This is a genomic window from Gemmobacter lutimaris, from assembly GCF_003570715.1.
Taxonomy (GTDB): Bacteria; Pseudomonadota; Alphaproteobacteria; order Rhodobacterales; family Rhodobacteraceae; genus Gemmobacter; species Gemmobacter lutimaris.
In genome coordinates this window covers 165,444-222,123 of the sequence record NZ_QXXQ01000006.1, presented here as the reverse complement: position 1 = coordinate 222,123, position 56,680 = coordinate 165,444, and the positions used below count along the sequence as shown (strand labels likewise).

Here is a 56,680-nt window from a genome sequence, read left to right as displayed (position 1 = left end):
CGGCTACGAAACGGGGAAGGCTTACAGCTTGCCCGCGTTCTGTTGCATCATCATGAAGGTGTCGTAGTTGTATTCGGCAATCTGTGCCCAAGTGTAGTTTTCCGAGCGGAACGCCTTGATCGACTGCCAGATCTTCGCGAAGGCCGGGTTGGTTGCCTCCATCTCGGCATAGACCTCGTTCGCGGCCTCGAAGCAGGCGCTCAGGATCTCGGGGCTGAACGGACGCAGTTGCGTGCCATTGGCCACGAGGCTCTTGATCGCGGTCGGGTTCTTGTAGTCGTATTTCTGCAGCATGTCGGCATCAACACCCTGACAGATCGAACGCAGCAGCGACTGATAGTTCTTCGGCAGACCCTCATAGGCGGCCTTGCCGAACATGAAGTGGACGGTCGGGCCACCTTCCCACCAGCCGGGATAGTAGTAGTAGGGCGCCACCTTGTAGAAGCCCAGCTTCTCGTCGTCATAGGGGCCGACCCATTCGGCGCCGTCGATGGTGCCTTTTTCCAGCGACGGATAGATGTCGCCGCCGGCGATCTGCTGCGGCACGACGCCCAGCTTTTCCAGCACCTTGCCCGCAAAGCCGCCGACGCGGAACTTCAGGCCCTTCAGATCTTCGACCGAGTTGATTTCCTTGCGGAACCAGCCACCCATCTGCACGCCGGTGTTACCACCCGGCAGCGCGAAGATGTTCTTGTCGGCGAGGAATTCATTGTAAAGGTCGATACCGCCGCCATGGTAGTGCCAGGCATTGATACCGCGCGCCGACAGCGAGAACGGCACAGCCGCCGCCACTGCCCAGGTCGGATCCTTGCCCCAGTAATAGTAGCCGACGGTGTGGCAGGCCTCGATGTTGCCGGCGCTCACCTCATCCGCGGCTTGCAGGCCCGGAACCAGTTCGCCCGCCGGGAAGCACTGGATGGTGAAATTGCCATCCGTCGCTTCGGAAACCCGCTGCGACAGCACTTCGGCCGCGCCGTAGATCGTGTCCAGCGACTTCGGGAAGGACGAGGTCAGGCGCCACGTCACCTTCGGAGCCTCCTGCGCCAGCGCCGGTGCCGCAAGCCCACCGGCTGCCAAACCGCCAAGACCCGCATTCCTCAAAAACTTCCGACGATCCATCCGTTCCTCCTCATTGCACAACGCGGCCGGATCTGCCGCGCCATCGGTGTCGGGGGCAGCCTAGCGACCACAAACGGGTTTGAGAACCGTTTTCTGTGCGGCAAGATGGCATTCGGTAAGGTTTTCTTACCACAGGTAAAAAAACACGAAGTGACCTTACGGCACCCCAGGCGGCCCTGCCCGTTCGCGCGGCAACTGCCCGCGAATGCACCAGCCCGACAGGTTCAGTCCCCGGCGACCGGGGTCCAGATCACATCGTCGATCCTTGGCGCATGGGTCGCAAGCATCACCAGCCGGTCGAACCCCAGCGCGATCCCGCTGGCCGGGGGCATGAAGGCAAGCGCCGCCAGAAAATCCTCGTCCAGCGGATAGCGCTCACCATAGATGTCCTGCTTCTCGTCCATCTCGGCCTCGAAACGGCGGCGCTGTTCGGCGGGATCGGTCAACTCGCCAAAGCCGTTCGCCAGTTCCACCCCGCAGGCATAGATCTCGAACCGTTCCGCAACGCGGGCGTCATCGGCGCAGCGCCGCGCCAATGCGGCCTCGGCGGTCGGGTAGCGGTCAAGGATCGTCGCGCGGCCATGGCCAAGATGCGGCTCCACCTTTTCCACAAGGATCTTGGACAGCAGGAAAGACCAGGTGTCGTCGTCGCGCGTCTTGATCCCCGCCGCGCGGGCCTGCGTGCGCAACGCCTCGGCATCCGTCTCGGCACCGTCGCAGGTCGCCAGCAGGTCGATCCCGGCATAACGCTGGAACGCCTCGGCCACCGAAAGCCGTTCGGGCGCCGCGAAAGGATCGCAGGTAATGCCGCGATACTGCAACGTGGTGACCCCCGCCGCCTCGGCGGCCAGCCGCAGCATCGCCGCACAGTCCTCCATCAGCACCGTATAATCCTCACCCGCGCGATACCACTCCAGCATGGTGAATTCAGGGCTGTGCAGCGCCCCGCGTTCGCGGTTGCGCCAGACATGGGCAAAGGCGAAGATGCGCTCTTCCCCCGCTGTCAGCAGCTTCTTCATCGCAAACTCGGGCGAGGTATGCAGATACATGGTCATCGGCTGCCCGTCATTGCCGATGGCCTGCGTGGCGAAGGCATGCAAATGCGCCTCGTTGCCGGGGCTGACCTGAAGCGCCACCGGATCGACCTCAAGGAAATCCTGACCCGTGAACCAGCCGCGCAGCGCGGCCTGAAGGCGGGCGCGGGCCAGAAGGGCCGGGCGTCGGTCGGCGTGGCGCGCGGGGGTCCACCAGGGTGTCGGGCTCATTTCGCGGGCTTTTCTCTGGAAATCGGGTCGCGGATGGTTTAGGCGCTTCGCCATCCGGGCGCCAGAGCCTGTCTCAATTCCAACCAAGGACCGTAACAATGGCTAAAGTGATCGCCTCTTCGATCCGCAAGGGCAATGTGATCGACCTCAACGGCGTGCTGCATGTCGTGATCGTCGCCGAGAACGTGCACCCGGGCAAGGGCAACTCGGTGACCCAGGTCGAGATGCGCCGCATTTCGGATGGCGTGAAAGTGCAGGAACGCTGGCGCACCGTGGACAGCGTTGAAAAGGCGCATGTGGACGAGAACGAATTCGACTTCCTCTATGAGGATGGCGAAGGCTTCCACTTCATGAACCCCGAGACCTACGAGCAGATCGCCGTGTCCGAGGATGTCGTCGGCGATGCCAAGGTCCACCTGCGTGACGGGATCCGCGTCTGGATCCTGACGCATGAGGGCGTGGCACTGTCGATCGAACTGCCGCAGAAGGTCACCGTCGAGGTTGAAGAAACCGAGCCGGTCGTCAAGGGCCAGACGGCCTCGTCCAGCTACAAGCCCGCAATCTGCACCGGCGGCATCCGCGTGATGGTTCCGCCGCATATTGGCGTCGGCACCCGCATCGTGATCAACACCACCGACAACAGCTATGTGGAACGCGCGAAGGACTGATCCTTCGCCATCCCGCTGCTTTACAAGGCCCGGAGGTTTCTCCGGGCCTTTTGCATGGACCTGCCGTCGCGCCATGGCTTGACCCGCACCCCGATTCCCGGTCACCCATCCCCTGCCCGCCCGCCAAGGAGATGCCCATGCTTATGGTGAACCGGACCTTTGACGAAATCGCCGTGGGCGACAACGCCGAAATCCGGCGGCTGGTCACGCCCGATGACCTTTACGTCTTTGCCGCTGCCTCGGGGAATTACAACCCGATGCACCTGCCCAATGCCGATACCGACGGCGATGGCCACCCCGAACAGATCACCCCGGGCATGTTCCTTGCCGCGCTGATTTCCGGGGTTCTGGGCACGCAACTGCCCGGCCCCGGCACGCTTTACCTGCGGCAGACGCTGGAATTCCATGCCCGCGCCCATGCGGGTGAGGAACTGGTCTGCCGCGTGACCGTGCTGGAGAAACGTGCGGGCCATGTGCTGCGTCTGGGGACCGAGATCCGCCGCACGGGCGACGATGCGCTGCTGCTGTCGGGCGAGGCCGAAGTGGAGGCGCCGACGGTGAAGTTTCACCGCGACGACATCGAGGTTCCGGGCCTGATCGTGCAGCGCCACCGGCATTTCGAGGCGTTGCTGGATCGCGCACGCCCCCTGCCCGCGCTGCCGACCGCCGTAGTCTGCCCCGATGACGCCAATTCGCTGGGGGGTGCCCTGCTGGCGGCGCGCGAAAGCCTGATCATCCCCATCCTGATCGGCAAGGCAGCGGCGATCCGCGCGGCGGCGGCGGAAACCGGCGCAGACATTGGCGCATTCGAACTGATCGACGTCACCAACGGCGATACGGCGGCCGCGGCCATGGCCTGCAAGCTGGTGCATGAGGGGCGCGCGGCGGCGGTGATGAAGGGCCATCTGCACACCGATGACCTGTTGCGCCCGATGCTGGACCGCGACACCGGCCTGCGCATCGGCCGCCGCTTCACCCATATCTTTGTCATGGATGTGCCCGGTCAGCCGCAGCCGGTGATGGTGACCGATGCCGCCATCAACATCGCGCCCGACCTCGCCACCAAGATGGATATCTGCCAGAATGCCATCGACCTCGCGCTGTCGCTGGGGATGGAGCCGCGCGTCGGCGTGCTCAGCGCGGTGGAAACCGTGAATCCCGCCATCCAGTCCTCCATTGACGCGGCGCTGCTGTCGAAAATGGCCGAGCGCGGCCAGATCAGGGGCGGGCTGGTGGACGGGCCGCTGGCGATGGACAATGCAGTGGATATCGGCGCAGCCCGCACCAAGGGCTTGCAGGGCGGCGTGGCGGGGCGGGCCAATATCCTTGTCGTGCCCGACATCGACGCGGGCAACATGCTGGCCAAGCAGCTTGCCTTCATCAGCCATGCCGAAGGCGCGGGCCTCGTGATGGGCGCACGGGTGCCGGTGATCCTGAACTCGCGGTCAGACAGCCCGATGTCGCGCCTCGCCTCCTGCGCGGTGGCGGCGCTGCACCATTTCGGCACCACACGGGCCTGAGCGCCGTCGCAGACAACAGGCGCCCTGTCGGCTCCGGCATTGACGCATCGGCCAATCGGGCCGATGCAAGGGGCAGCCAGTGGAGGCCCCGATGATCCTGCGTGAAAAACCCGGCCCGGCGGAATTGCTGTTCGCCCTGCGCGGCTCGGTCCTGCCGCATATCGCGCCGCAACTGGCGCTGGTCGGGGTGCTGGCGGTCGCGGCGCTGGCATGGGACCGGCTCGTGGCACCGCTGCCGCATCTCAGCGCCACCCCCTTCGCTGTGTTCGGTGTCGCCCTGTCGCTGTTTCTGGGCTTTCGCAACAATGCCGCCTATGACCGCTGGTGGGAGGCGCGCAAGCTGTGGGGTGGCCTTCTGGCCGACAGCCGCAGCCTTGCGCGCGAGGCCGATCTGTTTCTGGACGATGCCGGGACGCGGCTGACCCTGCTGCGGTCGATGCGCGACTTCCTGCATCTGCATCGCCGCGCCCTGCGCGGCCTGCCGCTGGCAGCGGGCGAAGGCCCGGATGCGACACTGGACGCGATGAACAGCCTGCTGGCCGAGGCCCGCCGCAACGGGCGGCTGGATGGGTTCGGCGCCCGCGCGCTGTCGGCCCGCCTGTCCGGCATCGCCCTTGCACAGGCCGGGTGCGAGCGTATTCGCGCCACGCCGCTGCCCTACGTCTATTCCCTGCTCGTCTTCCGCACGAGCTGGATCTACTGCCTGCTGCTGCCGCTGACACTGATCGAACCGGCGGGCTGGCTGACACCGGTCTTTGCACTGATCGTGGCCTATACTTTCTTCGGCCTGGCCGAAGTGACCGAGGAACTGGCGCATCCTTTCGGCAATACCGCCAATGCCCTGCCGCTGGATGCGATCTGCCGTCTGGCCGAAATCGGCCTTGCGCCGCATCTGGGAGAGACCGCGCCGCCGCCCCTGCAACCCGTGAACTTCCGGCTGGACTGACCCGTCCGAAAGCGCGCTTGCATCCCCCCCCGCTTCTGCTATGGAACGCGCGGTTTTAATGGCAGAACGGGGGTTGGCCATGCCGCTTCTGGTGATGAAATTCGGTGGCACCTCGGTGGGCGACCTTGCGCGGATCGAAAACGCCGCGAAGAAGGTGCAGCGCGAGGTCGAGCGTGGCTATGACGTGATCGTCATCGTCTCTGCCATGTCGGGCAAGACCAATGAACTGGTCGGCTGGGTCGAGGGCACGTCGAAACTTTACGACGCCCGCGAATATGACGCGGTGGTGGCCTCGGGCGAGAATGTGACCGCCGGCCTGATGGCACTGCGCCTGCAAGAGATGGGCGTGCCCGCCCGGTCCTGGCAGGGCTGGCAGGTGCCGATCAACACCACCTCGGCGCATGGGTCGGCCCGGTTCGTGTCGATCCCGCGCGAGAATATCGACGCGAAATTCGCCGAAGGCTTCAAGGTTGCCGTCGTCGCGGGCTTTCAGGGCCTGTCTGCCGAGGGCCGCATCACCACGCTGGGCCGGGGCGGTTCGGATACGACCGCCGTGGCCTTCGCCGCCGCCTTCGGGGCCGAACGCTGCGACATCTATACCGATGTCGATGGCGTCTACACAACCGACCCCCGCGTGTCTGACAAGGCGCGCAAGCTGAACAAGATCGCCTTCGAGGAAATGCTGGAACTTGCCAGCCTCGGCGCGAAAGTGCTGCAAACCCGGTCCGTCGAACTGGCGATGCGCTACAAGGTGCGGCTGCGCGTGCTGTCGTCCTTCGAGGATACCGACGAAAACTCTGGCACCCTGGTCTGCGACGAGGAGGAAATCATGGAATCGAAAGTCGTCTCGGGCATCGCCTTCTCGCGCGAGGAAGCGAAGATCACCCTCTTCACCATCGAGGATCGGCCGGGCGTGGCCCAGGCCATCTTCGGCCCGCTGGCCGAGGCGGGCGTCAACGTGGACATGATCGTCCAGAACATCTCCGAGAAGGACTATGACGACAGCCACCCCGGCGCCGTCACCGACATGACCTTCTCCTGCCCGATCAACCAGGTCGAGCGCGCCAAGAAGGCGATGGAAGATGCCCGCGCCGCCGGTGTCATCAAATATGACGAGCTGATCATCGACACCGATGTCGCCAAGGTCTCGGTCGTCGGCATCGGCATGCGCAGCCATACGGGTGTTGCCGCCAAGATGTTCAAGGCGCTGGCCAACGAGGGTGTGAACATCAAGGTCATCTCGACCTCGGAAATCAAGATCTCGGTCCTGATCGACCGCAAGTATATGGAACTGGCCGTGCAGGCGCTGCACGATGCGTTCGAGCTGGAAAAAGCCTGATCGCCCCCAAAGCCGCCCCTGACGCCCCGCCCCCACAGGCGGGGCGTTTGCGTTGCGGCAGGGCTTTTCCCCGGCGCGGCAGAATGTCACACTTGGCACCGCCCGCAACCTTGTGGGTCAGACCCAGTGACAGGACCATTGCATGCCGACAGGACTTCGCCCCCTCCTTTCCCGCAACCCGGCCGAAGGCCACCGCGCCGCCACCCAGCTTGAACTTTTCTTCGATCTGGTCAGCGTCATCGCCATCGCGGCGGTGACCGAGACCCTGCATCACGGCATTTCCGAAGCGCATGGCCTGCCCATGCTGGTCAATTTCATCGCGCTTTTCGTGGTCATCTGGTGGGCCTGGATGAACTACACTTGGTTCGCCTCGGCCTTTGACAATGGCGACATGGGCTTCGTTCTGCTGACCTTCGTCATCATCACCGGCGCGCTGGTCTTTGCAGGTGCGGTATCAGGCATCACCACCTCGCTTGATTTCGGCACGGCGATCTTCGGCTGGATCATCATGCGGGTCGGCATGATCGGCCTCTGGCTGCGCGCGGCGGCGGACAATCCCGCTTACCGGCGCACGGCGCTGCGCTATGCGGGTGGCATTGCGCTGGCGCAAATCCTTTGGATCGTCTTTTACCTGATGGTCCCCGCAGGCAGCACCGCCTTCCTGCCGCTTTACGCCCTGATCTTCGGCGTGGAGCTTCTGGTCCCCGTTCAAGCCGAACGCGCCCATGCGACGCCATGGCACCGCCATCATATCATTGAACGCTACGGCCTTCTGAACATCATCGTTCTGGGCGAGGTGATGGTGTCGCTCGCGCTGATCTTCGGCAAGATCTACGACGGCCATCTGGAACTGCCGCTGGTGGTGGTCGGCCTGTCAGGGCTGGTCGTGGTGTTTTCGCTGTGGTGGTTCTACTTCGTCGAACCGGAACACCTGAAAACCACGGATCTGCCGCGCGCCCTGCTGTGGGGCTACGGGCATGTGCTGGTTTTTGGTTGCGGGGCACTGGTGGCGGCAGGGCTTGGCGCGGTGATGGATGTGGCAGGCCATCATTCTGAAATCAGCGCGACCGAGGCGAACCGCTGGCTGGCTGCCCCGGTCGCAGGCTACCTGTTCGCGCTCTGGCTGATCCGCGACCGCTGTCTGGAGGGGCTTTTTGCCCGCTACAGCCTGCTGGCAGGCGCGGCGCTCATCGGGGTTTTGGCCCTGATCGGCACGCCGGTCTGGGTGGTGGCAATGGCGCTGGTGCTGCTTGTGGGCCTGCGCGCCCAAGGGGTGCAGGCACCTTCCCCCCATTCGGCCTGATCCCTTTACCCTGCAAACGCCCCGCCCGCAGCGGGGCGTTCTGCATCCGGCACATCAGGTAAAGATCGCATCGGTGATCTGATCCGCCGTCACCCCCAACAGCCGCAGATAAATGCCGCCGTCATATTCCGGGTCCAGCCCCCTGGGATGCAGGTGCAACACCAATGCGCCGCCCTTTTGCGTCGCGCTGGTGAAATCGGACAGCGAGTCGATGCCATCAATCGCAATCCGGTCCCGCGTCACATTGAAATCGCTGACCGTGATGTCATTGTCGCCGTAGGCCGAGCGCCAGACGATCCGGTCTGCCCCGGCGCCAAGGCTGACCTGCCCGGTAATCCCCCAGTCAAGTTCCAGCATATCGGCACCGGCACCCAGGCTCAGTTGCCCGAAGGCGCCTTCAGCCACCACCGTATCATTGCCCGCCCCCATGTCGATCTCCGCCTTGGCCGTGGCAGAGTCAGACCGGACGAACAGGTCATCATTGCCGCCGCCCGCCATGACCCTGGCCGATCCCTGAAGAGTGATGTGGTCGCCCCCGTCACCGGCATCGATCACGCGTGTCGCATGGCGCGGGCCATTGATCGTGATGCTGTCGGCGCCCCGTCCGGTCTCGACTGTGCCGGACCCGACGAAGGTCACACTGTCGGCGCCGCGGCCCGTCAGATGGATAGCGATGTCTCGACCGTGAAGGGTGATGCTATGGGCGCCGGTGCTGCTTTCGATCAACAGGCCATTGACCTGCCCCGAGACGCGATTCGCCTGCCCTGTCAGAAACAGCTCTTCGAACCCCCGCCCCCCCTTCGGCGGTTCCGTATCCGAAAACCTGAAGGGACGTGTGGTGAACTCCACCCCCGCGCGGTCACGCAGGAACAACTGATCGTGCCCGGCACCGCCCGTCAACCCGCCTGCCTGCACCGCAGTTCCCGAAAGCGTCACCCTGTCATCGCCCGCCCCCATGTCAATGGCGCCGATGCCCGTCGCCGTGGCGGAAAGCTGATCGTTGCCCTGACCTGCCCTCACATCGAAGAACCAACTTGTCAGGTTCAGGATATCGACGCCAGCGCCGGTATAGATCTGCACGCCAACCCCGGTGACGACATCCGCACCGTCGCCGGTGCGGATGCTGTTCATTCCAAGCGGGTCATAGACCTCGTCATCCCCGGCACCGCCGAAGATGCGGTCATTACCCTCGCCGCCCGCGAGGCTGGCACCCTGATCACCCGCACGCAGGACATCGTCACCTGCATCGCCCATCAATGTGGCGTCGTCATTCCCGGCGATCAGCGTATCCGCCCCCTCGCCCCCCACAAGGAAGTCCAGACCGCCACCGCCGAACAGCAGGTCATTTCCGGCGCGTCCGTCGGCTGTATCGTTGCCCGATCCGCCGTAAAACACGTTGTCACCCAAGTCACCCGACCAGTATTCACCTGCGTCAATGGTCGCGCGGACCCGTCCGAAATCGACAGCGGGGGCACCTTGACCCTCTGGTTTCAGCCAGCGCTCCGCAAGATTATCCAAATAAAATCAAATACATCCAGACCGACAGACCTGTCTTGCATCGGGGTTTTGGTTATCCGGTCTTCCACCGGCGTCGGAACTCGGGTCAAAACGTGCATTGGTATCTCTTGAAGCAACCGTTCGCGAATGAGTTGCACGCCATGGTTGATCTGTCGACGCTTTTCCCGACGCCTCGCAGGGCAGCGCGCCTGCCCAAATCGGCGGCAGTCTGCGGCTGTGACGGGGCGCGACCCTCTCGCCCGTTCCGTTTTCCCCCGCGCTGTGCTTAAAGGGGGCAAAGGCATCCAGAAGGACACCCCCCCGAGTCATGCCCGAACGCAGCGAGAGCGACAGCCGCAAACTTCTTCGCCGCCTGCGCGACAGCCTTGCCCTGCCCGGCAAGGGCCAGGACCGGCTGGACCGCATCACCCATCTGATCGCCGATTCCATGGGAACCGAGGTCTGCTCGATCTACCTGTTCCGCGATGAGGACACGCTGGAGCTTTGCGCGACCGAGGGGCTGAAGAAAGAGGCCGTCCACCAGACCCGCATGAAAGTGGGCGAAGGGCTGGTCGGTCGCGTCGCGCGCACCGCGACGCCGGTCAATGCCGCCGATGCACCCTCCGAACGCGGCTTCCGCTACATGCCGGAAACCGGCGAGGAACTCTTTTCCAGCTTCCTCGGCGTGCCGATCCAGCGGGTCGGCGAAAAACTGGGCGTGCTGGTCGTGCAGTCGAAAACCGCGCGGCAGTTCTCGGATGACGAGGTTTACGCGCTGGAAGTCGTGGCCATGGTGCTGGCCGAGATGACCGAGCTTGGCGCCTTCGTCGGCGAAGGTGAAGGCCCCGGCGCCCTGCACCGGCAGCCGCGCATCTTTCGCGGCGGCACCGGGCAGGAGGGCGTGGCCGAGGGCAATGTCTGGCTGCACGAACCGCGCGTGGTGGTCACCAACCCGGTGGCCGACGACCCCCTGACCGAGATCGACCGCATCCGCGAGGCGGTGGGGCAGTTGCGCATTTCCATCGACGATCTGCTGAGCGCCGAGGCGCTGGACAAGGATCAGCGGCAGGTGCTGGAAGCCTATCGCATGTTTGCCCGCTCGCGTGGCTGGCTGCGCCGGATGGAAGAGGATATCCAGCGCGGCCTTTCCGCCGAAGCGGCGGTGGAAAAGGAACAATCCGCCGCCCGCGCCCGGCTGGAACAGGTGCCAGATGCCTATCTGCGCGAACGGCTGAACGATCTGGACGACCTGTCGAACCGCCTGCTGCGCATCCTGACCGGACAGGGGCAGGATACCGGCGCCACCATGCCCGACAATCCGGTGCTGATCGCGCGCAACATCGGCCCGGCCGAACTTCTGGAATACGGTCGCAAGCTGCGCGGCGTGGTGCTGGAGGAAGGCTCGGTCGGCAGCCATGCCGCCATCGTTGCGCGGGCACTGGCGATTCCGCTGGTCATCCATGCCGAACGCATCACCGCCGAGGCGCTGAACGGCGATCCGATCCTTGTGGACGGCGACAGCGGCACCGTGCATCTGCGCCCCGACGAGGTGGTGGTGCGCAGTTTCCGCGACAAGATGGCGATGCAGGCCAAGGCGCAGGAACGCTACGCCAGCCTGCGCGGCCTGCCTGCGGAATCGCGGTGTGGCACCGTGACCCGGCTTTACATGAATGCGGGCCTGATGGCCGATCTGCCCTCGATCGACAGTTCCGGCGCCGAGGGCGTGGGGCTGTTCAGGACCGAGCTGCAATTCCTGATCCGCAACCAGATGCCAAAGCGGGACGAGCTTGCCAAGCTTTACGCCCGCGTCATGGATGCGGCCAAGGGGCGGCCTGTGGCGTTCCGCACGCTGGACATCGGCTCGGACAAGGTGCTGCCCTACATGAAGCCGCAGGACGAGCCGAACCCCGCGATGGGCTGGCGCGCGATCCGCGTCGGCCTCGACAAACGCGGTGTGCTGCGGATGCAGTTGCAGGCGCTGCTGCGTGCCGCACAGGGGCGGCCGCTGACTGTCATGTTCCCTTTCATCTCGGAACACGAGGAATTCGTCACCGCCCGGAACGAGCTGCTGCACCAGCGGGACCGCGAGGCGGCGATGGGCCATCCGGTGCCTGAGACGCTGCGCATCGGTGCCATGCTGGAAACCCCCAGCCTTGCCTTCGCGCCGAAGGCGTTCTTCGAATCCGCCGATTTCATTTCCATCGGCGGCAATGACCTGAAACAGTTCTTCTTTGCCGCCGACCGTGAAAATGAACGGGTGCGCCGCCGCTATGACACGCTGAACACCTCGTTCCTGCGCTTCCTGCGGCTGATCGCGGATCGCTGCGCCGAAAGCAATGCGCAGCTTTCCTTCTGTGGCGAGGATGCGGGCAGGCCCATCGAGGCCATGGTCTTTGCCTCGCTGGGGATCGGCACGCTGTCGATGCGGCCTGCTTCCATCGGGCCAGTGAAATCACTGCTGCGTCAGGTCGATCTGCGCGAAGTGCGCGCGGTGGTCACCGCCGCGATGGCGGAAGGCGTGGAAAGTGTGCGGCCCGCCGTCATGGGCTGGTTGGCAACCTTGCCGGAATGATCAGTCCGACCGCAGCAGCGGCTTCACGCTGGCTGCCGCGTTGAAGCGGGCGACCACCCGTTCGGCGCCATGGTCCTGCGCCAGCCGCAGCAGGCGAAAGCGGATGCGCGCAAGCTCGCGGTAATGGCTCAGGAAAGCCGCGTTCACCGCCGCGCCGGACAGCGCGCCCAGAACCGGCACCGCCTGCGCCGCAAGCTTCTGGCTTAGCCCCGCCGCGATCTTCGGCGCGAGAGTGGCAATCAGCTTTTGCAGGGCCGGGCCGGTCAGCGTCAGCCGCGCGCCGATCAGCGCGGTATTCACCCCGTCATCGCCGCCCGAGGGCGTTCCCGCCGCGAAACAGCGCAGGATCTCGGCCTGAATGACGGGATCGGTGGTGTCGAACCCCTCATCCTCAGCCGCCTTGCGAATGGCCGAGAGGATCAGCGTGATGGTGACGGGAAGTTCCGCGATGGAGGTGGCAAGTCCCCCCGCGCCCCCCGCCGCACCGCTGATCGCGGCCGCCAGCGGCGCCCCGGCAGGGCCGATGTCGGGCGCATGCCGCCCCAGCGCCGCCACCCCCAGCGCGCGGGTCAGCGTCGCCATGGTCAGCGCCTCGATCCGGTTGCGCGCCGCATCGGGCAGCCGGTTCATCTGCGTCTCCACCGAACCGCCCAGCTTTTGCAGCAGCGACATGAGCGGCCCGTTGGCCTTGCGCGCCCGCCGCGCAAGCTCGGCAATCTCGTAATCGGGAAAGGCCGCACGGCGCGGCGCGGGCAGCGCAGCATCGGCGCTTTCAGGGGCGGGGTCCGGAGAGTGATCGTCGCTCATATCCCGAAGGTAGGAAGCGCGCGCGCCTTGCGCAATGGGCCTTGGATCAGGACCGCGCCTTGGTCACAGTTCCCCTGACGCCATCCCATGCCCCGCGCACCAGCGCGATGCCCAGCACCCGGTCGGGGTTGGTCGGCGGCGGCATCACCACGCCTTCCAGCTTGGTAAAGCCGAAACGCCGGTAATAGGGCGCATCGCCCACCAGCATGACCCGTTCCCAGCCAAGGCGCCGTGCCTCGGCCAGGCTTTCGTTGATCAGCAGGCCGCCCAGCCCTTCCCCCTGCCGCGTCGGGTGCACCGCGACCGGGCCCAGCAACAGCACATCATGGTCGCCCACTTCGGCGGGCCAATAGCGGATTGCGGCGGCCAGCGTGCCGGTTTCGTCGCGCAGAACCAGACACAGCGGCGCCACCGTCGCCACCCCGTCGCGCAGCCGGTAGGAGGACAGCGCCGTTCGCCCGGGCGCGAAGCAAAGGTCATAAAGCGCCTCCACTTCCCACCAATCGGCTTCGGTCTCTTCCTCCAGCTGATACATCGGCTGCGCCCCCAAGGGAATCCTGCGGAAACGCGCGTAACACGCGAGGGCAACAGGGAAAAGACGCAATTGCCCTGCAACGGCGCATCGCTTGGCATCGCAAGTCCGCATGGGTAGTCTGGGCCGCGATCAAGGCATGGGTGATGCGCGTGAAGGTTCTGGTTCTGGGCGCCGACGGGTTCATCGGACGGCATATCGCCTTCGCCCTGCGCGAGGCGGGGCATGAGGTCATCGCCTCCGCCCGGCGGGTGGAGCGTTTGCAGGCCATGGGCTTTCGCACGCTCCGCGCCGATCTGACCGATCCGGCCAGCCATGCGCCCGGCTTCTGGGCCGAGGCGCAGGATTGTGCGCTGGTCAATGCCGCGGGCCTGCTGACCGGACCCGAGACCGCCTTTGCCGCCGTGCATGACCATGCACTGCGCGCCGTGCTGGCGGCGGTGGCGGGGCCGTGCCTGCATGTCTCGGCCATCGGAATCGAGGCAGACACGCCTTTCGCCCGCTGGCGCCGGGTGTCAGAGCAGGTGGCGCTGGCCGCTTGCGCCATGGTATTGCGCCCCGGTCTGGTCATGGCCGAGACCAGCTATGGCGGCACCTCGGCGTTGCGCGGCTTCGCTGCCCTGCCCTTCGTCACGCCGGTTGTGGGAACAGGCGCACAGCCGTTCAACCCGATCCATGCCGCCGATCTAGCCACCGTGATTGCCGAGATGCTGGCAGAGCCACAGCCGGGGGTGTGGGAGATCGGCGGACCGGAGGTTCTGACCCAGGCCGAACTTGCGACCGGCCTGCGCCGCTGGCTGGGCCTGCGCCCCGCGCCGGTCTGGCGCGTGCCGGGCGCGCTGGCGCGGCTGGCCGGACGCGTCGGCGATGCGCTGCGGCTGGGGCCGGTTTCGACCACCGCGCTGCGGCAGCTTGAACAGGGCGTGCAGACCGATCCCGCGCCGCTGCTGGCGCGGCGGGCCACGCGCCCACGCAGCTTCACCGCCTTTCAATTCGCCCGGCCCGCAGGCACGCAAGACCTGTGGCAGGCGCGGCTTTACCTGCTGAAACCGCTGATCCGGCTGACACTGGCGGTGATGTGGCTGGTTTCGGCCGCTTTGGGGCTGTTCCTGCCGGGCAGTACTTTCCTGCCCCACCTGCCCGCTTTGCCCGAGGGGCTGGCGCTGGCCATGGCCCGTGCGGGCGGGCTGGCCGATCTGGCGCTGGGGCTGGCCCTGTTGCGCGACTGGCGGCCGGGATTGGTGGCGCGGGCACAGGTCGCGCTGGTCCTGGCCTATACGGCTGGCCTGTCCCTGCTGGCCCCTGCACTGTGGCTCGACCCGTTCGGCGGGCTGTTGAAGAACCTGCCGGTGCTGGCGCTGCTGCTGGTGCATCTGGCGCTGGCGGAGGAACGGTGATGGACCCTTATTTGCTGGCGAAATGGCTGCATGTGCTGTCCTCGACCGTGCTGTTCGGCACCGGCATCGGCACGGCCTTTGCAATGGTCTGGGCAATGCGGTCGAACCGGGCCGAGGTGGTGGCGCATGTGGCGGCCGGGGTTGTGGTGGCCGACTGGCTGTTCACCCTGCCCTCGGGCGTGGTGCAGCCACTGACCGGGCTTTGGCTGGTGCGCGAAACCGGGCGCGGCTGGAACGAAGGCTGGCTTTTGCTGACCTATGCCGCCTATCTGCTGGCGCTGACCTGCTGGCTGCCGGTGGTCGCGCTGCAATACCGCATCCGTGATCTGGCCCGTGCCGCCGCCCCCGGCCCGCTGCCCGCCGCCGCAGTCCGGGCCTTCCGGCTTTGGTTCGTCCTCGGCTGGCCTGCCTTCGCCGCGCTTGTCGGCGTGTTCTGGCTGATGATAGTGAAACCCGACCTGTTCTGAGAGGCCCCATGTCCAAGACCGTCAAGGATTACATCCGCACCATCGTCGATTTCCCGCATGAGGGCATTCTGTTCCGCGATGTGACGACGCTGTTCGCCGATCCGCGCGGCTTCCGCATGGCGATCGACCAGTTGCTGCACCCCTATGCGGGCACCCGCATCGACAAGGTTGTGGGGCTGGAGGCGCGGGGCTTCATCCTGGGCGGCGCGGTGGCGCATCAGCTGACCACCGGCTTCGTGCCGATCCGCAAGAAGGGCAAGCTGCCGGGGCAGACCATCGCACAGGCTTACAGTCTGGAATATGGCGAGGCGGTGGTGGAGGTGCATGACGACGCGATCCAGCCCGGAGAAAAAGTGCTGCTGGTCGATGACCTGCTGGCCACCGGCGGCACTGCCGAGGCCGGGATCAAGCTGGTAGAACGATTGGGCGGCGTGATTGTCGGCTGCGCCTTTGTGGTGGACCTGCCCGATCTGGGCGGCCGTCGCAAGCTGGAGACGATGGGCATGGAGGTCCATGCCCTGTGTGCCTTCGAAGGGTTGTGAGGCAACGCGGTTAACCCGCCCTTAACCCGAATCGTTGCAAGTCTTGGTCATGGGGCCGGAACCGGCCTCGGGCGCTGCTTGCACAGGTGACCCAATCCTGACCCCAGCCCCGTCGGATCGAATGTCCGGCGGGGTTTTCTCATCCCGCCCGGCCCTCGGGGGCATCGAGCCCCCTCATGCCGACTGCCGTGGACAGCGGTCACCGGGCACTTTCACCCTGCCATTTGCAGGTGGCGCTGTCGGCATGGATATTTACGCCAAGGTCAAAATACCGTCAGGCGCGCAGCACGGCGCCGGGGTTCAGGATGCCCAGCGGATCCAGCGCGGTCTTGATCGCGCGCATGGCGGTCAGCTTCACCGGATCGCCATAGGTTTCCAGATCCTTCACCTTCAGCCGTCCGATGCCGTGTTCGGCGCTCACCGAACCGTCGAAACCATCCACGAGGTCATGGATGCAGGTCTTCACCGCATCGCGCAGGCTGTCATATTCCGCGCGCTTGCGGCCTTTTGCAGGGAAGACATTGTAGTGCAAATTCCCGTCCCCCAGATGCCCGAAACAGTTGATGCGGAAATCCCCCAGCCGCGCCAGTGCGGGTGCGGCTTCCGCCAGAAAAACCGGGATCGCCGAGAGCGGCAGGGCAATGTCATGGCTGGAGATCGAACCGATCCGCCGGTTCGCCTCGGGAATGGTTTCGCGCAGGGTCCAGAATTCCAACCGCTGGGTTTCGGATTGCGCGATCACGCCATCCAGAACCAGATCCCCTGCCGCCTCGTAAAGCGCCATCAGCGCCTCGGTTGCATCCAGCGCGGCGGGCAGGCCGATGTCGATCAGCACACACCACTCCGGGGCCTCGGCGAAAGGCTGGCGCAGGTCGGGCATGGTTTCGGCAAGGAAATCAAGGCCCTGCCGGTGGATCAGCTCGAATCCCGAAACCATACCGGGCAACTGGCTTTCAGTCAGCGACAGCAGCGCCAGTGCCGCCTGAGGGTCGGGAACCACGAACAGAGCGGCGCCGGTGACGGCAGTGCGCGGAAAAAGCTTCAGGCTGGCGGCCGTAATCAGGCCCAGCGTGCCTTCCGCGCCGATCAGCAGGTGGCGCAGGTCATAGCCGGTATTGTCCTTCCTCAGCCGTTTCAGCCCGTGGAATACCGTGCCATCGGCCAGCACCGCCTCGACCCCGAGGCAGAGGTCACGCGCATTGCCATAACGCAGCACATTCACCCCGCCCGCATTGGTGGCCAGATTGCCGCCGATCCGGGCCGACCCTTGCGAGGCCAGCGTCAGCGGGAACATGCGGTCCACCGCTCCGGCCGCCGCATGGAGGTCAGTGAGAATGGCGCCCGCCTCGGCCACGATGACGTTCTCCTGAGGGTGAATGGCGCGGATCGCGGTCATCCGTTCAAACGACAGGATCAGTGGCAAGGGGCCATCCGGCATGACCTGCCCACCGACAAGGCCGGTGCCGCCACCCAGCGGGACGATGCCGACCCGCGCCGCCGCACAGGCGCGCATAAGTTGAGAAACCTCGGCCGTGCTGCGCGGCACGGCGACAGCGGCCCCCTGCCCGCGCCAGCGGCCGCGCGGCTCTTCCAGGTCGGCGGGACGCACCGGGCGCAACAGTTCTTCGGGCAGGCTGGCCAGAAAGCCCTCATCGGCGGGGTTGAGCATCACACTCTCCATCTGCGCGCAAATTCGTTGCGAACGAATTTGCAAATTTCTTTGCAAGAAATTTGCCCCGGCTCAACCGGCATCGGTGCGGCCACGGCGGTCGCTGCGCAAGTTGGCGTAAAGCACATGGTTGCGCCAACGACCCGCGATTTGCAGATAGCTTTGCGCCACGCCTTCATATTTGAAGCCGCATTTTTCCAGCACCCCGCGCGAGGCAGCATTTTCCGGCAGGCAGGCGGCCTCGATCCGGCTGAGGTCCAGCGTGGTGAAAGCATGATGCACGATGGCGCGGATCGCCTCGCGCATGTAGCCGCGCCGGGCATAGCGCTCGCCGACCCAATAGCCCAGCGTTCCGGCCTGCACCGGACCCCGGCGAATGTTGTCCAGCGTGATCGCCCCCAGCAGCACCTGATCGTCCCGCCGGATCATCAGGACGGGCAGCGCCGTGCCTTGAGTCTCGGCCCGTCTGGCCCAATAGACGCGGTTGGTGAAGGCCTTGCGGCTGAGGTGGTCATGCGCCCAGACGGGTTCCCAGGGCGCAAGGAAAGCGGCGCTTTCGGCGCGCAGGTCAGACCAGGCGCGGTAGTCCGAATGCTGCGGCAGGCGGAGCGTCATCCGCTCCGTCTCGATCCTCAGTTTTGCCCTGAGGCCGATCATCAGGCGGCGAGCCTGTCGCGGATCGCCTCCAGCCCCGGCGCGCGTTCGACCGGGCCGTAAAGCGCCAGTGCGGCCGGGGCCCCGGTCAGTGTCCCGGCATAGCGGCGCACATCGGCGGTCGAGACCGCGTCGATCTTCGCAACCGCCTCTTCCACCGGCGGCACACGGCCCCAGATCGACAGCAGCCGCGCATTGCGTTCGGCGCGCGTCGAGGGGCTTTCCAGCCCCATCAACAACCCGGCCTTCAGCTGTGCCCGCGCGCGCGCGACCTCGGCCTCGGTCATGTCATCGGCGGCGCGTTTCAGCTCGTCCAGCGTCAGCGCGGTCAGATCGCCGATCTCTTCCTCCGAGGTGCCGGCATAGATCGTGATCGAGCCGGTGTCCTCATAGGCGCCGGATTGCGCAAAGATGGAATAGCACAGGCCGCGTTCCTCGCGGATCTTCTGGAACAGGCGCGACGACATGCCACCGCCCATCGCCATGGAATAGACCTGCGCGGTGAACACGTCGGGGTCCCGGTAGCCGGGGGATTCCAGGGCAAGCGCGAAATGCACCTGCTCCAGCCCCTTGACCTCGCGCCGCTCGCCGCCGCCGAAGCGGGCGGTTTCCAGCTTCGGCAAGCCGACGGGGCGCAGCGCGCCGAAGATCCCGGTCGCCTGGGCCACGATGGCATCATGGTCCACCCCGCCCGAGGCGGAGAGGATCATCTGGTCGGGGCCGTAATGTTCGGCCACGAAGCGACGCAGATCGGCACGGCCAAAGGCAGAGACGCGCTCGGCCGGGCCGAGGATGGTGCGGCCGAAGGGCTGATCGGGGTAGCTGACTTCCTGCAACCAGTCGAAGATGATGTCATCGGGCGTATCCAGCGCCTGACCGATCTCTTGCAGGATCACATGCCGCTCGGTCTCGATTTCCTTCGCGTCGAACACCGGGTTCAGCACGATGTCGGAAATCACATCCAGCGCCAGCGCCACATCGGCCGAGAGGACACGCGCGTAATAGGCGGTCATCTCCTTCGAGGTATAGGCGTTGATGTAACCGCCCACATCCTCGATTTCCTCGGCAATCCGCAGGGCACTGCGCTTTTCGGTGCCCTTGAAGGCCATATGTTCAAGGAAATGCGCGATGCCGTTCTGTTCGGCCCGTTCATGCCGCCCGCCGGCGGTGACCCAGATGCCGACCGAGGCGGATTGCAGCCCCGGCATATCCTCGGTCACGATGCGCAGGCCGTTGGGCAGGGTAGTGATGCGAAGCGTCAACGCGCGATCCTTTCGCGGACGAGGGTTTGCAGCGCGGCGAGGTCATTGGGCACCCGTGTCACCCGTTCGGGCCGGTCGAACAGATCCGCCATGCGCGGCGGCAGCGCCGGGCGCAGGCCCGTCGCCTGTTCCACCGCATCGGGGAATTTCGCGGGATGGGCGGTGGCCAGCGTGATCATCGACACCGCGCCCAGATGATCTTGCGCCACCTTCACGCCAACGGCGCTGTGCGGACACAGAAGCTCGCCGGTCGCGGCGCGTTCGGCGCGGATGGTCGCCAGCGTCTCCTCCTCCGAGCAGCGGCCCGAGGTGAAGGTGGCGCGCAGGCTTTCCAGCGCGCCCTGGCTGATGCGGAAGCCGCCCGATTTCATCTCGTCCATCAACTGCGCCACGGCGGCGCCGTCGCGGCCATAGGCATCGAACAGCGCGCGTTCGAAGTTCGACGAGACCTGAATGTCCATCGAGGGGCTGATCGAGGGTTTCACCCCGTTCGTCTCGTAGGCGCCGGATTTCAGCGCGCGGTCCAGAATGTCGTTCTGGTTGGTGGCGATCACCAGTTCCGCAATCGGCAGGCCCATGCGCTGCGCGATATAGCCCGCGAAGATGTCGCCGAAATTGCCGGTCGGCACGGTGAAGCTGACCTTGCGATGCGGCGCGCCGAGGCTGGTCGCGGCCGAGAAGTAGTAAACCACCTGCGCCAGCACCCGCGCCCAGTTGATGCTGTTCACACCCGCCAGTCGCACGCCGTCGCGGAAGGCGTGGTCGTTGAACATGTCCTTGAGCCGCGCCTGACAATCATCGAAATCGCCATCCAGCGCCAGCGCATGCACATTCGCCTCGGTCGGCGTGGTCATCTGGCGACGCTGCACCTCGGATACGCGGCCATGCGGGAACAGGATGAACACATCCACATTCGCCAGCCCCTTGAAGGCCTCGATCGCGGCAGAGCCGGTATCGCCGCTGGTCGCGCCGACGATGGTGATGCGCTCACCCGACTTGGCCAGCGCCGCCTGCATCATCTGACCGATGATCTGCATGGCGAAATCCTTGAAGGCCAGCGTCGGCCCGTGGAACAGCTCCAGCAGAAAATGATTGGGCGCAAGCTGCTTGAGCGGCGCGCGCGCCGGATGGCCGAAGCCCTGATAGGCCTTGGCGATCAGGCTGCGAAACTCGGCTTCCGAAAACAGGTCGCCCATGAAAGGGCGCATCACACGGAAGGCGATTTCCTCATAGGGCAGACCCGCCAGCGCGGCGATATCATCGGCCGTGAATTGCGGCACGGTCTCGGGCACATAAAGCCCCCCGTCACGCGCCAGCCCCGTCATCATCGCTTCGCCGAAAGTCAGAACGGGCGCCTGCCCGCGGGTCGAGATATAGTGCATCGCCTCGCCTCATGCGTTCCGGCGTCTGATACGCCAGAGAAACAGAACTGTCATCCCCGCCCATGCGACCGCAAGCAGAAACCAGGTCAGCGCATAGCCCAGATGATCGTTGGGAATACCCGAAGTATCGACCGGCAGCGGCGCGATTTCCGGCACGACTGGTTCACGCGCGACAATCAATGTCGGCTCTGTGCCAAGCTTGGCCGCCATGGCCGGCACATCGCGGGCAAACCACAGGCCCGTCACCGGATTCGGTTCGGGCGTGAAGCTGTCTTTTTCCTCGGGCCAGTGCAGGTTGCCCACCACGCGCGCGGGGCCTTGCGGCAGGTCCAGCGGTTCACCATCCGGCACGAAGCCCAGATCGACCAGCACGCGGCGCCCGCCGGTCTCCAGCACGCCGATCAGCCGGTGCCCCGGCCCCACCAGTTTGCGCGAGGCCAGCACCTTCAGCCCCTCGCCGGTCATCCGCCCTTCGGCCACCACCGGCAGATAGCGGTCACGCGGGGATTCGGGATGATCAGGCAGCGGCACCGGCGCGGCGGCAATGCGGGCCTCTATCTCGGCCAGCACGCCTTCCTTCCAGTGCAGGCGCTGCATCTGCCAGGAACCCAGCCCGATCAGGATGGCGCAGCCGACAAGGCCGAACAGCAACGGCAGGATCATGCGGCGGGTCATCGGAGCCTCGGAAAAAAGAAAAGCGCGCGCCTTTTACAAGGCCCGCGCCCGGGATGGAAGGGCGCCGGGTCGTGTGACCCGGCACCGGGGATCAGCCCTGACCCCAGACGTAGATCGCGGCGAAGAGGAACAGCCACACCACGTCCACGAAGTGCCAGTACCAGGCAGCCGCCTCGAAGCCGACATGCTGTTCCGGGGTGAAGTGGCCCTTCAGCGCACGGATCAGGCAGACGGTCAGGAAGATCGTGCCGATCACGACGTGGAAGCCGTGGAAGCCGGTCGCCATGAAGAAGTTCGCGCCATAGATATTGCCGGCAAAGCCGAAGGCGGCGTGGCTGTATTCATAGGCTTGCAGGATGGTGAAGAACACACCGAGGATGATGGCCAGCGCCAGACCGTTCACCAGATCCTTGCGGTTGTTCTCATGCGCAAGCGCGTGGTGCGCCCAGGTCGCGGCCGCACCCGAGCACAGCAGGATCAGCGTGTTGATCAGCGGCAGGTGCCAGGGGTCGAAAGTCTGGATGCCTTCCGGCGGGAACACGCCGTCAACGATGGGCGACATCGGCCCCATCGGATACATGGCATGTTTGAAGAAGCTCCAGAACCAGGCGGCGAAGAACATCACTTCGGACATGATGAACATGACCACGCCATAGCGCAGGCCGATGCGCACGACCGGCGTATGATCGCCTTCCTGCGCTTCTTTCACCACATCGGCCCACCAGCCGAACATGACGTAAAGCACCATGACGAAGCCGATCAGCCCCATCCACGGACCCGAGCCGTGCATCCACAGCACCGCACCGAACAGCATGACGAAGGCACCGACCGAGCCGAGGAACGGCCAGATCGACGGTGGCAGAACGTGGTAATCGTGGTTCTTGGCGTGAGCCATTGGAGGTCCCTCGTTGTCTTGTCAGTTTACCGCGCCCGTCGAGGGGGCGGCCAGCGCAGCCTGACTTTCGGGCAGCGCGGTTTCGTGGAACGTGTAGGACAGCGTGATTTCCTGCACGAATTTGCCTTCCGGGTCTTTGACGATCTCGGGATCGACATAGAACGTCACCGGCATGATCGCGGTTTCGCCCGGTGCCAGCACCTGCTCGGTAAAGCAGAAACAGGCGATCTTGGTGAAATAGCCCCCGGCGGAATCCGGGGTGACGTTGTAGCTGGCGGTGCCTGCCACGGTGCGGTCGGTCGGGTTATGCGCCTCATAGAAGGCGAGGCCGGTTTCCCCGATCTTCAGCCGCATGGAATGCTGCTGCGGCTTGAAATCCCAGGGCATACCCGCCTCTTTCGACGCGTCGAAACGCACAAGGATCTCGCGGTCCAGCACCACATCCGACGCAGTGGTGGCGACCGAAGTGGTGCCCGCAAAGCCGGTCACGCGGCAGAACCAGTTGTAGAACGGCACAGCCGCGAAGCTGAGCGCGCCCATGGTCAGCACGACGCCGACAAGCAGACCTGCGGTGCGTCCGGGCGAACGGTTGCTCATCAGTTGCTTCCCCCCTGCTGTTGGCCACCCTGCGGCAGCGGCACCAGTTCCGGCCGCACCACATGGTCAAAAGCCTGCATCGGATCACCGCGCGTGACTTTCACGACGGTCAGACCGAAGACCAGCACCACGAAGGCCACCAGAACGAGACCAAGGCCAACATTGCGGCCAAAGCGGCGGCGATGCAGGTCGTGGGTGGGTTTGAGTGTCGCCATGTCACCAGTCTCCGAAACCGTAGGAATGAAGCGCCGCCTCGGCCAGAAGCGCCACGAAATGCAGGAAGAGGTAAAGCAGCGAGAATTTGAACACCGCCTTTTCGGTGGCATAGCCATCGGCCTCGGCCGCAGCCTCGTCCCGGCGCCAGATCTTCCACGCACCCCAGAGGAAGCCCGCGTTCAGCACGGCAGACACCGCCAGATAGACCGGGCCGCCGATCGAGGTGAAGCCAGTCGCCAGCGCGAAGGGCACAAGCGCGACCGTGTAGACGAGGATATGATTGCGGGTGACCCGCTTGCCATGCGTCACGGTCAGCATGGGCACACCGGCCTTTTCGTAGTCGCTGTTCATGAACAGCGCCAGCGACCAGAAATGCGGCGGCGTCCACATGAAGATCAGCATGAACATCAGCACCGCCTCGACGCTGATGCTGCCGGTCGCGCAGACCCAGCCGATCATGGGCGGGAAAGCCCCCGCCGCACCACCGATCACGATGTTCTGCGGGGTCGAGCGTTTCAGCCACATCGAATAGACGACGGCGTAGAAGAAGATGGTGAAGGCCAGCAGCAGCGCCGCCAGCGTATTGGCGGCAAGCCACAGCATCATCACTGCAAGGCCCGACAGCGCCAGACCGAATCCCAGCGCCTCGCCCGGCTGCACGAGGCCCGCCGGAATCGGACGCCCCTTGGTGCGGCGCATCACCTGGTCGATATCGGCATCCCACCACATGTTCAGCGCGCCCGAGGCCCCGGCCCCCAGCGCAATGAACAGCACGCAGGTAAAAGCCACCAGCGGGTGCAGCGAGACAGGCGCGACCAGCAGGCCGACCAGCGCGGTAAAAACCACCAGCGACATGACACGCGGCTTCAGAAGCGCCACGAAATCGCCGAAGCCAGCCTCGGCCGGTCCGGTATCGCTCAGGCTGTTGGCATGGATATCGCTCATATCCGGCTGTCCCTTGGTGGGATCGGGCGGCGGCACCCCGAAGGTCCGCCGCCCGATCGCAAAGTCACATCAGTCGATCAGTTGTTCGCGGCGACCTGCACGGCGGCAGGGGCTGCGATGGACGACAGCTGCACGTCGCCCGCCTTGGCCTTGGCCAGCCATTCGGCATATTTCGCCTCGGACACGACCTTGACGGTAATCGGCATGTAGGCGTGGTCCTTGCCGCAGAGTTCCGAACACTGACCGAAGAACACGCCCTCGATGTCGGCCTTGAACCACAGCTGCGCCAGACGGCCCGGCACCGCGTCCTGCTTCACGCCGAAAGCCGGGATGGTCCAGGAATGGATGACGTCGGCGCCCGTCACCTGCATCACGACGGTCTTGCCGACCGGCACGACGACGGCGGTATCGGTCGCAAGCAGATAGTCGGTTTCATCGTAGCCATATTGCGCGAGCTGGTCTTTCTCCAGCTTGAAGCTTTCAAATGCGACCGGATCGGTCCCGTCGTTTTCCGGGGTGATGCCGTCCTGCACATATTCATAGCCCCAATACCACTGGTAGCCCGTCACCTTGATGGTGATGTCCGCCACCGGAATTTCTTGCTGCTTGAACAGGATCGGCAGCGAGTAACCACCGATCACCAGCAGGATCACAATCGGCACGGCGGTCCAGAGGATCTCGATCGGGGTGTTGTGGGTAAAGGTCGCGGGCTTCGGATTGGCGCGGCGATTGAACCGGACGAAGCAATAGACCATCAGCGCGGTCACGAAGAGCACGATGGCGGTGATGATGACCAGAATGAAGTGATCCAGCCAGTGAATATCCGCCGCCAGTTCCGTCGCCGCCGGCTGGAAGCCCAGCTTGCCATCCACCGGACGGCCGATCACCGGCAGGTCCTGTGCCAGCGCCACACCGGCGACGGCCATCGCGGCCACACCGGCAGCGAGACCCGAAAGGTTCTTCATGAGTCGCATCTTTCTATCCCGTTCGAAGTGCGGCTTATCGTCCGCTTTTCGGCCATGCCCGTTGTGCGGGCAGAATCCCGTTGTTTCTTCTTGTGTTGAAACCATATTAGGCAGGAAACGACAAGCAAAACCGTGCGACACTCGGTCGCCGTTTGACATGGATCAAGGACTTCCCATGACAGCCAACGCCTTCCGCCCGTTCGACATGTCGCTGGATGAGGCAGCGGCGCTGGCCATACTGCGACAGGCTGTCGCAGGGGCAGAAGATGGCGAGCTTTTCCTCGAACGCCGCCGGTCAGAAGCGCTGGTTCTGGATGACGGCAGGGTGAAAACCGCCTCCTACGATGCCTCCGAAGGGTTCGGGCTGCGCGCCGTCCGGGGCGAGGTCGCAGGTTATGCCCATTCGACCGAAATCTCCGAAGCCGCCATGCGCCGTGCTTCTGAGACCGTGCGGCTGGCGGTGGGGGATGGCGGCGGCGTGATGGCCCCGCCCCCCAAGGGCACCAATGCCCGCCTCTATACCGATGCCGACCCGATGCTGGACGCAAGCTTCGCCGCCAAGATCGACGTGCTGAAGGAAATCGACGCCTATGCCCGCGGCCTCGACCCGCGCGTGATCCAGGTTTCCGCCACCATCAGCGCCGGTTTGCAGGAGGTGGAGATCCTGCGCCCCGAGGGGCTGCGCTTCGCCGATGTCCGCCCGATGGCGCGGCTGAACATCTCGGTCATCGTCGAACAGGCCGGGCGGCGCGAGTCGGGCGGCATGGGCGGTGGCGGCCGTTTCGGCCTTGCCACCCTGCTGGACCCCGGCCACTGGCAACCCGTCGCGCGCGAGGCGCTGCGCATCGCGCTGGTGAACCTTGAGGCCGAACCCGCCCCGGCGGGCGTCATGGACATCGTGCTTGGCCCCGGCTGGCCCGGCATCCTGCTGCACGAGGCCATTGGCCACGGGCTTGAGGGCGATTTCAACCGCAAGGGCACTTCGGCCTTCGCCGGTCTGATGGGCCAGCGCATCGCCGCCCCCGGCGTCACCGTGCTGGACGATGGCACCCTGCCCGACCGGCGCGGCTCGATCTCGGTCGATGACGAGGGCACGCCTTCGAACCGCACCGTCCTGATCGAAGATGGCATCCTGACCGGCTACATGCAGGACCGCCAGAATGGCCGCCTGACCGGCACCGCCAGCACCGGCAACGGGCGGCGCGAAAGCTTCGCCCATATCCCGATGCCGCGCATGACCAATACCTACATGCTCGGCGGCGACACCGATCCGGCGGCGATCCTTGCCGATCTGAAAGACGGCATCTGGGCCGTGGGCTTCGGTGGCGGGCAGGTCGACATCACCAACGGCAAGTTCGTGTTCTCCTGCACCGAGGCCTACCGGGTGAAGAACGGCAAGGTCGGCGCCCCGGTGAAAGGCGCCACCCTGATCGGCGACGGCGCCACCGCCCTGCGCAACATTCGCGCCATCGGCAATGACATGAAGCTCGACCCCGGCATCGGTAATTGCGGCAAGGCCGGGCAATGGGTGCCGGTGGGCGTGGGGCAGCCGACCCTGATGATCGGCGGGCTGACCATCGGCGGCTCGGCGGCCTGAGACGAAGAAAGGGGGCTGTCTGCCCCCCTCTGAGCCTTCGGCTCATTCACCCCCCGAGGATATTTGCGGACAGAAAATGGACGAGCGGAACATCTGAAATTTTTCTGTCGAAAAATATCCTCGGGGGTGAGCCCCGCAGGGGCGAGGGGGCAGACAGCCCCCTCTCCTCGTCAGCCACGTCGTGCGGCGTCGATGGCGGCGACGTCGATCCGGGTCATGTCCATCATCGCGGCAAAGGCGCGCGCAGCCTCTGCGCCGCCCGCAGCCAGCGCCTCGGTCAGGGTGCGGGGGGTGATCTGCCAGTTCATCCCCCAGCGATCCTTGCACCAGCCACAGGCACTTTCCCGGCCACCGTTCCCGACAATGGCATCCCACAGACGGTCAGTTTCCGCCTGATCCTCGGTGGCGATCTGCAAGGAAAACGCCTCGGTTTGCGGGAAGGCAGGGCCGCCGTTCAGCCCGAGGCAGGGCAGACCGCAGATGGTGAATTCCACCGTCAGCACATCCCCCGCCTTGCCTGACGGATAATCGCCGGGCGCGCGATGCACCCTGCCCATGTGGCTGTCGGGAAAGGTGGCGGCGTAAAACCGCGCCGCCGCCTCGGCCTCGTTGTCGAACCAGAGACAGAGCGTTGCCTTGGGTTGTGTCATGGCCTGTCCTTTCGCAAGACTGCAAAGGCGCAGTCTGGCATCCTTTGAACAGGTTGCGAAGCGCCGCGATCAGGGATGCGCGGTCAGCGGCCGAACTTGCCCTTCAGCGCATCGGCAAAGGCATTGCCGCCCGAGCCGCCGGCGCCCCCTTTCGGACCCGAGGACATCGGCCCGCGCGGTGCGGGCTTGCCCCCCTTCGGCCCCTGCGGCCCGCGTTCGGCGGCGCGTTCCCGCGCGCTGTCGCGGGCATCGGCACTGTCCTTGCGCATGGTCAGGCCGATGCGCTTGCGCGGCACATCCACCTCGACCACCCGCACCTTCACCACATCGCCCGCCTTCACCACCTCATGCGGGTCTTTCACGAAACGGTCGGCAAGCTGGCTGACATGCACCAGCCCGTCCTGATGCACGCCGATATCCACAAAGGCGCCAAAAGCCGCGACATTGGTCACCGTGCCTTCCAGCATCATGCCGGGTTTCAGGTCCTTGATGTCTTCCACCCCGTCAGTGAAGCTGGCGGTCTTGAAGCTCGGACGCGGATCGCGACCGGGCTTTTCCAGTTCCGACAGGATGTCCTGCACGGTGGGCAGGCCGAATTTCGCGTCGATGAAGTCGCGCGGGTTCAGACGTTTCAGGGCGGCGCTGTCGCCCATCAGGGCGCGGATGTCACAGCCGCAGGCAGTGACGATACGGCGCGCCACGTCATAGGCTTCGGGGTGCACCGACGAGGCATCCAGCGGTTCCTTGCCGCCGGTGATGCGCAGAAAGCCCGCCGCCTGTTCAAAGGCCTTCGGCCCCAGCCGCGCGACCTTGAGCAATTCGCGCCGGGTGGCGAAAGGCCCATTGGCGTCACGATGCGCCACGATGCTTTCCGCAAGCCCCGGCCCCACGCCCGACACCCGCGCTAGAAGCGGCGCGGAGGCAGTGTTGAGGTCAACACCGACCGCATTCACCGCATCTTCGACCACCGCATCCAGTTGCCGGGCCAGCCGGTGCTGATCGACGTCATGCTGATACTGGCCGACACCGATGGATTTCGGCTCGATCTTCACCAGTTCGGCCAGCGGGTCTTGCAACCGCCGCGCGATGGAGACCGCGCCGCGCAGGCTCACGTCCAGCCCCGGAAATTCCTTCGCCGCCAGTTCCGACGCGGAATAGACCGAGGCGCCCGCCTCGCTGACCACCACCTTGACAGGCTTTTCGCCGGGCAGATGCGACAGCAACTCTGCCACCATCTTTTCCGTCTCGCGGCTGGCGGTGCCGTTGCCGATGGCGATCAGCTTCACCCCGTGTTTCGCAATCAACTGCGCAATTGCCACCTGCGCGCCACGCAGGTCATTCTTCGGCTGGAACGGATAGACCGTATCGGTCGCCAGAAGCTTGCCGGTCGCATCCACCACCGCCACCTTCACCCCGGTGCGGATGCCGGGATCGAGGCCCATCGTGGCCTTGCCCCCCGCCGGGGCCGCCAGCAGCAAATCCTTGAGGTTGCGGGCAAAGACGCGGATCGCCTCTTCCTCGGCCCGGTCACGCAATTCGCTCATCAGGTCGAGCGTCAGCGAGGTTTTCAGCTTCACCCGCCAGGCCCAGCTTGCCGCCTCGCGCAGCCACTGGTCGCCCGCGCCGGTGCTACCTGCCTGAAGCGCGGCGCCGCACATCCGTTCGGCGGGTGACTGGCCACGCGGGGCCTCGGCATCAATTTCCAGATCGAGGGTCAGCACCCCTTCGTTGCGACCGCGCAGCATGGCCAGCACCCGGTGCGAAGGCGCAGTTTCCCATTTTTCGCGGTGATCGAAGTAATCCGAGAATTTGGCGCCCTCAGCCTCTTTCCCGGCGACCACGCCCGCCTTGATCTCGGACACCTGTTTCATGTGCCCGCGCAAACGGCCCAGCAAATCGGCGTTTTCGGCCAGACCTTCGGCCACGATGTCGCGCGCGCCTTCCAGCGCGGCCTTCACATCCGGCACCGCCTCGGTGATGTAGCCTGCCGCCAGCGTGGCGGGATCGGCGGCACGGTCGGCCAGAATGGCCTCGGCCAGCGGGCCAAGTCCGTTCTCACGTGCGATCATGGCACGGGTGCGCCGCTTGGGCTTGTAGGGCAGATAGATGTCTTCCAGTTCGGCCTTGGTTTCGGCCTTGGCGATGCTGGCGGCCAGATCATCGGTCAGCTTGCCCTGTTCGGTGATCGAGCCGAGGATGGCCGCACGCCGCGCCTCCATCTCGCGCAGATAGGTCAGACGGTCGGCCAGCGTGCGCAACTGCGTGTCATCCAGCCCGCCCGTCACCTCTTTGCGGTAGCGCGCAACGAAGGGCACCGTGGCGCCGCCGTCCAGCAGTTCAATGGCAGCCCCGACCTGCGCGGGCTGCGCCCCGATCTCGCGGGCGATGACAAGGGGAATGCGGCGCACGGCGTCCTGAATCACTGATGGCTCCGTCAGAATGTGGGAGCGCGACCATAGCCCCACCGCCCCCGAAGACAAGACCACCTCGACGTGCGGGCTGGCGAAATACCGCCGCGGCACTGGCGGCGGATTGCGACGAATATGCCTGTCACATGGCCGTGAACGGTTGTCAGGCAAGGCCGCTTTGTGAAACCCTTCGCCCGTTGCCCCCGTGAGGAGACGGGGCTGAACCAAGGGCCGCAGGCGATGTGGCCCGCAAAGGGAGGATACCACATGACGAAATCCATGGGCGGATTGCGCCGTTTCCGCATGGCCATGCTGGCCGGTGCCGTGGCGCTAAGCCCGGCCGCCGTGCAGGCCGACCAGTTCATCAACATCCTGACCGGCGGCACCTCGGGCGTCTACTATCCGATCGGGGTCGCGCTGTCGAAAATATATGGTGAGGGCATCGAAGGCGCCCGCACCCAGGTGCAAAGCACCAAAGCCAGCGTGGAGAACCTGAACCTGCTGCAACAGGGCAAGGGTGAATTCGCCATCGCGCTTGGCGACTCGGTCAAGATGGCCTGGGAAGGCAACGAGGAAGCGGGTTTCAAGGCGCCGCTGTCCAAGCTGCGCGGCATTGCCGCCGCCTATCCGAACTATATCCAGATTGCGGCCTCGGCGGATTCGGGTGTCAAGACGCTGGCCGATCTGAAGGGGAAAAGCCTGTCGGTCGGTGCCGCGAAATCGGGGACCGAACTGAACGCCCGCGCCATCCTTGCCGCCGCAGGCATGAGCTATGACGATCTGGCCAAGACCGAATACCTGCCCTTCGCGGAATCGGTCGAACTGCTGAAGAACCGCCAGCTTGACGCGACGCTGCAATCGGCCGGTCTGGGCGTTGCTTCGCTGAAGGATCTGGCGACCTCGCTGCCGACCTCCATCGTGGCGGTTCCGGCCGATGTGGTGGAAAAGCTGGGCGCGCCCTATGTCGCTGCCACCATCCCGGCGGGCACCTATGAGGGTCAGGCCGAGGACGTGCCGACTGCCGCCGTCATCAACTTCTTCCTGACGCATGAGGATGTGTCGGAGGAAACCGTCTACCAGATGACCAAGCTGCTGTTTGAAAATCTGCCGGAGCTGGTGGCGGCGCACAAGGCTGCCGGGGCGATCTCGCTGGAAAACGCGATGCAGGGCATGCCGTTGCCGCTGCATCCGGGCGCCGAGCGTTACTATCGTGAAGCTGGTCTGATCAAGTAACCAAGGCCCGCCTCGCTGCGATCACGGCGCGCGCTTTGCGGTGCGCGCCGGTTTCGCACCCTGACCCCATTTCCCCGAGGGCATGACGCCATGACCACCCCCTCTCCCGCCGCGGCCGAGGCTGCGAACGCGACATTCCACGATCCGCTGGCCGAAGGATTCCCCCCCTCTGCTCAAGGGCGGCTGCTGTTCTGGATCGCCGTCGTCTTTTCCGCCTTCCAGATCGCCACCGCCGCGCATCTGATCGACATGCCAAGCCAGGTCGTGCGCGCCGTGCATGTGGGCTTCCTGATGCTGCTGGGCTTTCCGCTGCTGGCGCTGGCCAAGGGGGCCGCACCCTCGATCCGCCTGCTGGCCTGGGGCCTTGCGGCCGCCGGGGTCGCGGTCGCGCTGTATCAATGGTGGGAATATGTGCCGCTTCTGATGCGGGCGGGCGATCCCTTGCCGCGCGACATCGCCTTCGGCACGCTGGCCATCGCACTGACCTTTGCCGCCGCCTGGGCGATGATGGGGCCGGCGCTGCCGGTCATCGCGGGGATGTTCCTCGCCTATTGCCTGTTCGGGCAACACCTGCCCGCGCCGCTGGATCATCGCGGCTATGATTTCGCGCAGGTGATCGACCATATGGGCTTTGGCACCGAAGGCATCTACGGCGTGCCGACCTATGTAAGCTCCAGCTACATCTTCCTGTTCATCCTGTTTGGCGCCTTTCTGGAAAAGGCCGGGATGATCAAGCTGTTCACCGATGTCTCGCTGGGTCTTGTCGGGCACAGGATGGGCGGCGCCGCCAAGGTCGCGGTGCTGTCCTCGGGGCTGATGGGCACGATTTCGGGCTCCGGCGTCGCCAATGTGGTGACCACCGGGCAATTCACCATCCCGCTGATGAAGCGCTTCGGCTATCGACCCGCCTTCGCAGGCGGGGTGGAGGCCACGGCCTCGATGGGCGGGCAGATCATGCCCCCGGTCATGGGCGCCGTCGCCTTCATCATGGCGGAAACGCTGGGCGTCGAATATGTCGAGGTGGTGAAGGCCGCGCTGATCCCGGCAATCCTTTATTTCGCCGCAGCCTTCTGGATGGTGCATCTTGAAGCCGGGCGGATGAACCTGCGCGGCCTGACGGCGGCGGAACTGCCCTCGCCCCGCAAGGCGCTGCGCGAGGGCTGGCATCTGATCCTGCCGCTGGCGGTGCTGGTCTGGCTGCTGTTTTCCGGCTACACGCCGCTGTTCGCGGGCACCGTGGGGCTGGGGCTGACCGTCATGCTGATCCTTGGCGCCTCGGTGGCACTGGGTCTGCCTGCGGGCGCGATCCGCTATATCTTCTGGATCGGGCTGGGCCTCATCGCCGCCGCCTTCCTGAAATTCGGCATCCATATCGTCGCGCTGGCGGTGGCCGGGCTGGTGGTGGCGAATATCTTTGTCGCGGGGGGCCGCAAGACGCTGGCCGATGTGCGCGACGCGCTGGCCGATGGCGCCCGCACCGCGCTGCCGGTGGGCATCGCCTGCGCGCTGGTGGGCATCATCATCGGCACCATGACGCTGACGGGTGCCGCCAATACCTTTGGCCAGTTCATCGTGGGTGTGGGGGAAAAGAGCCTGTTCCTCAGCCTGATCCTGACCATGATCACCTGTATCGTGCTGGGCATGGGCATCCCGACCATTCCGAATTACATCATCACCTCTTCCATCGCCGGGCCGGCGCTGCTGGAGCTTGGCGTGCCGCTGATCGTCAGCCACATGTTCGTGTTCTACTTCGGCATTCTGGCGGATCTGACGCCGCCGGTGGCGCTGGCCTGCTTTGCCGCCGCCCCCATCGCCAAGGAGCGCGGGCTGACCATCAGCCTCAACGCGGTGAAGATCGCGGCGGCGGGCTTCGTCATCCCCTTCATGGCAGTCTACACGCCCGCGCTGATGTTGCAGAATGGCGGGCCGCTGGCCTCGGAAATCGGCTATATCCCGGCCGTCGCCTATATCGTGCTGAAAGCGGTGCTGGCGATCGGGCTTTGGGGGGCTGCGGTCATCGGCTGGCTGGGCCACAGGCTCGCGGTCTGGGAACGGGTGCTGGCCATGGTGGCGGCAGCGGCGCTGATCGCGGCGCTTCCGGCCTCCGACCTCGCGGGCTTCGGGCTTTGCGCCGCTTTCGCCGCGCTGATGTGGCGCGCCCGTGGCACCCGCACGGCCTGAGCCATGGCAAGCTGCCTGATCGCGGGGGCGATGACACTCGCCCTCGCCTCGCCCGGCTTCACGCTGAGCTGGACGCATTCGGTTGAAAAGATCATCTGGCGGGAAAGCTGGGCCATCACCGGAACCGGGCTGCGGCTGACCGAGGCCGCCGTCAAAGGCTCCGGCGCGGGGATGGAGCCGGGCGACGGCGCCATCCTGCGGAATGGCTGGTGGGTCTGGGTGCCCGACCTGCCGGAACAGGCGGAGCTGCACCTTGCCGCCTCGGGCGCCACCGGCGCGGGCTGGCGATTGTGTGACAGCGCCGGAACATGCCATGACATCGGGGCAGAGCCGGGCCACGCCCTGCGCCTTGCCCCCTGCGGAGCGACCGAATGACCGAGACAGCCGATATTGCCATTCTGGGCGGCGGCATCGTGGGGCTGGCCACCGCGCTGACCCTGCAATCCCGCCTGCCCGGCGCGCGGATCGTGGTTCTGGAAAAGGAAGCCGCCCCCGCGCTGCATCAAACGGGGCGCAATTCCGGCGTGATCCATGCCGGGGTCTATTACGCGCCCGGCAGCCTGAAGGCCCGCTTTTGCCGCGAAGGGGCCGAGGCCACCCGTGCCTTCTGTGACGAACACGGCCTGCCGCATGAAACCACCGGCAAGCTGATCGTGGCGACGGGCGAGGACGAACTGCCCCGGATGCGCGCCCTGCTGGCGCGCGCGCAGGCCAATGGCATCGCCATTTCCGAAATCGCCGCGACCGAGGCGCAGGCATGGGAGCCGAATATCCGTGTCGCCGGGGCGCTGTGGTCCCCCGATACCGGCATCGTGGATTTCGGCGCGGTGGCGCGGCGGATGGCCGATCTGTTCACCGAACGCGGCGGCGCGATCCGGCTGAACACCCGCGTCACGGCGGCCTCGGAAGATGCCGCCGGCATCCGGCTGACCACGCCCTCGGGCGAGGTGCATGCCGGGCGCGCGGTGATCTGCGCGGGCCTGCATGCCGACCGGATGGCCGCGGCGATGGGGCTGGACCCCGTCTTCCGCATCATCCCGTTCCGGGGCGAATATTTCCGCATCCGGAACCAGCCCGCCGATCTGGTGCGCCGGCTGATCTATCCGGTCCCCGACCCCGAACGCCCCTTCCTTGGCGTGCATCTGACGCGCAAGATGGATGGCGGGTTCACCGTGGGGCCGAATGCCGTGCTGGCCATGAAACGTGAGGGCTATGCCAAGACCGACATCTCGCCCGCCGATCTGGCGGCGACCTTCGGCTGGCCGGGGTTCTGGCGCATGCTGGGCCGCAACCTCGGCCCGGCACTGTCCGAGCTTTCGGCCTCGGCGCTGCGGGGGCTTTATCTGAAGAAGGTGCAACGCTACTGCCCGCGCATCACCGGCGCCCACCTCACGCCCTATCGGGCGGGGGTACGGGCGCAGGCGGTGGCGCGCGACGGGAAGCTGATCGACGATTTCCTGTTCTTGCGCGGGCGACATTCGCTGCATGTCTGCAATGCCCCCTCGCCCGCCGCCACCTCGGCCCTGCCCATTGGCGCCCATATCGCCGATCAATTGCTGGCGGAGGGCTGAGCCACCCATGTCCGCACCCCGCCCGATCCTGCTGCCCGTCCTTGCCGCGATCCTCGCCGCCGCACTGGCTTTCGCGGCGGCGGAACGGCTGGGCTACCGGGCGGCGGCCGAGGGGCTGGACCAGTCGCTCTTGCTGACCGCACGCGCGGTGGAGGCCGAGATCGGCCGCTTCCGCGCCCTGCCGGATGTGGCGGGCGAAGATGCGCGCATCCGCGCCGCATTGGCCGATCCGGCCGGGATCAACAACGCGAACCTTTATCTGGAACGTATCGCCGCCCATACCGGCGCCGACATCTACCTGATCGCCGCCAACGGCCGCACCATCGCCGCGTCAAACTGGAACCGGCCCGAAAGTTTCGTCGGGCAGGACTATAACTTCCGGCCCTATTTTCGCGATGCCATGGCCACTGGCCGGGGCCAGTTCTATGCCATCGGGGTAACCACCGGCATCCCCGGCTATTTCCTGTCGCGCCGGATCGACACGCCGCACAAGGGCGTGCTGGTGGTGAAGATCGACCTACGACCCTTGCAGGCGACATGGCAGGCCGCCGGGCTGGAAACCGCGCTGGCGGATGCTGATGGCATGGTGTTTCTCTCGGGCCGTTCAGACTGGCTTTACCGCCCGCTTTCGCCGCTGCCGCAGCCGGTTCTGGACAAGATCGCGCGCGAACGCACCTGGGTCGGCACCGATCCCGCCGGGGCGACGCCCCTGCTGCGCGCCGATGCGCCGGACGGCTTTCTGGGCGGCGCGGGCTGGATTGGCCGCGATGCGCCGCTGCCCGCCGAAGGTTGGCGCCTGATCGCCGCCACCCCTTCCGCCACCATCACCGCCATGGCCGCCGTCTGGGCGGCGGTGGCGGCCCTGGCAACACTGGCGCTGGCAGGGGCCGCCATGGTCTGGCAGCAGCGGCGGCAAATCCTCGCGCTGCGGCTGTCGCAATCGGAACGGCTGGAGGCGATGGTGACGGAACGCACCGCCGATCTGGCGCGCGAGGTCGAGGCGCGGCGGCAGGCCGAGAACGACCTGCGCGCGGCGCAGGAGGGCCTGATCCATGCCGAGAAGATGGCCGCGCTTGGCCGCATGTCTACCGCCATCGTGCATGAGATCAGCCAGCCGCTTGCCGCGATGGAGGCGACGCTGACGGCGGCGGAAATCACGCTGCCCGCCGGTGAAAGCCGCACCGCCCCGCGCCTCGCCACCGCCAAAGGTCTGATCCGCCGCATGCAGCGCACCATCAAGCATCTGAAAAGCTTTGGCCGGAAAGAGCCGGGCGAGCGGCGGCTGACCGATCTTGGCCCGGTCATCGCCTCGGCCATCGAACTGGTCACGCCGCGCGCCCGTGCGGTCGGGGTCAGCCCGGTTTTCGTGGCACCGGATGTGCCGCAACTGGTGATGGCGGGCGTGGTGCGGATGGAACAGGTGGTGGTGAACCTGCTTCTGAATGCACTGGACGCGGTGGAAGGCTGCACAGGTGCTGCAATCACCGTGACGCTGGACAGTACGGGCGAAACCGTCTGCATCCGCGTCACCGACACCGGCCCCGGCATTGCACCCGAGGATCTGCCCCGCGTGGCCGAGCCGTTCTTTTCCACCAAGCCCGGCGGCGCGGGGCTGGGTCTTGGCCTGTCGATCTGTCGTGCCATCGTGGGTGAGTTCGGCGGCGCGCTGACGCTGGCCTCGGAACCCGGTCGCGGCACCGAGGTCACCGTCACCCTGCCCGCCGCAACTGCCGAGGCCGCCGCATGACTTCCGCCACCCTGTCCCCCGCCCGCCTGTTCATCGTCGAGGATGACGCCGATCACCTTGCCGCGCTTTGCGACCTGCTGGATGCCGCCGGCCATGTGCCGCAGGGCTTTTCAAGCGCAACCGAGGCGCTGGCGGCGCTGGACACCGCGACGCCCGCGCTGATCCTCACCGATCTGCGGATGCCGGGCATGGATGGCATGGCGTTCCTGCGCGCGGTGAAGGCCCTGCCGGAACGCGACCTGCCGGTCATCATGCTGACCGGCCACGGCGATGTGGTGCATGCGGTGGAGGCGATCCGGGCCGGGGCCGAGGATTTTCTGGAAAAGCCCTATGATGCGGCGCATCTCGTCATGGTCATCGCGCGGGCGCTGGCGGCGCGGGCCACACGGGCCGAGGTGGCGCGGCTGCAAGGTGCGCTGGCCGGGGACGGGCCGGAAATCCTTGGTGAAAGCCGCCCCATCCGCGCCCTGCGGGATCGTATCGCGGCACTGGCGCCGCTGGATATTGACGTGGTGATCACTGGTGAGACCGGCACCGGCAAGGAACTGGTGGCCCGCGCCCTGCATGACGGCAGCCCGCGCGCGCGCGGCCCCTATGTCGCGGTGAACTGCGCCGCCCTGCCTGACAGCATGGTGGAAACCCTGATGTTCGGTCATGCCGAAGGCGCCTTTCCCGGCGCCGGCCCTGCCCGCCCCGGCAAGCTGGAGGCAGCGCAGGGCGGCACGCTGATCCTTGACGAGGTGGAGGCGCTGGCGCCCCCCGCACAGGCAAAGCTTCTGCGCGCGCTTCAGGAACGCAGCGTCGAACGGCTGGGCGAGGTGACGGCGCGGGCGCTGGATCTGCGTGTCATCGCCATATCGAAAACCGATCTGCGGGCGGCGGCACAGGCGGGCAGTTTCCGCCCCGATCTGTTTTACCGCCTTGCAGGCGCCGAGATCGCCACGCCACCCTTGCGCGAAACCGGCGAGGACATCGCGCTGATCTTCAGCCATTACGCCCAGCTTGCCGCCCGCCGCTATGGCCGCCCCGACCCGGAGCCGGGCTGGGCCTTCCGGCGCGAGTTGCTCCGGCGCGGCTGGCCCGGCAACATGCGCGAGCTGAAGGCGGCGGCGGAGGCCTTTGCGCTGGGCCTGCTGGATCTGCGCGCCGACGACACGCCCGCGCTGCCCGATACCACGCTGGCCGACCGGGTGGCGGCCTTCGAGGCGCGCGAGATCGCCGCAGCGCTGGACCGCTTTCGCGGCAATACCCTGCGGGTGGCCGATCACCTTGGCCTGCCGCGCCGCACCCTGAACGACAAGATGCGGCGCTACGGTCTGGGCGGCTGAACCTCAGCCCATCCGTTCCGAGGCGTAAGACCCCGGCGAGGCCGGGAACACGACCGTCTTGTTGCCGTTCAGGAAAGAGCGGTGGTGGATATGCGCATGGATCGCCCGCGCCAGCACCTGCGCCTCGACATCGCGGCCAAGGCTGACGTAATCCTCGGCGCTTTGCGCATGGGTAATGCGCACGATGTCCTGTTCGATGATCGGGCCTTCATCCAGATCGGCGGTCACATAATGCGCCGTCGCCCCGATCAGCTTCACCCCGCGTTCATAGGCCTGCTTGTAGGGATTGGCCCCCTTGAAGGAGGGCAGGAAGGAATGGTGGATATTGATGATCTTGCCCGACATCTTCTTGCACAGCGCATCCGACAACACCTGCATGTAGCGCGCCAGCACCACAAGCTCGGCCCCCGTATCCTCGACCACGGCCATCAGCTGCGCCTCGGCCTGCGGCTTGTTGTCCTTTGTGACCTTGATGCAATGGAACGGCAGGTCATGGTTCACCACGACCTTCTGATAGGTCATATGGTTCGACACCACGCCCACGATGTCGATGGGCAGCGCGCCGATGCGCCAGCGATACAGCAGGTCGTTCAGGCAGTGTCCGAAGTTCGACACCATGAGCAGCACCTTCATGCGCTCGGCCTGATCATGGATCGCCCAGTCCATCGCAAAGGGCTCTGCCACGGCGGCGAAGCCCTCGCGCAAAGCCGCCAGCGCGGCGCCGGTTTCGGGGCGAAAGCTGATGCGGGCAAAGAATTTGCCGGTCAGCGCATCGTCGAATTGCGCGGAATCGGTGATGTTGCAGCCGCTGTTCGCAAGGAAAGTGGAAACCGCCGCAACGATCCCGCGACGGGATTCGCACTGCACGGTCAGCACATAGGTGGTCATGCCGGATGTCCTTTCAGGAGGAGGAGGGCCGGAACCGGGGACATCCGGCGCCGACAGATGCCGGAACGGCGCATCCCTGCCCGCCCGAGACCTGACGAAAGGGATACCACGATCACGTCATCCGGCAAGATTGCCAAGCGACACCCGCGCGTTCGCAATCGCCATGGTATCGGCCAAAACCGCCTTCTCAGTCTTGCAGGATCAGGGCCATTTCCCCCAGAAGATCGTCGATCAGGTCCAGAAGGTCTGACGTGGGCCGAGGTCTGGCCGTGGCCCTGTGATCGCGGATGGCCAGTTCCGCCCGATGCGACAACTGGCCGAGCTCATGGAACCCCAGAGTCGCCGCAAGCCCTGAATTGCGATGCGCCCCCTGCATCAGTTCGTCCAACAACGGGCCGGGGTCCGCGACCGTGTCGATCTGGTCGCGCAGCACATCGAACCTGTCCAGCCGCACCGAAAGCTCGGCCAGAAACCGGGGGCGGATTTCTGCGATCTTGCGGGCGATGATGTCGGAATGCTGCATGACGTTCATGGTATGCGCCCGTCAGAAGGACATTGAAAAGGCCCGCGAGAACAGGCTGCGCGCCGTTGCGGCACGCCCCTGCCTGCGGCCCGGCTTGGGCTGGTTCCAGTTCAGATCCTCGACCGCGCGCTGCATCTTGGCCACCGCGTCGCGCCCCGATTTGGTGATGCCCACCGGGATCGGCTTGCCCACGGCCACGCGCACCTCGATCGGCTGCTGCTTGTCGTCGGTCAGGTCCAGCCGCTCGATCATCAGGTTGATCATCAGCTCGATCTCGTCGAAATCATGCTGTTCGGGAAAGGCGATGACCCCGGCAAAGGCGCCATTGCCCGCATAGGCCATGATGCATTCGGTCTGCGCCAGCGCCGACAACGCACATTCGGCCACATCGGCAAGAATGTCGCGGAACAGGCTCGCGGAACAGCGGGTATAGATATTGCCGACATCGACGATGCGCATGGCCAGTACGCTGGTGGCGAAGAAATCGCCGCGCGACAGTTGCAGAAGGTAATTCTGCAAGGCCATGTATTCGATCAGCCCATCCACATCTTCCAGCACCACGGGCTCGGACAGCGCGGCACGGTAATGGTCTTCCAGTTGCGCGGTCAGCGCCTTGATCTGAAGGCTGCTGTCACGGACCTGCCGCGAGCTTTGATACTGACGTTCCGCCAGACGGACACGGGTGACCACCTCCACCGGATCGAAGGGCTTGGTGATGTAATCCGACGCCCCCGCCTTGAACGCGGAATCGATGAAGGTTTTCTCGCTCATCGAGGTGATCATAAGGATCGGCGCGGCCTGATACTGCGGGATCTTGCGGATCCAGCGCGCCAGTTCGATCCCGGTCACCTCGGGCATCATGATGTCCAGCAGAAACGCATCGAAAGGCTCTGTCGCGCCCGAAATGATGGCGGCCGCTTGCTTTGCGTCACCCGCCGTGACGACCTTGTCATACCCATTCGCCAGAAGCGTGGTTTTCAGAAGGTCAAGGATCAGCGCGTCATCATCGACAGCCAGTAGTCTCATCGGATTGTGCCCAGTCAGAGGATGCTTCCGCAACGCCCCCAAACACGCAGAGGGACGAGTGCCATGAATCACTCCCTTAAAAATTGTATGGCTTTGCGGCCAGAATGTGGCGGCAGGATCGAAATTTCAGAGTTTTCCGCCATGTTACGGATACCGCAGAAAAGCCCTATTTCTGTCACCTATCGGACATGAAACACTAAATTCTGGAACCGGTGCTTTGCGTTCTCAATCAGAGCGTGTAGTCTTCGCCCGATCCATACAAGAAGTTCGGCATGCCCCGGAACGATACAAACACCCCTTCACGCCCGGATGACCAGACGACCGGCCTCGCCCGGATCACGCGCCTTGTGCCGCTTGCCGCGCTGGTGACGGCCTTCAGCCTGACCGGCGTTCTGCTGGCACCGAACGGCGATGTGGATGTGGTCGTGCTGCGTGGCACCGGCGTCGCCGTCGCAAGCTTGCTGGTGATGGGATTGCGGTTCTGGCCTGCGGTTCTTGTGGGGTCCATGGCGGGGCAGATGATCATGCTCGCGCTTGGATATGCCAATGTCGGCGGCGATGGCCGGCTGCCCTCGATGCTGCTTCAGGCCGCGGCCGCAACGGCACAGGCCGTCGCGGGTGCGGCGGGGTTGCGCTGGCTGTTCGGCTATCCGCTGCGGATCAACCGGACGCGGCATCTTCTGGCTGCGCTTCTGATCGTTGTTCCGGCAAGCAGCGCGATTCTGCCTTCCGCCGCCATGCTGATTGTCCTGACCTCTGCGCCCGAGCTTTCGACGGACCCCGGCTGGCACTGGCTGATCTGGTGGATGGGCAATGTTCTGGGCGCCTTCATGGCCATTCCCGTCGCACTGCTGGGACCATGGCACCCGATGCCGGCCCTTTACTGGAAGGGCGCGGCGCTGCCGCGGTTCAGCGGACAGGCGATCTTTTATCTTGCCCTTGCAGTGGTCGGCACTTTCATCGCCTGGCATCAGGTTTCGCGCCTCGGCAACCGGACGGACGAGGCGCAGTTCGAAATTCTGGCCCGCGATTCCGCCCATGCCCTGCGCCACCGGCTTGAGGCTTTCACGCTTGCGCTCAGCGGCGGGGTCGGGCTGTTTCAGGCCTCTGACACCGTGACGGCAGCGGACTGGCGCAACTTTGCCGCCGCCTATGCCGAACGCGACGGACTGACCGGCATCGGCTTCATCGCGCCGGTTGCGCCGGGGGGCGGTGACGCCTTCATCGCACAGGCGCAGGAGGACGGGATCGCGGATCTGAACATTACGGCCCGGCAGGATGCCGAAGATATGTTCGTCATCAAATATGTCGAACCGATGGAATGGAATGCCACGGCGCGCGGCCTGAACATCGCTTTCGAGGAAAGACGCCGCAGCGCGGCCATCGCCGCCCGCGACAGTGGCAAGATAACGATCAGCCGCCCCGTGACCCTTGTGCAGGACCGCGCGCATGGATCGGGCTTCCTGTTGCTGGCCCCGCTTTACGATCACAGCGGCAACCCGCCCACGGTGCTGGGCCGGCGGGCGCATTTCCTGGGCTGGGTCTATGCGCCGATCATCACCGAGCGGATGATGGCCACCTTGCAGGATCACGGCAACTCCTTGACCCATATCGCGCTTTACGACGGCACCGACATTGTGCCCGAGCGCAAGTTCTATGAAAGCGGCGCGACCGAGGGGCACAAGCCCCGGTTCCGCTATGTCGAACAGATGGCTGTCTACGGCCAAAACTGGACGGTCGTGTGGGAAAGCACACCCGCCCTTGAAGCGCGCTTCTGGAACGGGGAACCGCTGGTCGTGCTTCTGGGCGGGTTGTCCTTCTCGGGCCTTCTGGCGGTGTTTCTGATGTCGCTCATGCGGCGCGAGGAACTGGTGCGCGAAACTGTCGCGCGCCGCACCCGTGAACTGGCCACGCAAGTCGAGGAAAACAGGTCCATCATCGAGACCGCGCTGACCAAGATCGCCCTGCTGGATGACACGGGCCATGTGCTGCGGATGAACGACGCCCTTCCCCGCCTTCTGCGGCTGGAGGAACACGAAATACTTGGCAAGCCCTTCTCGGCGCTGCTTCAGGGCCAGCTTGACGAATATTTCGGCCAGACCGGAAAGACCACCCTGCCCCCGACCTATCGCGGCGAACTGGTTGCACGGACAAAGGACGGGCAGACGCTGGTTCTGGATGTGCAGGTAAATCCGTGGCGCAACAGTGACGGCAAGCGGCGCTATACGGTGGTGATGCGCAACATCACCGAGATGCGCCGCATCTCGGACCAGTTGCGCACCACCCAGCACCGGCTGGATCTCGCCCTGACCGGCGCGCGGATCGGTGTTTTTGACATTGATCTGCACACCGGGAAATCCGTGGTGTCGCGCACATGGCTGGACCTTCTGGGGCTGGAGGATGCGGCGGCAGCCGATGCGCAGCAACACTGGCTTCAGCGCATCCACCCTGACGACCTGCCCACCGTGCAGGAGGCGGATCGCGCCTGCATCGAGGGCCGCAGCGAAAGGTCGATCAGCGATTACCGTATCCGCATGGATGACGGAAGCTGGCGCTGGATGCAGTCGAACGCCGTGGGTGAAGAGAGGGACGAAACCGGGCGGGCGTGGCGGCTGATCGGGGTGCAGACCGACGTGACCGACCAGCGCCAGCTTGACGAGATGAAGAAACAGTTCGTCTCGACCGTCAGCCATGAATTGCGCACGCCGCTCACCTCGATCAACGGGTCGCTGTCACTGCTGCTGAACACGATGGCGTCCGGGGTGCCCGATCCCGCCAAACGGATGCTGACGATCGCGCAAAAGAACTGTGACCGGCTGATCCATCTGGTGAACGACATTCTGGACATGGAAAAGCTGGATGGCGTGATGCAGCGCCCCGAGATGGTGGCGACCGACATTTCGGCGCTGCTGAAAAACACCGTTCTGGTCAACCAGCCCTTCGCGGCCCGGTTCGATGTGACCTATCGCATTCTTGCGGATGTGCCGGGAACCATTGTGCGGCTGGACGAAAACCGCTTTCATCAGGTTATGGCCAACCTGCTGTCGAATGCCGCCAAATTCTCGCCCCGCGGCAGCGAGGTCGGCATCCGGCTGGAACGAGGTCCGGATTCGGTCAAGATCAGCGTCAGCAATGCGGGCAAGGGCATCCCGCCGGACTTCCGTGACCGGCTGTTCCGGCCCTTCTCGCAGGTTGACAGTTCTGCCCACCGTGTGACCGAAGGGTCGGGACTGGGTCTGCATATCGCCAAGCGGATTGTCGAACAGTTTGGCGGCGAGATCGACTTTACATCCGAACCCGAAGTGCAGACGACCTTCTGGTTCACCCTGCCCGCTGACGCCCCTTCCGAACGGCCCGCACGGCCCCCCGCCGACACTGGCGGGCGGCAGGCACGCGTGCTGCATGTCGAATGCGATGCGGCGGCATCGGAGCTGCTGGCCTCCGCCTTCGGCGCAGCAGCAACCCTTGTCAATGCAGCGAACGAAGAGCGCGCGCGCAAGGTGCTGTCACAACAGAATTTCGATCTGGTCGTGCTGGGCTGGAGCGTGGAGACCGGCAGCGGCGACGCGTTGCTGAAAGATGTGGCGATCTGGCAGCCGGGGGTGCCGGTGGTCACACTGACTGCGGACGCGCAGCGCCGGGCCGACCCGCGGGTTCTGGAAAGCTTCACGAAATCGCGGATCACCCTGCACAATGTGGCGGCGCGCTGTCTTGAGATCATCCGGTCGAACAAGCATCCCGGCAAGAAGGTCCGCGCTGGCTGAAATGCCATTTTTCGCACCCGAAATTCCGGGGTGCCTTGGTGTTATCGGATTGGCAGCCAAAAATCGCCACAGTTTCTGACAAATTTGCATCCGATAACCATGAATTCTCACACGGTGACTACTCGGCCGCAGGGCCAGCGCGATCATCACAGAGGAATTGCAAATGTACGAGTTGCTTCAGCAGATCCTGTATACGCCGCAGGACTCTCCGGGTGGACTTCTTTTTGAACGTGCTTTCTTTGCCCTGATCCTGTTTGCGCTGCTACTTGCTTTTGCCCTGACGAGCCGGTCCAGCAAGGCCGAGGCGGACGGGCTTCGGCGGCGGATCAACGATCTGGAGGCAGATCTTCGCGCGGTGGATGCCCATGTGATGATCAATATCACCAGCGCCGACGGCAGGATCACCTATGCCAACGGCACCATGGCCGAGGCGACCGGCTATACGCCAGAGGAACTGGTCGGTCAGCAATTCCGCGACACCCTTCTGGTCAGCCGCGCGGAATCGCCGCCCGAGTTGGACAGCTTCCTGCGCGAGGGCCGCACCTGGTATGGCGAGACCCGTATCCGGCGCAAGGATGGCCGCCTGATCTGGACCCGCGCCACCATCGTTCCGGTTCTGGGCCCTGACGGCGATCTGCGGCGCAGTGTCTCGTTGCGCACCGACATCACGCAATCCAAGCTGATTCAGGCCGAATTGCAGGAACGCGCCATGATCGACCGCCTGCGCGACGAGGTTTACATCTTCGCGGCCGACACGCTGGAGCTTCTGTATCTCAACAAGCATTCGCTGGTTTCGATGGACGTGACCCCCGAGGAAGTGCGTGGCAAGCGCCTGACGGACCTGATCCAGCCGTTCGACGAGGCCAAGTTCCGCGCCCGCGTGGCCCGGCTTCTGACCGGCGAGGTGGATTCGATCCTGCACGAAGCCAACTGGCGCGGCTGCCCGGTCGAGATCAACCTGCAACAGGAACTCAGCCTAGACGGCAAGGCACGTTTCATTGCCGTGGTGCGCGACATTTCCAAACGCAAGCGGGCCGAACGCAACCGCGCCGAATTCGTGGCGACCGTCAGCCATGAGTTGCGTTCGCCGCTGACCTCGGTGAAAGGTTCGCTCAACCTGATCAATTCCGGGGTTCTGGGCGCCCTGCCCGACAAGGCGGGCAGCATGGTCGAGGTCGCCCTGCGCAATGTTGACCGGCTGCTGCGCCTGATCAACAATCTGCTTGATCTTGAAAAGCTCGACGCCGACATGATGGAACTGACGATGGCCCCGATGGATGTGGTTGCCCTTGCCGAAGAGGCGGTGGCGGCCAACGCGGGTTACGGGCTCGAATACGGGGTGAAGCTGCGCTATGTCGGCCCGCGCAGCCCGATCATCGCCGACATCAGCCGCGACGGCATGTTGCAGGTTCTGACCAATCTTCTGTCAAATGCGGTCAAGTTTTCGCCCCGCGCGCAATGGGTGGATCTGACCGTCAGCGAAACCCCTTCCGGCGTGCGGCTGAGTGTGACGGATCGCGGCCCCGGCATCCCGCCCGAAGCCCATCAGACGCTGTTCGCCCGGTTCGTTCAGGCCCATGCGGACCCTGACCGCTCGCGCATCGGCACCGGCCTCGGGCTGAGCATCGCCAAATCCATCGTCACCAAACACGGCGGCCGTATTTCCTTTACCAGCGAAGTCGGCGTCGGAACCACATTCTACATTGATCTGCCGCGCAGCTCCGAACTGCGCTCTGTCGCCTGAAGATCCGAAGGAAAAACAATGCCGCAACTGCCCAAGGTGATGCATGTCGAGGATGACCCGGACATCCGCGAAATTGCCCTGATCGCGCTTGAAATGGTCGGGGGGCTGGAGGTGGTGCAATTCGCCTCGGGGCAGGAGGCGCTGGAAGGTGCCGCAGCGGCGGCCCCCGATCTGTTCCTGCTGGATGTGATGATGCCGGGCATGACCGGCGAAGAGACGCTGCTGGCGCTGCGCGCCCTGCCGCAATTCGCCAAGACCCCAGCGATTTTCATGACCGCGAAGGCCCAGCACTCTGACGTGCGCCAGTTCATCGAGGCGGGCGCGCTGGATGTGATCGTGAAACCCTTCGATCCGATGCAGCTTGCCGCACAGATCGTGGCGCTGTGGACCCAGTCTCTCGCGGCCTGAAAGGGCATCTGCTGTCAGGGAGGGGAATGGTGGGCGGTGAGGGACTCGAACCCCCGACATTCTCGGTGTAAACGAGACGCTCTACCAACTGAGCTAACCGCCCGCCCTGCGCCCGACCTAGCGGATCGCGGCAGCGGGTGCAAGGGGCACATTCCTCAAGTCAAATCGCCGAGTCGGGCCCGATCCGGAAAATGAAAAAGCACGACCGAAGCCGTGCTTTTCATAATCATGGTGGGCGATAACGGATTTGAACCGCTGACATCTTCGATGTGAAGAAAGCGGCGTCACCGTAACCTGCGGTTCTGGCAACATACGACCGCTTTGTGTTGAACCGAAATCGCCACTTGCGCCACCTGTTCGCGTTTCGTGCGGTTCACTGAACCAAGGAGCACTTTGTACAAGATGCCTAAAGGCGCACCCGGCGGCTGAAGGTTGCCTCAACTAGCGATGCTGTCCCGGAACCTACACCACGTTCAGGGACAGCATCGACCTGTTCAGGACCAGCTATCCGGAGTTTGCCCACCACTGGCTTGCAGAGGCCCTCGAGATGCGATGCGCCGCGCCATGCGCACAGCTTCGTCGAAAGCTTCGGTTTCGAGCTCGAAACTGCGGACCAGCCTGCCGTCCACCAGCAGGTCCCAGGAGTTCTCGCGCTGCCGGATCATGAAAAGCGTCGGGGTGAAGAAGCCGAGGACCCGCGCATCTCCTGCCGATTTCTCTTCAGTTGGGAGCACCTCGGTGAGGATAACCTTGGCAAAGTCTGGAACACTTTGACCGAGAATCTCAATCGCGCGAATGAACTCTGCCGCATAGTCTTCTGTTTCGACATAATTTTGCTCATAACGCTTCATGAGCAGAGGCGTCACAAAGGTCTTTTTCAACCTTTCCATATACTGAGGGTCGAGTTCAGTCAGATGCGCAATCAGGGATTGCAGTATGCGTTCATGTGCCAGGACGCGCCGCTCAAGAGTTGTCACTTCCGAAGCTTTATCTTGCGAGCTTGCGGGCATGGCGTCCTGAAGAACCGGCATTCCTTCATTCTCCGCCCGTTCGATTTGATCCTTGATCACCTGCCTGTTCTCAGGCTTGTAACCGAAGAATATCGGTTGCGCGGTGTCATTATAGAGCATGGCAACCTCCAAAGGGAAAATTGAGAACGAATTACGAGGCGGCCGGCAGAAACTCCCGCCGCCCCGCAGCTCGGCTAATTCATGCGAATGGTTCCAGAGAGCTGAAGAAGCTATACCTCTTTGCCCAAACTTTCGCCAAGCTCCGTTCAGGCTGGCGGCAGAAACTTTGCAATGTAAGCGCCCGCAGATGCCAACCCGTCGCGCAACAGCATGATCAAGCCTGTTGGGGCTTTTCTGCGCGTGTCTGTTCCGTTGCCGGAGGGTCGCCAGCTTCGCGGCGCTTCGGGTCGGTTTCCGAAGGTTCGCCCTGCTGCTTCTGCTTGGGATCTTGTGCCTGGCCGTAGCCAGTGTGCTTTTTGTCGGTACCCATGATGGGGTCCTCCATATCGTCGCTCGGGATTTTCCCGCGACAAGAAATACATAGGCCCAAAACCGCCATTCTCCTAACGCTTTCTCGGTGGCTCAGCGTAAGCATATACGAATGCTCATTTCTTTTTTCTATCACGCGTGGTGGACAGAAAAAAAATAGCAACAGGAAATTCAGATAAGGGTCGATCTTCACTGTTCCTCATAATTTTCTCCAGAGGCACCGAAAGCAGCTTATCATTAAATTCAATGCATTATACGGGATATGGGATTAATATACCTCCTATCATCCTAACCTGTGATAACTACGGCCGCTTCAGGCTGGGTTAACATGACAAGCCGCATCACAACCAATGAAAATCTGCTTCCGCGCGGTCAAAGGGGGTTGCATGACGATCCGATCATCCATCTTGCATCTCACGTTTGTACATCCATTCAACCTTGCTGGTTACCACGAAACGTTTCCAGCAGGCTCCTATGATGTACTGACAGAGTATGAATTGCTGTATGGGTTGAGCTTTCAAGCCCACCGTCGAGTTTCAACCTTCTTACGCGTCGAAGCTCGAGCAGGCGTGACGGAGCTACTCCCTACGACAGAAAACGACTTGGAGGCCGCCTTGGCAAGGGACACGGCCAGTCACGAAATCTCCGACGCCACGGTATCCATTTCATCGAAGGAAACAAAATGAACACGCCTAAATGGCTGAAGCCCGGCCTGTACGGAGCGCTCGTCGGTGCAGCCGCGCTGGCTTTGATTGGGTTCAACTGGGGCGGCTGGAAGACCTCGGGAGGCGCCGAGCAACTGGCAGCGAGCCGGTCATCCGTCGACGTAACGGCAGCACTGGTCCCCATTTGCGTCGAGAGATCCCGCACCGACCCGGCGGGAACCTCCAAACTCGAAGCACTGCGCGCAGAGTCGTCGATTGGACAGCCCGCCGCCCTGATGAAAACAGGCTGGGCCACGCCGCCGGGAAAAGACAATCCTGATATCATTCTTGCGAGAGCTTGTCTTAAGGCACTGGCGATCACAGCACCATGACAGACAATCTTGATGAGCCTCCTGCCACCGGGACAATTACGCTGGCCCCTTCAGGTATCGAGATTGATGCGCCTTCCCATAGCGCCGGGACCGTAATTGATCTCGACGACAGCAGAACTTCTGCCGACTTGTTCCTCGTTTTCCTTCGGAGATCAATGCGCGGAACCGCCTCATTTGATTCTCGTCTACACTTGAAGACCGCAGATGCCCTCCTGCTACAAGGGCCTGCGCGGAGGTGGCCAGATGCGGCAGGTCGCTTGCGTTATGTGGTGGAACGATATCTTCTAACCCTCGACGGGCAAAACAGCAGCAATCAAAGTCTGGCTCGACGAGCTTTAAGAGACATTGCGTTTCTCTTGCACGAGCCTGACGGGGCGAATTGATCGGGGGCGATCAAAGCACTGTGTAACCCCAATTGAATAATATAAAGCCATCTCTCACTTTCCACCTCTCGATGTGGACTGCCTCAAGGTCACATCAGAAGTCTACCTTAACACAGATTAGGATATGAACTGAGCGATGACGAAACCTCCGGGCTGCAAAGATGGAACTTCACATTGACCCGGTACTCGTTCCTGCCATTTCAAATTTCACCTTCCTATTTCCAAAATCCTTTAACTCAGCAATGGCCCATCATGATCAAGATACGCCCGGTCAAAGCTAGCAAAATCCACCAAAGCATCATAATTTCTGAACTCCACGCGCCCCCGACGGAATGTAACCAATCCATCCTCGCGCAATTCCCGCAAGACGCGGTTCACATGAACCGCGCTCAATCCAAGAGCGTCGGCCAAGAGATACTGTGAAAGCGGACAGGCAAACCCTGTGCTGTTTCCCATTCCAACCAACCTCAGCCGCGCGCCCAGTTCCAGCAGGAAGTGCGCCATCCGTTCGGATGCAGACCGTCGCCCCAGATTAACAAGGTGCTCCACGACCATTGCTTCATCCCGAGACGCCGCCCATAGAACAGCAGTGGCCAGACGTGGTGTTTCGGTAAATGCAGCCAATAGATCACGTTGTGTAACCTCTGATGCCTGAATAGTCGTTACTGCCTCCACATTATGATCTGATGTACGAAACAGCACAGATCGTAAGCCAAGAAAATCTCCCGGCACCTGAAAATCAACAATTTGTCGCGTGCCTCCGCTCAGCAGTTTGTAGGAGCAGGCCCAGCCTGAAGCCAATACAAAGGCCGACTGCCCCACCTGTCCTTGGTGGATGAGCTCGACACCCATGGCAAAGTTGCGCCGCCGGCGGAACATGCCCGCCACGACCTCAACATCATTCGGTGAGAGCCGAACAAAGGCAGATAGCTTTCTTACCAACGGGTTGTCTTGGGAACTTGGGGTGGCAGGTCGCTCCGTCATGGACATTCCTTCGAGCTACGCGGCAGTTGTCTGCTCACAACCGATTTTGTTCAGAAAAAGAAGGGCAACATGCTGATCTGCGTCAGCGCGCTCATGCTATTTCCTGCCACATTTCCATAGGTTGGCTGCATGTTTTTCCAGCATGGCAGAAACTGCACAGAAAGTCGAAAAATGATAGATCACAATCCAGACGTTGCCGGGCATGCTGCTCTCGCGATCTGCGAGTCACTCTTGTTGGCCCTGAACGACCGCAGGATTCTGCCTGAACAGGAGATCTTGGGCATCCTCCAAGACGCTGCTGCTGCGCATGAAAACGCCTCGGAAACAAGTGGTAATCCGGTTCTGCATCAAGAAGTTGCAAACTTGATTCACCACATCATCGACAGCGGGAACTCTGTCCGACGCATTTGATATTATTCTGCCATAACAACCGGATATGAAACTGACATATTCCGCTCAGACATCTCTCCGTTCACGACACCCAGCTTTATACCGTCGAATTATTGAGCATGTCGGCAAAGCGTATACCCACTCGTAACGGTGCCTCTTCTCCGGGCTCGGCCGCGAAGGCAACAGGCTATGCTTTTCGATTGGAACTTCATTCTGTGTCATTCGCCCCGCCGACGCTGCATGTTTTCCAACCCCAAAACTGCCCGCGCTGCTCATAGAGCGCGCAACGCCCCGCCATCCCCCCAAGATCGGCGGGGCGTTTCATTTCAAGAACCCGTCACCGTGCCTTGTCGCGCTGGCGGCTGGCCCAAAGCGCTGCAAGCACGGCGCCCACGGCAAGCGCGGCCTCGATGATCGGCTGTTGCAGGTCCGCCGGAATCCACCCCTTTGCGACGGCATAGGCCAGCGCAGGCGGCAGGGCATGGCGGGCGAGACGGGCGATTTCGGTCTGCATGATTAGGCTCCTTTGAACCAGGTGGGGACGTGGAAACCGGGGCATGCCTTGGCGGCATACTGGTTGTGCCCGGAAACTGTGGTGATCTGAGTGCGCATGGAGATGGCCTCGATCTGGTTGCGCAACTGCACCAGCTGGCGGTCGGTGAAATGCACCTCGGGCCGATCCGTCTCGGCCGAGCCGAAACCACCGATCAGGCAAATGCCGATTGTGCCGTTATTCCGACCCATCACATGCGCACCAATTTCGGTTTCGCGGCGGCCCGCGCGCAGCTCACCCGACCGACCCAGCACCCAGTGATAGCCGATGTCACGCCAGCCCTGTGCCTTGTGCCAGCGCCGGATCTCGGCCACCTGCGCGTCGATCCCGTCGCCATCCATCCACTCGGGCCGCGTCGCGCTGCAATGCACGATCACCTCGCGCACTGGATACCGCGCGCTGCCTTGGTAGATCATCGAGGTGGTGACCGGCGCCACGTCCCGCGCGGCAACCGGGGCGCCCTGCCCCCAGCGCACAGCCGTCGCACGGGTGCGCGGGCCGTCGATCCCGTCAATGGGGCCCGGCGAATAACCAACCCCTGCCAGCCCGGTCTGGATGGACCGGATGTTTTCGTCTGCCATGATGTTGCTCCATGAAAAAGCCCGCGCGCAGCGGGCGGGTCAGGGTTTCGGTTGCAGCTTTTCGAGCTGTGCCTCGATCCTGCTGATACCGATCTGGATGCTGCGCAGGTCGCTGGATTGGCTGGCCTGTGCGATCTCGACCGCGCGTATGCGACTCTCCCTCGCCTCGGCCGCACGCTGCATCGCCAGCACGTCCAGCGACAGACGCTCCTGCCGGGCTGACAGCGTGGCGTAACCCATGATGCAGGCGGCCAGCACGGTCACGATGCTGATGACGTGGCCGAGGCTGATTTTGTTGTCAAACTGGACGGTCACGCCTCTGCCTCCTCCGGCACCTGCGTCACCCCCAGCCCCGCCAGCGCGGCGCGGGCATCGTCACCGATCACCACCGCGATGTGGTCCGGCGATGCGGTGATGGGCTGATCCTCGGTCCAGATGCGGATTGCGGCTTGCGCGCGTGCGGCGGCGGCCATGTCGGCACCCCATTGCGGGGATGCCAGCAGCGAGGCGGCGGCCTGTGGAAACGCCGCGCCGACCGGCCCGGAGGCCACAGCATAACGGTTGCCGCCCGCATCCTGCCACGATGCCGCGCCATAGGTCTGGTCGTCGTCGGGGCCGTAGCCGATGCAGCGCGCGAGTTGGTTGGCGTCCGCGATCAGCGCCTCGGGGCATGCGATGGTGATGGTAATCATGCGAGGGTCACTCCTGCGAGGCGGGCCATGTATTGTTCAGCGCGGGCATATTCGGCGGCTGCCAGCGGTCGGTCGATATAGAGCAGACCGTAGATCATCAGATCGCCGAACAGACTGGATCCGTCCCGCGCGCCGATAGTCATGCCCGCGTTAAATGTCACCCAGTCACCTCCGGCCAGCGTCGCCGACGCTACCTGCGCGCCATTGATGCGCATGATGCACGATCCGTTTTGGGCCACTGCCGTTACGATACAATCCGTTAGTGCTGGATAGCCGCTAGATATTGCCGAGCCTGATGAGGCCGGATAAACATTGACGCCGTAGGACGCCGCGCCATCCGCTGCTGGCGCGAACAGTCCAATACCACCCGGGCGCGAGAAATTCGGCCTGTGCTCGATGACAGTCCCACGCGCCACATCACTTCGTTTTCTGATCGCCGCGACAATGGTCCTGCCTGCCGAACCAGATGCAAATGCTGCAATCTCCAGCCATTGATTGATGCCATTCGTCCGCAGCCCCCAGACGCTGCCATACCCCGCCTCGGACACATCATAGGTGGAGGTGGCCGCCTGATACCCGGTGCGCACGGTCCCGGTCTCGATCTGGGGCGAGCTAAAATAGCTGGTTCCGGTCGTTAGACCACTGGCCTCGTATGCAGACGGCCAAAGATACATGGTGTGCAATCCGCTAACAGCCGCGTTCAATACACCACGCAGTATGTAATACCCGGCATTGACCGGATCTGGATCGCAACTCACTGCGCCTGTCTGCGGCCCATTAGTGACAACAGATGACGGTGCGCCACCAGACCATGTGACGACTACGCCCGCAGACGATCCAGGTGTTTGACATGATATCTGGGTCTTTTCGGCGGACCCGGCCCGGACCCGTGCAGAAAAACAGTATGATTGGCCCGAGGTAAGATTAACCGACAGACTGCGCGAGTGGTTGACGGCGGAATCGTTATCGCTGATCTCGTAGACCAGTTCGCCAGACGCCAGCGTCTGATGCAGCGCCACGCCAGCACTACCACCCCACGCCGTCAGATCAGTGCTGTTGCTCAGCAACTGCCGCAACCCGCTCGCTGGATGCCGTGCGAGGATCGGTCGGCTCAATGCGACGGCCTGACTTGCGTGATTGCCGCGCCCGCTCAGGTCGCGGATGAGGCCCACAGGCTGGCCGGGTGCGTTGACAGGGATCGTGCCTGCCGCGTCCTGAAACAGCGTGTCAAAACGGTTTGCGCGAAACAGTGCACCCTGCCCGGACGGGCCGTAGACAAGGCCGGGAGACCACCGCGCGGCCCAGAGCGCGGGCGAGGCAATGCCGTAACCGACTCCCAGCATCACCAGACCCCCACGATCCCGGTGGCGGTGGTGCCGGTGGCCCAGACGCGCGTCACCCGAAACGGCAGCGGGACACCCGCGATCATCTGGACGGTGACGGGCGATCCGCCCCCGCGCATCGTCACCCGTACGGTGCCGTCGGTCAGCGCATAAAGCGCGCGAGGGACATTGGCGAGGTCCACGCTATCCGAGGGCGTGATCGCCGCGGCATTGGACGCCGGGCTTTCGAGGCCCGACGTGTTGTAGAGGAATGCATCAGCCATTACGGCCTCCTTATGATCAGGGAGCGATGAGAGCGGCGGACATGCCCGAGCGCAGCGGCAGGCCCATCAGGCGGCCGTGCGCCTGTTCGTCGCGGATGAGGTGGCCGGCGCGCTGGTCGGTTGCAAAACCCGCCGGGAACGCCACGCGGCAGCCCGAAAGGTTTGTGTTGGTTTCCAGCGTCACGGTGCGCGACACGCGGTCGAGGATGCCGCGAATGATCGGCACTTCGACCGTCATGTTGGCCCCGCTCAGGATCTGGAAACCCCAAGGATAAGGGCCAGATGCCACGTCGCCCATGTCGCCCGGTGGCAAGTGCAGCCCGGACGGCAGGCCCACAACAGCGGCGCGGAAATCAGTGGCCGAACGCCATGTCGCCCCGGTGATCTGCGGCCCGAGGCTATTGGCCTGCCCCTCGATCACGTTGGCATAAGCGCGCGCGAGACGATGGGCCAGATGGTAATGCCCCATACCGCCCAGATGCACATCCCCCCAAGGGCGCGGGATGTCGTAGGAATCGGCCGCGAAATGCGCATAGGCCACTTCGTCGATGGCCCGCTGATAGGCCCACCGCACTGCGCTGGCGCCGGTCGGATAGTCGTCGCCCTCAAAATCCCATGCCCCGAGCTGCACCACGAGGAACTGCGGATCGCTGGCCCCGAGGCTGGTCAGATGCGACCGCATTGCCGACCAGACGCTTTTGATCGCGTCTTTATAGACAGTGCTGGAATAGGTGCCTTGCTGCACAACCCAGGCATCGGCCTCGCCCTGCATCCAGATCACGCATTCCGGCACCGGCTGCCCAGCCGCATCGGCGGCGGTAACGGCCGCTTTCCACGCCGTCAGCGCGGGCCCTTCGGTATTGCCAACCGTCCACCAGTTGTTCGGCGTGACCAGCATCGAGGAGCCGCCGGTGGCGCCATTGATCCAGTGCGCATCAACATCCAGCGGCGTGGCCATCCAGCCCGCGTCGCGGACAGCATGCGCAAATGAACCCGGAAGGCCGCGATAATAGCCCAGCGACAACTGGCTTTGACCACCCAGCGCGATCGACACATCATGCACCGGCTCGGCCCCGCCCGCATAAGACAGCACGGTCCCGCCCAGCGGTTCGATCACGGTGCCGAAGGTCGCATTGGCCGAGATCCGCGTGACGCGAACCAGCCCGCCCGCCGGGACAGTTGCGGTGTGCATCCCGGCCTGCCCCGCAAAGGTCCGCCCGTGACCCGCGAACACCGTGCCGCCTGCCACGAAATTCAGCACCGCATCACTCGCAACCGTCATATGGCTGCAATCGGCCTTCACCCCGGCAGCTTGCAGGACCACAGTCTGCGACCGCATGGGACCGCCGATCTGGATCGGGCCAGCGGCGGCCGTCACCCACGCAGGCCCGCCGACGACATCATCCGGCACGGGCAGCGCAGCCACGGCGAGCTGCAAGGCCTCGGTCCGCAGCGTCGCCCGGTCGAACATGATCACAGGGTCGGATTCGGTCGGCAGCAGTGCCCACGTCACCGGCAGGTTCGCCATATCGACATACCAGCCGCGGTGCGCCACACCGAGGATCAGACGATCTTTCGAGTAGTTGACGGCGATCCCCACCTCGGACGTGACCACGCGGGGGCTTGCCGCCATATCAACAAAGTAAGTCCGCGTGGTCCCCAGCGGATCGTCTTTCGTCGGGAACGTCAGGATTGCACCGCTGACAAGAAACGGCCCTTCGTCTCCAGGCACCAGCGCCGCCAAGTCGTCAGGCGTGGTCACCCACAGTTGTGGATAGCTGATTTCGTCGGCGGCGATCTTGATCGCCCCGTCGTAAGGGCTGACAGTATACGGCACCACGCGATAGGCCAGCCCGGTGAGCGCCCCCAGAACCCGCGTGACGAACTGCTGAAACGCGGTGGCGCTGGCCTTGTCAGTCAGCAAAAGATCGACGGACGCCCTGCTGTAGACAGAGAGATTTTCGCGCGCGAGCGCCTTGTCCGCCAGGTCGGACAGGTTGTTTGCAGCGATCAATCTGGCAGCGATCTGCGCCGCAATATCATCGGAAAGAACCGCTCGCGGAGCATACCAGCGCGTGCCGTATTGCGTCGATCCCGGAGCGCCGTCAGCAACCGCACCCCAGATGCGATAGCTGCCATCAAGCCGCTCAAACCAGACATACGGCTGCACGGCACCGTAGGCGGCAAGGACCGTCGCAGGGTTTTCGCCCGAGCGGACAATGCCGAGCAGCTTGGTCGCAGGCAGCTTTGCACCGTCATCCAGCAACGCTTCGAGGTCGATCAGGTCATTGGTAGCCTCGGCTGCATCCTGCAACGCCGCATCCGCAGTCGCCTGCGCATCATCCGCCGCCGTCTGCGCCGCAGAAGCCGCAGCCACCGCACTGTCGGCTGTGTCCTGCGCATCCATCGCGGCGTTCATGGCCTCGGCCGCATCCTGAAACGCATCATCCAGCGCCTCGGGCAGGCCGTTGATGTCATCCTTCGCCACAGCGCCCACGACCCGCACAACGTATGGGTCCACAGAGTGGACAACGAAGTCGTAGCGAGCAGATCCAAGCAAATCATTGGCGGCGAGGTCGGCACCGTTGCGACGCTTGATGGTGCATTCGGTCTCGACACCGTCCCGGCTGACGATCAGCTTCGCGCCGGGTCCG

General features: G+C 64.3%; 51 protein-coding genes and 1 tRNA gene (1 of these 52 running past the window's edge). 21 read left to right on the top strand and 31 right to left on the bottom strand.

All coding sequences use genetic code 11. The features are described 5' to 3' along the window. Positions 1 to 21: 21 nt before the first annotated feature. Together D2N39_RS12960 and epmA are read right to left on the bottom strand one after the other, a co-directional pair. Positions 22 to 1,119: a TRAP transporter substrate-binding protein gene (locus tag D2N39_RS12960; RefSeq protein WP_119135203.1), complete on the bottom strand. Its 1,098-nt coding sequence runs from the start codon at positions 1,117 to 1,119 to the stop codon at positions 22 to 24. A gap of 224 nt (positions 1,120 to 1,343) precedes the next feature. Then, entirely contained in the window at positions 1,344 to 2,384 is a 1,041-nt protein-coding gene (epmA, locus tag D2N39_RS12955) for an EF-P lysine aminoacylase EpmA (protein ID WP_119135202.1), read from the bottom strand. 98 nt (positions 2,385 to 2,482) lie between these two features. Between epmA and efp the strand changes: the two genes are divergently transcribed. From efp to D2N39_RS12930, 5 genes are all read left to right on the top strand, one after another. After that, positions 2,483 to 3,052, top strand: coding sequence for an elongation factor P (gene efp / locus D2N39_RS12950; RefSeq protein WP_119135201.1), 570 nt, complete (start codon positions 2,483 to 2,485; stop codon positions 3,050 to 3,052). 137 nt (positions 3,053 to 3,189) lie between these two features. Continuing rightward, entirely contained in the window at positions 3,190 to 4,572 is a 1,383-nt protein-coding gene (locus D2N39_RS12945; RefSeq protein WP_119135200.1) for a bifunctional enoyl-CoA hydratase/phosphate acetyltransferase, read from the top strand. 91 nt (positions 4,573 to 4,663) lie between these two features. After that, the gene (locus tag D2N39_RS12940) at positions 4,664 to 5,518 is read left to right on the top strand and encodes a bestrophin family protein (protein WP_119135245.1); all 855 of its coding nucleotides are present in this window, start codon (positions 4,664 to 4,666) and stop codon (positions 5,516 to 5,518) included. Between the two features lie 79 nt (positions 5,519 to 5,597). After that, on the top strand, positions 5,598 to 6,857 hold the full coding sequence (locus D2N39_RS12935; RefSeq protein ID WP_054304494.1) for an aspartate kinase: 1,260 nt from the start codon (positions 5,598 to 5,600) through the stop codon (positions 6,855 to 6,857). A gap of 142 nt (positions 6,858 to 6,999) precedes the next feature. Then, on the top strand, positions 7,000 to 8,160 hold the full coding sequence (locus D2N39_RS12930; protein WP_119135199.1) for a low temperature requirement protein A: 1,161 nt from the start codon (positions 7,000 to 7,002) through the stop codon (positions 8,158 to 8,160). Positions 8,161 to 8,214: 54 nt separating this feature from the next. Here D2N39_RS12930 and D2N39_RS12925 read toward each other — a convergent pair whose 3' ends face one another. After that, on the bottom strand, positions 8,215 to 9,678 hold the full coding sequence (locus D2N39_RS12925; protein WP_119135198.1) for a calcium-binding protein: 1,464 nt from the start codon (positions 9,676 to 9,678) through the stop codon (positions 8,215 to 8,217). 307 nt (positions 9,679 to 9,985) lie between these two features. Here D2N39_RS12925 and ptsP point away from each other — a divergent pair, with 307 nt between their 5' ends. Then, positions 9,986 to 12,229 carry a phosphoenolpyruvate--protein phosphotransferase gene (gene ptsP / locus D2N39_RS12920; protein WP_119135197.1) on the top strand — a complete coding sequence of 748 codons (2,244 nt, stop codon included), beginning with the start codon at positions 9,986 to 9,988 and terminating at the stop codon, positions 12,227 to 12,229. Here the strand turns inward: ptsP and D2N39_RS12915 are convergent, their stop codons facing one another. Continuing rightward, positions 12,230 to 13,036 (bottom strand): EcsC family protein, encoded by an 807-nt coding sequence (locus D2N39_RS12915; protein ID WP_119135196.1) that lies wholly within the window; start codon positions 13,034 to 13,036, stop codon positions 12,230 to 12,232. Between the two features lie 46 nt (positions 13,037 to 13,082). Next, complete coding sequence (locus D2N39_RS12910) at positions 13,083 to 13,571, bottom strand: GNAT family N-acetyltransferase (protein WP_119135195.1); 489 nt, start codon at positions 13,569 to 13,571, stop codon at positions 13,083 to 13,085. Between the two features lie 143 nt (positions 13,572 to 13,714). Between D2N39_RS12910 and D2N39_RS12905 the strand changes: the two genes are divergently transcribed. The 3 genes from D2N39_RS12905 to D2N39_RS12895 are packed head-to-tail and all read left to right on the top strand — an operon-like array spanning position 13,715 to position 15,974. Beyond that, the gene (locus D2N39_RS12905) at positions 13,715 to 14,965 is read left to right on the top strand and encodes a DoxX-like family protein (RefSeq protein WP_119135194.1); all 1,251 of its coding nucleotides are present in this window, start codon (positions 13,715 to 13,717) and stop codon (positions 14,963 to 14,965) included. Further along, positions 14,965 to 15,432, top strand: a complete 468-nt coding sequence (locus D2N39_RS12900; protein ID WP_119135193.1) for a DUF2269 family protein — start codon at positions 14,965 to 14,967, stop codon at positions 15,430 to 15,432. Before D2N39_RS12905 ends, D2N39_RS12900 begins: the two co-directional genes overlap by 1 nt. Positions 15,433 to 15,440: 8 nt before the next feature. Further along, positions 15,441 to 15,974 (top strand): adenine phosphoribosyltransferase, encoded by a 534-nt coding sequence (locus D2N39_RS12895; RefSeq protein ID WP_108129427.1) that lies wholly within the window; start codon positions 15,441 to 15,443, stop codon positions 15,972 to 15,974. 274 nt (positions 15,975 to 16,248) lie between these two features. Here the strand turns inward: D2N39_RS12895 and D2N39_RS12890 are convergent, their stop codons facing one another. From D2N39_RS12890 to coxB, 10 genes are all read right to left on the bottom strand, one after another. Next, entirely contained in the window at positions 16,249 to 17,643 is a 1,395-nt protein-coding gene (locus D2N39_RS12890) for an FAD-binding oxidoreductase (RefSeq protein WP_119135192.1), read from the bottom strand. Positions 17,644 to 17,715: 72 nt separating this feature from the next. Further along, positions 17,716 to 18,300, bottom strand: a complete 585-nt coding sequence (locus D2N39_RS12885; protein WP_119135191.1) for a GNAT family N-acetyltransferase — start codon at positions 18,298 to 18,300, stop codon at positions 17,716 to 17,718. Continuing rightward, complete coding sequence (locus D2N39_RS12880) at positions 18,300 to 19,559, bottom strand: M16 family metallopeptidase (protein WP_119135190.1); 1,260 nt, start codon at positions 19,557 to 19,559, stop codon at positions 18,300 to 18,302. The genes D2N39_RS12885 and D2N39_RS12880 overlap by 1 nt, the downstream gene beginning before the upstream one ends. Continuing rightward, complete coding sequence (thrC, locus tag D2N39_RS12875) at positions 19,556 to 20,941, bottom strand: threonine synthase (protein ID WP_119135189.1); 1,386 nt, start codon at positions 20,939 to 20,941, stop codon at positions 19,556 to 19,558. The genes D2N39_RS12880 and thrC overlap by 4 nt, the downstream gene beginning before the upstream one ends. A 9-nt stretch (positions 20,942 to 20,950) precedes the next feature. Further along, a complete protein-coding gene (locus D2N39_RS12870; protein ID WP_119135188.1) occupies positions 20,951 to 21,616 on the bottom strand; it encodes an SURF1 family protein in 666 nt (221 codons plus the stop codon). A gap of 91 nt (positions 21,617 to 21,707) precedes the next feature. Next, positions 21,708 to 22,511 carry a cytochrome c oxidase subunit 3 gene (locus D2N39_RS12865; protein WP_119135187.1) on the bottom strand — a complete coding sequence of 268 codons (804 nt, stop codon included), beginning with the start codon at positions 22,509 to 22,511 and terminating at the stop codon, positions 21,708 to 21,710. 21 nt (positions 22,512 to 22,532) lie between these two features. Further along, positions 22,533 to 23,108 carry a cytochrome c oxidase assembly protein gene (locus D2N39_RS12860; RefSeq protein ID WP_119135186.1) on the bottom strand — a complete coding sequence of 192 codons (576 nt, stop codon included), beginning with the start codon at positions 23,106 to 23,108 and terminating at the stop codon, positions 22,533 to 22,535. Further along, a complete protein-coding gene (locus D2N39_RS12855; RefSeq protein ID WP_119135185.1) occupies positions 23,108 to 23,323 on the bottom strand; it encodes a hypothetical protein in 216 nt (71 codons plus the stop codon). The genes D2N39_RS12860 and D2N39_RS12855 overlap by 1 nt, the downstream gene beginning before the upstream one ends. 1 nt (position 23,324) lies before the next feature. Further along, a complete protein-coding gene (cyoE, locus tag D2N39_RS12850; protein ID WP_119135184.1) occupies positions 23,325 to 24,269 on the bottom strand; it encodes a heme o synthase in 945 nt (314 codons plus the stop codon). A gap of 77 nt (positions 24,270 to 24,346) precedes the next feature. Next, positions 24,347 to 25,234 (bottom strand): cytochrome c oxidase subunit II, encoded by an 888-nt coding sequence (gene coxB, locus D2N39_RS12845; protein WP_119135183.1) that lies wholly within the window; start codon positions 25,232 to 25,234, stop codon positions 24,347 to 24,349. A gap of 175 nt (positions 25,235 to 25,409) precedes the next feature. Between coxB and tldD the strand changes: the two genes are divergently transcribed. Continuing rightward, a complete protein-coding gene (gene tldD, locus D2N39_RS12840; RefSeq protein WP_119135244.1) occupies positions 25,410 to 26,831 on the top strand; it encodes a metalloprotease TldD in 1,422 nt (473 codons plus the stop codon). Between the two features lie 170 nt (positions 26,832 to 27,001). Here the strand turns inward: tldD and D2N39_RS12835 are convergent, their stop codons facing one another. Continuing rightward, positions 27,002 to 27,481 (bottom strand): VOC family protein, encoded by a 480-nt coding sequence (locus D2N39_RS12835; protein ID WP_119135182.1) that lies wholly within the window; start codon positions 27,479 to 27,481, stop codon positions 27,002 to 27,004. A gap of 83 nt (positions 27,482 to 27,564) precedes the next feature. After that, positions 27,565 to 29,904: a Tex family protein gene (locus D2N39_RS12830; RefSeq protein WP_119135181.1), complete on the bottom strand. Its 2,340-nt coding sequence runs from the start codon at positions 29,902 to 29,904 to the stop codon at positions 27,565 to 27,567. Positions 29,905 to 30,156: 252 nt separating this feature from the next. Here D2N39_RS12830 and D2N39_RS12825 point away from each other — a divergent pair, with 252 nt between their 5' ends. From D2N39_RS12825 to D2N39_RS12800, 6 genes are all read left to right on the top strand, one after another. After that, positions 30,157 to 31,122, top strand: coding sequence for a TAXI family TRAP transporter solute-binding subunit (locus D2N39_RS12825; protein ID WP_407645568.1), 966 nt, complete (start codon positions 30,157 to 30,159; stop codon positions 31,120 to 31,122). A gap of 90 nt (positions 31,123 to 31,212) precedes the next feature. Beyond that, positions 31,213 to 33,303: a TRAP transporter permease gene (locus tag D2N39_RS12820; RefSeq protein WP_119135180.1), complete on the top strand. Its 2,091-nt coding sequence runs from the start codon at positions 31,213 to 31,215 to the stop codon at positions 33,301 to 33,303. A 3-nt stretch (positions 33,304 to 33,306) separates the two neighbouring features. Continuing rightward, entirely contained in the window at positions 33,307 to 33,678 is a 372-nt protein-coding gene (locus D2N39_RS12815) for a DUF1850 domain-containing protein (protein ID WP_119135179.1), read from the top strand. Then, complete coding sequence (gene lhgO / locus D2N39_RS12810; protein ID WP_119135178.1) at positions 33,675 to 34,874, top strand: L-2-hydroxyglutarate oxidase; 1,200 nt, start codon at positions 33,675 to 33,677, stop codon at positions 34,872 to 34,874. Before D2N39_RS12815 ends, lhgO begins: the two co-directional genes overlap by 4 nt. Positions 34,875 to 34,881: 7 nt before the next feature. Beyond that, positions 34,882 to 36,621 (top strand): sensor histidine kinase, encoded by a 1,740-nt coding sequence (locus D2N39_RS12805; RefSeq protein ID WP_119135177.1) that lies wholly within the window; start codon positions 34,882 to 34,884, stop codon positions 36,619 to 36,621. Beyond that, a complete protein-coding gene (locus tag D2N39_RS12800; protein ID WP_119135176.1) occupies positions 36,618 to 37,949 on the top strand; it encodes a sigma-54-dependent transcriptional regulator in 1,332 nt (443 codons plus the stop codon). Before D2N39_RS12805 ends, D2N39_RS12800 begins: the two co-directional genes overlap by 4 nt. A 3-nt stretch (positions 37,950 to 37,952) precedes the next feature. Here the strand turns inward: D2N39_RS12800 and purU are convergent, their stop codons facing one another. The 3 genes from purU to D2N39_RS12785 all read right to left on the bottom strand — a co-directional run bounded on the left by purU (position 37,953) and on the right by D2N39_RS12785 (position 40,386). Next, complete coding sequence (gene purU, locus D2N39_RS12795; RefSeq protein WP_119135175.1) at positions 37,953 to 38,837, bottom strand: formyltetrahydrofolate deformylase; 885 nt, start codon at positions 38,835 to 38,837, stop codon at positions 37,953 to 37,955. Between the two features lie 187 nt (positions 38,838 to 39,024). Next, positions 39,025 to 39,369, bottom strand: a complete 345-nt coding sequence (locus D2N39_RS12790) for an Hpt domain-containing protein (protein WP_119135174.1) — start codon at positions 39,367 to 39,369, stop codon at positions 39,025 to 39,027. A gap of 12 nt (positions 39,370 to 39,381) precedes the next feature. Further along, the gene (locus D2N39_RS12785) at positions 39,382 to 40,386 is read right to left on the bottom strand and encodes a response regulator (protein ID WP_119135173.1); all 1,005 of its coding nucleotides are present in this window, start codon (positions 40,384 to 40,386) and stop codon (positions 39,382 to 39,384) included. A 272-nt stretch (positions 40,387 to 40,658) separates the two neighbouring features. Here D2N39_RS12785 and D2N39_RS12780 point away from each other — a divergent pair, with 272 nt between their 5' ends. The 3 genes from D2N39_RS12780 to D2N39_RS12770 all read left to right on the top strand — a co-directional run bounded on the left by D2N39_RS12780 (position 40,659) and on the right by D2N39_RS12770 (position 46,302). After that, on the top strand, positions 40,659 to 44,150 hold the full coding sequence (locus tag D2N39_RS12780; protein ID WP_119135172.1) for a CHASE domain-containing protein: 3,492 nt from the start codon (positions 40,659 to 40,661) through the stop codon (positions 44,148 to 44,150). 163 nt (positions 44,151 to 44,313) lie between these two features. After that, complete coding sequence (locus D2N39_RS12775) at positions 44,314 to 45,894, top strand: ATP-binding protein (protein WP_119135171.1); 1,581 nt, start codon at positions 44,314 to 44,316, stop codon at positions 45,892 to 45,894. Positions 45,895 to 45,912: 18 nt separating this feature from the next. Next, positions 45,913 to 46,302 carry a response regulator gene (locus D2N39_RS12770; RefSeq protein ID WP_119135170.1) on the top strand — a complete coding sequence of 130 codons (390 nt, stop codon included), beginning with the start codon at positions 45,913 to 45,915 and terminating at the stop codon, positions 46,300 to 46,302. A gap of 27 nt (positions 46,303 to 46,329) precedes the next feature. On the opposite strand, the gene D2N39_RS12765 is transcribed toward D2N39_RS12770, so the two are convergent. The 3 genes from D2N39_RS12765 to D2N39_RS22695 all read right to left on the bottom strand — a co-directional run bounded on the left by D2N39_RS12765 (position 46,330) and on the right by D2N39_RS22695 (position 47,994). After that, positions 46,330 to 46,405 (bottom strand) — tRNA-Val (locus tag D2N39_RS12765). Between the two features lie 391 nt (positions 46,406 to 46,796). Continuing rightward, positions 46,797 to 47,432, bottom strand: a complete 636-nt coding sequence (locus D2N39_RS12760) for a hypothetical protein (RefSeq protein WP_119135169.1) — start codon at positions 47,430 to 47,432, stop codon at positions 46,797 to 46,799. Positions 47,433 to 47,646: 214 nt separating this feature from the next. Next, complete coding sequence (locus D2N39_RS22695; RefSeq protein ID WP_147373485.1) at positions 47,647 to 47,994, bottom strand: hypothetical protein; 348 nt, start codon at positions 47,992 to 47,994, stop codon at positions 47,647 to 47,649. A gap of 489 nt (positions 47,995 to 48,483) precedes the next feature. Here D2N39_RS22695 and D2N39_RS12750 point away from each other — a divergent pair, with 489 nt between their 5' ends. Continuing rightward, positions 48,484 to 48,837 carry a hypothetical protein gene (locus D2N39_RS12750; protein WP_119135167.1) on the top strand — a complete coding sequence of 118 codons (354 nt, stop codon included), beginning with the start codon at positions 48,484 to 48,486 and terminating at the stop codon, positions 48,835 to 48,837. Between the two features lie 614 nt (positions 48,838 to 49,451). Here D2N39_RS12750 and D2N39_RS12745 read toward each other — a convergent pair. Beyond that, positions 49,452 to 50,204 carry a Crp/Fnr family transcriptional regulator gene (locus tag D2N39_RS12745; RefSeq protein WP_119135166.1) on the bottom strand — a complete coding sequence of 251 codons (753 nt, stop codon included), beginning with the start codon at positions 50,202 to 50,204 and terminating at the stop codon, positions 49,452 to 49,454. A gap of 171 nt (positions 50,205 to 50,375) precedes the next feature. Between D2N39_RS12745 and D2N39_RS12740 the strand changes: the two genes are divergently transcribed. Continuing rightward, positions 50,376 to 50,615: a hypothetical protein gene (locus tag D2N39_RS12740; RefSeq protein ID WP_407645572.1), complete on the top strand. Its 240-nt coding sequence runs from the start codon at positions 50,376 to 50,378 to the stop codon at positions 50,613 to 50,615. Positions 50,616 to 50,931: 316 nt separating this feature from the next. On the opposite strand, the gene D2N39_RS22915 is transcribed toward D2N39_RS12740, so the two are convergent. The 7 genes in view from D2N39_RS22915 to D2N39_RS12710 are tightly spaced (at most 39 nt apart) and all read right to left on the bottom strand, a layout consistent with a single transcriptional unit that may run on beyond the window. Further along, the gene (locus D2N39_RS22915; RefSeq protein ID WP_158589828.1) at positions 50,932 to 51,108 is read right to left on the bottom strand and encodes a Pam3-gp28 family putative phage holin; all 177 of its coding nucleotides are present in this window, start codon (positions 51,106 to 51,108) and stop codon (positions 50,932 to 50,934) included. 2 nt (positions 51,109 to 51,110) lie between these two features. After that, positions 51,111 to 51,728, bottom strand: a complete 618-nt coding sequence (locus D2N39_RS12735) for a peptidoglycan recognition protein family protein (protein WP_119135165.1) — start codon at positions 51,726 to 51,728, stop codon at positions 51,111 to 51,113. Positions 51,729 to 51,767: 39 nt separating this feature from the next. Next, entirely contained in the window at positions 51,768 to 52,043 is a 276-nt protein-coding gene (locus tag D2N39_RS12730; protein ID WP_119135164.1) for a hypothetical protein, read from the bottom strand. Continuing rightward, positions 52,040 to 52,420, bottom strand: coding sequence for a hypothetical protein (locus D2N39_RS12725; RefSeq protein ID WP_119135163.1), 381 nt, complete (start codon positions 52,418 to 52,420; stop codon positions 52,040 to 52,042). The genes D2N39_RS12730 and D2N39_RS12725 overlap by 4 nt, the downstream gene beginning before the upstream one ends. Beyond that, positions 52,417 to 53,763: a hypothetical protein gene (locus tag D2N39_RS22690; RefSeq protein ID WP_147373484.1), complete on the bottom strand. Its 1,347-nt coding sequence runs from the start codon at positions 53,761 to 53,763 to the stop codon at positions 52,417 to 52,419. Before D2N39_RS22690 ends, D2N39_RS12725 begins: the two co-directional genes overlap by 4 nt. Next, the gene (locus tag D2N39_RS12715; RefSeq protein WP_119135161.1) at positions 53,763 to 54,026 is read right to left on the bottom strand and encodes a spike base protein, RCAP_Rcc01079 family; all 264 of its coding nucleotides are present in this window, start codon (positions 54,024 to 54,026) and stop codon (positions 53,763 to 53,765) included. The genes D2N39_RS22690 and D2N39_RS12715 overlap by 1 nt, the downstream gene beginning before the upstream one ends. A gap of 16 nt (positions 54,027 to 54,042) precedes the next feature. Next, positions 54,043 to 56,680, bottom strand: the 3' portion of a protein-coding gene (locus D2N39_RS12710) for a sialate O-acetylesterase (RefSeq protein ID WP_119135160.1). The gene runs 272 nt beyond the window's last position; 2,638 of the gene's 2,910 nt are visible here — the last part of the coding sequence; its start codon lies beyond the right edge, outside the window; the stop codon is at positions 54,043 to 54,045.

What these genes read in the sequence shown, in the direction of transcription:
- D2N39_RS12960 (WP_119135203.1), bottom strand. Translation starts at nt 1,119, where the DNA reads ATGGATCGTCGGAAGTTTTTGAGGAATGCGGGTCTTGGCGGTTTGGCA.
- epmA (WP_119135202.1), bottom strand. Translation starts at nt 2,384, where the DNA reads ATGAGCCCGACACCCTGGTGGACCCCCGCGCGCCACGCCGACCGACGC.
- efp (WP_119135201.1), top strand. Translation starts at nt 2,483, where the DNA reads ATGGCTAAAGTGATCGCCTCTTCGATCCGCAAGGGCAATGTGATCGAC.
- D2N39_RS12945 (WP_119135200.1), top strand. Translation starts at nt 3,190, where the DNA reads ATGCTTATGGTGAACCGGACCTTTGACGAAATCGCCGTGGGCGACAAC.
- D2N39_RS12940 (WP_119135245.1), top strand. Translation starts at nt 4,664, where the DNA reads ATGATCCTGCGTGAAAAACCCGGCCCGGCGGAATTGCTGTTCGCCCTG.
- D2N39_RS12935 (WP_054304494.1), top strand. Translation starts at nt 5,598, where the DNA reads ATGCCGCTTCTGGTGATGAAATTCGGTGGCACCTCGGTGGGCGACCTT.
- D2N39_RS12930 (WP_119135199.1), top strand. Translation starts at nt 7,000, where the DNA reads ATGCCGACAGGACTTCGCCCCCTCCTTTCCCGCAACCCGGCCGAAGGC.
- ptsP (WP_119135197.1), top strand. Translation starts at nt 9,986, where the DNA reads ATGCCCGAACGCAGCGAGAGCGACAGCCGCAAACTTCTTCGCCGCCTG.
- D2N39_RS12915 (WP_119135196.1), bottom strand. Translation starts at nt 13,036, where the DNA reads ATGAGCGACGATCACTCTCCGGACCCCGCCCCTGAAAGCGCCGATGCT.
- D2N39_RS12910 (WP_119135195.1), bottom strand. Translation starts at nt 13,571, where the DNA reads ATGTATCAGCTGGAGGAAGAGACCGAAGCCGATTGGTGGGAAGTGGAG.
- D2N39_RS12905 (WP_119135194.1), top strand. Translation starts at nt 13,715, where the DNA reads ATGCGCGTGAAGGTTCTGGTTCTGGGCGCCGACGGGTTCATCGGACGG.
- D2N39_RS12900 (WP_119135193.1), top strand. Translation starts at nt 14,965, where the DNA reads ATGGACCCTTATTTGCTGGCGAAATGGCTGCATGTGCTGTCCTCGACC.
- D2N39_RS12895 (WP_108129427.1), top strand. Translation starts at nt 15,441, where the DNA reads ATGTCCAAGACCGTCAAGGATTACATCCGCACCATCGTCGATTTCCCG.
- D2N39_RS12890 (WP_119135192.1), bottom strand. Translation starts at nt 17,643, where the DNA reads ATGCTCAACCCCGCCGATGAGGGCTTTCTGGCCAGCCTGCCCGAAGAA.
- D2N39_RS12885 (WP_119135191.1), bottom strand. Translation starts at nt 18,300, where the DNA reads ATGATCGGCCTCAGGGCAAAACTGAGGATCGAGACGGAGCGGATGACG.
- thrC (WP_119135189.1), bottom strand. Translation starts at nt 20,941, where the DNA reads ATGCACTATATCTCGACCCGCGGGCAGGCGCCCGTTCTGACTTTCGGC.
- D2N39_RS12870 (WP_119135188.1), bottom strand. Translation starts at nt 21,616, where the DNA reads ATGACCCGCCGCATGATCCTGCCGTTGCTGTTCGGCCTTGTCGGCTGC.
- D2N39_RS12865 (WP_119135187.1), bottom strand. Translation starts at nt 22,511, where the DNA reads ATGGCTCACGCCAAGAACCACGATTACCACGTTCTGCCACCGTCGATC.
- D2N39_RS12860 (WP_119135186.1), bottom strand. Translation starts at nt 23,108, where the DNA reads ATGAGCAACCGTTCGCCCGGACGCACCGCAGGTCTGCTTGTCGGCGTC.
- D2N39_RS12855 (WP_119135185.1), bottom strand. Translation starts at nt 23,323, where the DNA reads ATGGCGACACTCAAACCCACCCACGACCTGCATCGCCGCCGCTTTGGC.
- cyoE (WP_119135184.1), bottom strand. Translation starts at nt 24,269, where the DNA reads ATGAGCGATATCCATGCCAACAGCCTGAGCGATACCGGACCGGCCGAG.
- coxB (WP_119135183.1), bottom strand. Translation starts at nt 25,234, where the DNA reads ATGAAGAACCTTTCGGGTCTCGCTGCCGGTGTGGCCGCGATGGCCGTC.
- tldD (WP_119135244.1), top strand. Translation starts at nt 25,410, where the DNA reads ATGACAGCCAACGCCTTCCGCCCGTTCGACATGTCGCTGGATGAGGCA.
- D2N39_RS12835 (WP_119135182.1), bottom strand. Translation starts at nt 27,481, where the DNA reads ATGACACAACCCAAGGCAACGCTCTGTCTCTGGTTCGACAACGAGGCC.
- D2N39_RS12825 (WP_407645568.1), top strand. Translation starts at nt 30,157, where the DNA reads ATGACGAAATCCATGGGCGGATTGCGCCGTTTCCGCATGGCCATGCTG.
- D2N39_RS12820 (WP_119135180.1), top strand. Translation starts at nt 31,213, where the DNA reads ATGACCACCCCCTCTCCCGCCGCGGCCGAGGCTGCGAACGCGACATTC.
- D2N39_RS12815 (WP_119135179.1), top strand. Translation starts at nt 33,307, where the DNA reads ATGGCAAGCTGCCTGATCGCGGGGGCGATGACACTCGCCCTCGCCTCG.
- lhgO (WP_119135178.1), top strand. Translation starts at nt 33,675, where the DNA reads ATGACCGAGACAGCCGATATTGCCATTCTGGGCGGCGGCATCGTGGGG.
- D2N39_RS12805 (WP_119135177.1), top strand. Translation starts at nt 34,882, where the DNA reads ATGTCCGCACCCCGCCCGATCCTGCTGCCCGTCCTTGCCGCGATCCTC.
- D2N39_RS12800 (WP_119135176.1), top strand. Translation starts at nt 36,618, where the DNA reads ATGACTTCCGCCACCCTGTCCCCCGCCCGCCTGTTCATCGTCGAGGAT.
- purU (WP_119135175.1), bottom strand. Translation starts at nt 38,837, where the DNA reads ATGACCACCTATGTGCTGACCGTGCAGTGCGAATCCCGTCGCGGGATC.
- D2N39_RS12790 (WP_119135174.1), bottom strand. Translation starts at nt 39,369, where the DNA reads ATGAACGTCATGCAGCATTCCGACATCATCGCCCGCAAGATCGCAGAA.
- D2N39_RS12785 (WP_119135173.1), bottom strand. Translation starts at nt 40,386, where the DNA reads ATGAGACTACTGGCTGTCGATGATGACGCGCTGATCCTTGACCTTCTG.
- D2N39_RS12780 (WP_119135172.1), top strand. Translation starts at nt 40,659, where the DNA reads ATGCCCCGGAACGATACAAACACCCCTTCACGCCCGGATGACCAGACG.
- D2N39_RS12775 (WP_119135171.1), top strand. Translation starts at nt 44,314, where the DNA reads ATGTACGAGTTGCTTCAGCAGATCCTGTATACGCCGCAGGACTCTCCG.
- D2N39_RS12770 (WP_119135170.1), top strand. Translation starts at nt 45,913, where the DNA reads ATGCCGCAACTGCCCAAGGTGATGCATGTCGAGGATGACCCGGACATC.
- D2N39_RS12760 (WP_119135169.1), bottom strand. Translation starts at nt 47,432, where the DNA reads ATGCTCTATAATGACACCGCGCAACCGATATTCTTCGGTTACAAGCCT.
- D2N39_RS12750 (WP_119135167.1), top strand. Translation starts at nt 48,484, where the DNA reads ATGAACACGCCTAAATGGCTGAAGCCCGGCCTGTACGGAGCGCTCGTC.
- D2N39_RS12745 (WP_119135166.1), bottom strand. Translation starts at nt 50,204, where the DNA reads ATGACGGAGCGACCTGCCACCCCAAGTTCCCAAGACAACCCGTTGGTA.
- D2N39_RS12740 (WP_407645572.1), top strand. Translation starts at nt 50,376, where the DNA reads ATGATAGATCACAATCCAGACGTTGCCGGGCATGCTGCTCTCGCGATC.
- D2N39_RS22915 (WP_158589828.1), bottom strand. Translation starts at nt 51,108, where the DNA reads ATGCAGACCGAAATCGCCCGTCTCGCCCGCCATGCCCTGCCGCCTGCG.
- D2N39_RS12735 (WP_119135165.1), bottom strand. Translation starts at nt 51,728, where the DNA reads ATGGCAGACGAAAACATCCGGTCCATCCAGACCGGGCTGGCAGGGGTT.
- D2N39_RS12725 (WP_119135163.1), bottom strand. Translation starts at nt 52,420, where the DNA reads ATGATTACCATCACCATCGCATGCCCCGAGGCGCTGATCGCGGACGCC.
- D2N39_RS22690 (WP_147373484.1), bottom strand. Translation starts at nt 53,763, where the DNA reads ATGCTGGGAGTCGGTTACGGCATTGCCTCGCCCGCGCTCTGGGCCGCG.
- D2N39_RS12715 (WP_119135161.1), bottom strand. Translation starts at nt 54,026, where the DNA reads ATGGCTGATGCATTCCTCTACAACACGTCGGGCCTCGAAAGCCCGGCG.